This window comes from Streptomyces sp. NPDC002463 (assembly GCF_042889835.1).
Classification (GTDB): Bacteria; Actinomycetota; Actinomycetes; order Streptomycetales; family Streptomycetaceae; genus Streptomyces; species Streptomyces nymphaeiformis.
In genome coordinates, this window is record NZ_JBIARL010000002.1 from 493,519 (window position 1) to 549,569 (window position 56,051).

General features: G+C 73.5%; 51 protein-coding genes (1 of these 51 running past the window's edge). 28 read left to right on the plus strand and 23 right to left on the minus strand.

Annotation, left to right across the window (positions count from 1 at the left end; all coding sequences use genetic code 11):
- Positions 1-23: 23 nt before the first annotated feature.
- Together ACFYX3_RS07355 and ACFYX3_RS07360 are read right to left on the minus strand one after the other, a co-directional pair.
- Positions 24-788: an ABC transporter permease gene (locus ACFYX3_RS07355; RefSeq protein WP_389009156.1), complete on the minus strand. Its 765-nt coding sequence runs from the start codon at positions 786-788 to the stop codon at positions 24-26.
- A gap of 88 nt (positions 789-876) precedes the next feature.
- Positions 877-1,827: an ABC transporter ATP-binding protein gene (locus ACFYX3_RS07360; RefSeq protein ID WP_376586406.1), complete on the minus strand. Its 951-nt coding sequence runs from the start codon at positions 1,825-1,827 to the stop codon at positions 877-879.
- A gap of 104 nt (positions 1,828-1,931) precedes the next feature.
- Here ACFYX3_RS07360 and ACFYX3_RS07365 point away from each other — a divergent pair, with 104 nt between their 5' ends.
- The 9 genes from ACFYX3_RS07365 to ACFYX3_RS07405 all read left to right on the plus strand — a co-directional run bounded on the left by ACFYX3_RS07365 (position 1,932) and on the right by ACFYX3_RS07405 (position 9,481).
- Positions 1,932-2,732 (plus strand): DUF72 domain-containing protein, encoded by an 801-nt coding sequence (locus ACFYX3_RS07365; protein WP_389009160.1) that lies wholly within the window; start codon positions 1,932-1,934, stop codon positions 2,730-2,732.
- 103 nt (positions 2,733-2,835) lie between these two features.
- Complete coding sequence (locus tag ACFYX3_RS07370; protein ID WP_389009163.1) at positions 2,836-3,561, plus strand: helix-turn-helix transcriptional regulator; 726 nt, start codon at positions 2,836-2,838, stop codon at positions 3,559-3,561.
- Positions 3,558-4,973 (plus strand): Fe-S cluster assembly protein SufB, encoded by a 1,416-nt coding sequence (gene sufB, locus ACFYX3_RS07375; RefSeq protein ID WP_352025133.1) that lies wholly within the window; start codon positions 3,558-3,560, stop codon positions 4,971-4,973. Before ACFYX3_RS07370 ends, sufB begins: the two co-directional genes overlap by 4 nt.
- A gap of 165 nt (positions 4,974-5,138) precedes the next feature.
- A complete protein-coding gene (gene sufD / locus ACFYX3_RS07380; protein ID WP_389009167.1) occupies positions 5,139-6,320 on the plus strand; it encodes a Fe-S cluster assembly protein SufD in 1,182 nt (393 codons plus the stop codon).
- Complete coding sequence (locus ACFYX3_RS07385; protein WP_376441240.1) at positions 6,320-6,637, plus strand: bifunctional 3-phenylpropionate/cinnamic acid dioxygenase ferredoxin subunit; 318 nt, start codon at positions 6,320-6,322, stop codon at positions 6,635-6,637. Before sufD ends, ACFYX3_RS07385 begins: the two co-directional genes overlap by 1 nt.
- A gap of 7 nt (positions 6,638-6,644) precedes the next feature.
- Complete coding sequence (sufC, locus tag ACFYX3_RS07390) at positions 6,645-7,409, plus strand: Fe-S cluster assembly ATPase SufC (RefSeq protein WP_041128637.1); 765 nt, start codon at positions 6,645-6,647, stop codon at positions 7,407-7,409.
- Positions 7,406-8,674, plus strand: a complete 1,269-nt coding sequence (locus tag ACFYX3_RS07395; protein ID WP_116161625.1) for a cysteine desulfurase — start codon at positions 7,406-7,408, stop codon at positions 8,672-8,674. Before sufC ends, ACFYX3_RS07395 begins: the two co-directional genes overlap by 4 nt.
- A 10-nt stretch (positions 8,675-8,684) precedes the next feature.
- Positions 8,685-9,146: a Fe-S cluster assembly sulfur transfer protein SufU gene (gene sufU, locus ACFYX3_RS07400; RefSeq protein ID WP_041128635.1), complete on the plus strand. Its 462-nt coding sequence runs from the start codon at positions 8,685-8,687 to the stop codon at positions 9,144-9,146.
- Positions 9,143-9,481 carry a metal-sulfur cluster assembly factor gene (locus ACFYX3_RS07405; RefSeq protein WP_030205917.1) on the plus strand — a complete coding sequence of 113 codons (339 nt, stop codon included), beginning with the start codon at positions 9,143-9,145 and terminating at the stop codon, positions 9,479-9,481. Before sufU ends, ACFYX3_RS07405 begins: the two co-directional genes overlap by 4 nt.
- A 75-nt stretch (positions 9,482-9,556) precedes the next feature.
- On the opposite strand, the gene ACFYX3_RS07410 is transcribed toward ACFYX3_RS07405, so the two are convergent.
- Positions 9,557-10,630, minus strand: a complete 1,074-nt coding sequence (locus tag ACFYX3_RS07410; RefSeq protein WP_389009174.1) for an oxidoreductase — start codon at positions 10,628-10,630, stop codon at positions 9,557-9,559.
- Positions 10,631-10,693: 63 nt separating this feature from the next.
- Here ACFYX3_RS07410 and ACFYX3_RS07415 point away from each other — a divergent pair, with 63 nt between their 5' ends.
- The 3 genes from ACFYX3_RS07415 to dapD are packed head-to-tail and all read left to right on the plus strand — an operon-like array spanning position 10,694 to position 12,638.
- Positions 10,694-11,014: a DMT family transporter gene (locus tag ACFYX3_RS07415; protein ID WP_382651389.1), complete on the plus strand. Its 321-nt coding sequence runs from the start codon at positions 10,694-10,696 to the stop codon at positions 11,012-11,014.
- Positions 11,014-11,610 (plus strand): TetR/AcrR family transcriptional regulator, encoded by a 597-nt coding sequence (locus tag ACFYX3_RS07420; RefSeq protein WP_389009178.1) that lies wholly within the window; start codon positions 11,014-11,016, stop codon positions 11,608-11,610. Before ACFYX3_RS07415 ends, ACFYX3_RS07420 begins: the two co-directional genes overlap by 1 nt.
- Before the next feature lie 44 nt (positions 11,611-11,654).
- Positions 11,655-12,638, plus strand: coding sequence for a 2,3,4,5-tetrahydropyridine-2,6-dicarboxylate N-succinyltransferase (gene dapD, locus ACFYX3_RS07425; protein ID WP_389009181.1), 984 nt, complete (start codon positions 11,655-11,657; stop codon positions 12,636-12,638).
- Here dapD and dapA read toward each other — a convergent pair whose 3' ends face one another.
- A complete protein-coding gene (dapA, locus tag ACFYX3_RS07430) occupies positions 12,639-13,511 on the minus strand; it encodes a 4-hydroxy-tetrahydrodipicolinate synthase (RefSeq protein WP_389009184.1) in 873 nt (290 codons plus the stop codon).
- Positions 13,512-13,639: 128 nt separating this feature from the next.
- Positions 13,640-14,083 (minus strand): GNAT family N-acetyltransferase, encoded by a 444-nt coding sequence (locus ACFYX3_RS07435; RefSeq protein WP_389009187.1) that lies wholly within the window; start codon positions 14,081-14,083, stop codon positions 13,640-13,642.
- Positions 14,084-14,183: 100 nt separating this feature from the next.
- On the opposite strand from ACFYX3_RS07435, the gene ACFYX3_RS07440 reads away from it, so the two are divergent.
- Positions 14,184-14,897, plus strand: coding sequence for an antibiotic biosynthesis monooxygenase (locus tag ACFYX3_RS07440; RefSeq protein WP_389009190.1), 714 nt, complete (start codon positions 14,184-14,186; stop codon positions 14,895-14,897).
- 12 nt (positions 14,898-14,909) lie between these two features.
- Here ACFYX3_RS07440 and ACFYX3_RS07445 read toward each other — a convergent pair whose 3' ends face one another.
- Positions 14,910-16,775: an endonuclease/exonuclease/phosphatase family protein gene (locus ACFYX3_RS07445; RefSeq protein WP_389009193.1), complete on the minus strand. Its 1,866-nt coding sequence runs from the start codon at positions 16,773-16,775 to the stop codon at positions 14,910-14,912.
- 210 nt (positions 16,776-16,985) lie between these two features.
- Between ACFYX3_RS07445 and ACFYX3_RS07450 the strand changes: the two genes are divergently transcribed.
- From ACFYX3_RS07450 to ACFYX3_RS07465, 4 genes are all read left to right on the plus strand, one after another.
- The gene (locus ACFYX3_RS07450) at positions 16,986-18,440 is read left to right on the plus strand and encodes a hypothetical protein (protein WP_389009196.1); all 1,455 of its coding nucleotides are present in this window, start codon (positions 16,986-16,988) and stop codon (positions 18,438-18,440) included.
- Positions 18,441-18,639: 199 nt separating this feature from the next.
- A complete protein-coding gene (locus tag ACFYX3_RS07455) occupies positions 18,640-20,064 on the plus strand; it encodes an alkaline phosphatase PhoX (protein ID WP_389009199.1) in 1,425 nt (474 codons plus the stop codon).
- 54 nt (positions 20,065-20,118) lie between these two features.
- Positions 20,119-20,823, plus strand: a complete 705-nt coding sequence (locus ACFYX3_RS07460; protein WP_376586367.1) for a GntR family transcriptional regulator — start codon at positions 20,119-20,121, stop codon at positions 20,821-20,823.
- A 53-nt stretch (positions 20,824-20,876) separates the two neighbouring features.
- Positions 20,877-21,893: a 1-aminocyclopropane-1-carboxylate deaminase gene (locus ACFYX3_RS07465; RefSeq protein ID WP_382651375.1), complete on the plus strand. Its 1,017-nt coding sequence runs from the start codon at positions 20,877-20,879 to the stop codon at positions 21,891-21,893.
- 3 nt (positions 21,894-21,896) lie between these two features.
- Here ACFYX3_RS07465 and ACFYX3_RS07470 read toward each other — a convergent pair whose 3' ends face one another.
- A complete protein-coding gene (locus tag ACFYX3_RS07470; RefSeq protein WP_389009204.1) occupies positions 21,897-23,138 on the minus strand; it encodes a TerD family protein in 1,242 nt (413 codons plus the stop codon).
- Positions 23,139-23,253: 115 nt separating this feature from the next.
- On the opposite strand from ACFYX3_RS07470, the gene ACFYX3_RS07475 reads away from it, so the two are divergent.
- A complete protein-coding gene (locus tag ACFYX3_RS07475) occupies positions 23,254-24,258 on the plus strand; it encodes an AraC family transcriptional regulator (protein ID WP_389009207.1) in 1,005 nt (334 codons plus the stop codon).
- 279 nt (positions 24,259-24,537) lie between these two features.
- Here ACFYX3_RS07475 and ACFYX3_RS07480 read toward each other — a convergent pair whose 3' ends face one another.
- Entirely contained in the window at positions 24,538-25,347 is an 810-nt protein-coding gene (locus ACFYX3_RS07480; protein ID WP_389009210.1) for an NAD-dependent epimerase/dehydratase family protein, read from the minus strand.
- Between the two features lie 323 nt (positions 25,348-25,670).
- Complete coding sequence (locus ACFYX3_RS07485; RefSeq protein ID WP_389009213.1) at positions 25,671-26,366, minus strand: GntR family transcriptional regulator; 696 nt, start codon at positions 26,364-26,366, stop codon at positions 25,671-25,673.
- 203 nt (positions 26,367-26,569) lie between these two features.
- Between ACFYX3_RS07485 and ACFYX3_RS07490 the strand changes: the two genes are divergently transcribed.
- Positions 26,570-27,826, plus strand: a complete 1,257-nt coding sequence (locus ACFYX3_RS07490; protein WP_389009216.1) for an amidohydrolase — start codon at positions 26,570-26,572, stop codon at positions 27,824-27,826.
- Positions 27,823-29,289, plus strand: a complete 1,467-nt coding sequence (locus ACFYX3_RS07495; RefSeq protein ID WP_389009219.1) for an APC family permease — start codon at positions 27,823-27,825, stop codon at positions 29,287-29,289. The genes ACFYX3_RS07490 and ACFYX3_RS07495 overlap by 4 nt, the downstream gene beginning before the upstream one ends.
- 58 nt (positions 29,290-29,347) lie before the next feature.
- On the opposite strand, the gene ACFYX3_RS07500 is transcribed toward ACFYX3_RS07495, so the two are convergent.
- From ACFYX3_RS07500 to ACFYX3_RS07530, 7 genes are all read right to left on the minus strand, one after another.
- Positions 29,348-30,574 carry an amidohydrolase gene (locus ACFYX3_RS07500; RefSeq protein ID WP_389009222.1) on the minus strand — a complete coding sequence of 409 codons (1,227 nt, stop codon included), beginning with the start codon at positions 30,572-30,574 and terminating at the stop codon, positions 29,348-29,350.
- Positions 30,575-30,667: 93 nt separating this feature from the next.
- Positions 30,668-33,442, minus strand: coding sequence for a SpoIIE family protein phosphatase (locus ACFYX3_RS07505; protein ID WP_389009225.1), 2,775 nt, complete (start codon positions 33,440-33,442; stop codon positions 30,668-30,670).
- Positions 33,439-35,505, minus strand: coding sequence for a SpoIIE family protein phosphatase (locus tag ACFYX3_RS07510; protein ID WP_389009228.1), 2,067 nt, complete (start codon positions 35,503-35,505; stop codon positions 33,439-33,441). Before ACFYX3_RS07510 ends, ACFYX3_RS07505 begins: the two co-directional genes overlap by 4 nt.
- 345 nt (positions 35,506-35,850) lie before the next feature.
- Entirely contained in the window at positions 35,851-37,035 is a 1,185-nt protein-coding gene (locus tag ACFYX3_RS07515) for an MFS transporter (RefSeq protein WP_389009231.1), read from the minus strand.
- A 52-nt stretch (positions 37,036-37,087) separates the two neighbouring features.
- Positions 37,088-39,061 (minus strand): hypothetical protein, encoded by a 1,974-nt coding sequence (locus tag ACFYX3_RS07520; RefSeq protein WP_389009234.1) that lies wholly within the window; start codon positions 39,059-39,061, stop codon positions 37,088-37,090.
- Complete coding sequence (locus ACFYX3_RS07525) at positions 39,058-39,453, minus strand: hypothetical protein (protein WP_389009466.1); 396 nt, start codon at positions 39,451-39,453, stop codon at positions 39,058-39,060. Before ACFYX3_RS07525 ends, ACFYX3_RS07520 begins: the two co-directional genes overlap by 4 nt.
- Positions 39,454-39,601: 148 nt before the next feature.
- Entirely contained in the window at positions 39,602-41,050 is a 1,449-nt protein-coding gene (locus ACFYX3_RS07530; protein WP_389009237.1) for a peptidoglycan D,D-transpeptidase FtsI family protein, read from the minus strand.
- Between the two features lie 140 nt (positions 41,051-41,190).
- Between ACFYX3_RS07530 and ACFYX3_RS07535 the strand changes: the two genes are divergently transcribed.
- Positions 41,191-42,261 (plus strand): hypothetical protein, encoded by a 1,071-nt coding sequence (locus tag ACFYX3_RS07535; protein WP_389009240.1) that lies wholly within the window; start codon positions 41,191-41,193, stop codon positions 42,259-42,261.
- A 324-nt stretch (positions 42,262-42,585) separates the two neighbouring features.
- Here the strand turns inward: ACFYX3_RS07535 and ACFYX3_RS07540 are convergent, their stop codons facing one another.
- Genes ACFYX3_RS07540 through ACFYX3_RS07550 form a run of 3 tightly spaced genes read right to left on the minus strand, consistent with a single transcriptional unit; the run spans position 42,586 to position 45,472 of the window.
- Positions 42,586-43,203: a response regulator transcription factor gene (locus ACFYX3_RS07540; RefSeq protein ID WP_359509375.1), complete on the minus strand. Its 618-nt coding sequence runs from the start codon at positions 43,201-43,203 to the stop codon at positions 42,586-42,588.
- A 41-nt stretch (positions 43,204-43,244) separates the two neighbouring features.
- Positions 43,245-44,480 (minus strand): sensor histidine kinase, encoded by a 1,236-nt coding sequence (locus tag ACFYX3_RS07545; RefSeq protein WP_389009243.1) that lies wholly within the window; start codon positions 44,478-44,480, stop codon positions 43,245-43,247.
- Positions 44,477-45,472 (minus strand): hypothetical protein, encoded by a 996-nt coding sequence (locus ACFYX3_RS07550; protein ID WP_389009247.1) that lies wholly within the window; start codon positions 45,470-45,472, stop codon positions 44,477-44,479. The genes ACFYX3_RS07545 and ACFYX3_RS07550 overlap by 4 nt, the downstream gene beginning before the upstream one ends.
- 174 nt (positions 45,473-45,646) lie before the next feature.
- On the opposite strand from ACFYX3_RS07550, the gene ACFYX3_RS07555 reads away from it, so the two are divergent.
- Positions 45,647-46,144 (plus strand): cupin domain-containing protein, encoded by a 498-nt coding sequence (locus tag ACFYX3_RS07555; RefSeq protein WP_359509222.1) that lies wholly within the window; start codon positions 45,647-45,649, stop codon positions 46,142-46,144.
- A 24-nt stretch (positions 46,145-46,168) separates the two neighbouring features.
- Here ACFYX3_RS07555 and ACFYX3_RS07560 read toward each other — a convergent pair whose 3' ends face one another.
- On the minus strand, positions 46,169-46,939 hold the full coding sequence (locus tag ACFYX3_RS07560) for an IclR family transcriptional regulator (RefSeq protein WP_389009252.1): 771 nt from the start codon (positions 46,937-46,939) through the stop codon (positions 46,169-46,171).
- Between the two features lie 148 nt (positions 46,940-47,087).
- Between ACFYX3_RS07560 and ACFYX3_RS07565 the strand changes: the two genes are divergently transcribed.
- Positions 47,088-48,581, plus strand: coding sequence for an aldehyde dehydrogenase (NADP(+)) (locus ACFYX3_RS07565; RefSeq protein ID WP_389009255.1), 1,494 nt, complete (start codon positions 47,088-47,090; stop codon positions 48,579-48,581).
- Between the two features lie 6 nt (positions 48,582-48,587).
- Here ACFYX3_RS07565 and ACFYX3_RS07570 read toward each other — a convergent pair whose 3' ends face one another.
- Positions 48,588-49,595, minus strand: a complete 1,008-nt coding sequence (locus ACFYX3_RS07570; protein WP_389009258.1) for a zinc-dependent alcohol dehydrogenase family protein — start codon at positions 49,593-49,595, stop codon at positions 48,588-48,590.
- Between the two features lie 90 nt (positions 49,596-49,685).
- Here ACFYX3_RS07570 and ACFYX3_RS07575 point away from each other — a divergent pair, with 90 nt between their 5' ends.
- Complete coding sequence (locus tag ACFYX3_RS07575; protein WP_389009261.1) at positions 49,686-50,600, plus strand: AraC family transcriptional regulator; 915 nt, start codon at positions 49,686-49,688, stop codon at positions 50,598-50,600.
- On the opposite strand, the gene ACFYX3_RS07580 is transcribed toward ACFYX3_RS07575, so the two are convergent.
- Positions 50,597-51,964, minus strand: a complete 1,368-nt coding sequence (locus tag ACFYX3_RS07580) for an MFS transporter (protein WP_389009264.1) — start codon at positions 51,962-51,964, stop codon at positions 50,597-50,599. The genes ACFYX3_RS07575 and ACFYX3_RS07580 overlap by 4 nt on opposite strands.
- A gap of 70 nt (positions 51,965-52,034) precedes the next feature.
- Here ACFYX3_RS07580 and ACFYX3_RS07585 point away from each other — a divergent pair, with 70 nt between their 5' ends.
- The 3 genes from ACFYX3_RS07585 (at position 52,035) to ACFYX3_RS07595 (ending at position 54,967) form a co-directional block, all read left to right on the plus strand.
- On the plus strand, positions 52,035-53,036 hold the full coding sequence (locus ACFYX3_RS07585; protein ID WP_376586309.1) for a GlxA family transcriptional regulator: 1,002 nt from the start codon (positions 52,035-52,037) through the stop codon (positions 53,034-53,036).
- Between the two features lie 65 nt (positions 53,037-53,101).
- Positions 53,102-53,809 carry a DsbA family oxidoreductase gene (locus tag ACFYX3_RS07590; RefSeq protein WP_389009268.1) on the plus strand — a complete coding sequence of 236 codons (708 nt, stop codon included), beginning with the start codon at positions 53,102-53,104 and terminating at the stop codon, positions 53,807-53,809.
- 99 nt (positions 53,810-53,908) lie between these two features.
- Positions 53,909-54,967 (plus strand): aminotransferase class V-fold PLP-dependent enzyme, encoded by a 1,059-nt coding sequence (locus ACFYX3_RS07595; protein WP_389009271.1) that lies wholly within the window; start codon positions 53,909-53,911, stop codon positions 54,965-54,967.
- A 24-nt stretch (positions 54,968-54,991) separates the two neighbouring features.
- On the opposite strand, the gene ACFYX3_RS07600 is transcribed toward ACFYX3_RS07595, so the two are convergent.
- Positions 54,992-55,516: a MarR family winged helix-turn-helix transcriptional regulator gene (locus ACFYX3_RS07600; RefSeq protein ID WP_389009274.1), complete on the minus strand. Its 525-nt coding sequence runs from the start codon at positions 55,514-55,516 to the stop codon at positions 54,992-54,994.
- 113 nt (positions 55,517-55,629) lie between these two features.
- On the opposite strand from ACFYX3_RS07600, the gene ACFYX3_RS07605 reads away from it, so the two are divergent.
- Positions 55,630-56,051, plus strand: the beginning of a protein-coding gene (locus ACFYX3_RS07605) for an alkene reductase (protein ID WP_376586300.1). Its footprint extends 649 nt past the window's final position; only the first 422 of its 1,071 coding nucleotides appear in the window; the start codon lies at positions 55,630-55,632; its stop codon lies off the right edge, out of view.

Genomic DNA, 56,051 nt, shown 5'->3' on the forward strand with positions numbered 1-56,051 from the left:
TATGGCGGAACGGAACCTTACGGTTACTCCCAGCGGAAGAACCTCGCCGCCGCACCGAGGCCCAGGACCGCCCAGACGGCCAGGACGAACGCGTCGCCCCACGGCATCGACGCCCCGTTCTGGAGGACGTCGCGCAGGCCGTCGGAGAGCGCGGAGATCGGGAGCAGGGCGAGCACGTCGCCCGCGGCGCCGAACTTCTCCAGCGGGACGATGACCCCGCCGCCGACCAGGAGCAGCAGGAAGACCAGGTTCGCGGCGGCCAGGGTGGCCTCGGCCTTCAGGGTGCCGGCCATGAGCAGGCCGAGTCCGGAGAAGGCGGCCGTGCCGAGGACCAGGAGCAGCAGGACCGACAGGGGGTTGCCCTGCGGGGACCAGCCGAGCGCCAGGGCGATCGCCGTCAGGAGTGCGACCTGGAGGACCTCCGTCACCAGGACGGAGAGCGTCTTCGCGGTCATGAGCGCCCAGCGGGGGAGCGGTGAGGCGCCGAGCCGCTTGAGCACGCCGTACCGCCGCTCGAAACCGGTGGCGATGGCCTGGCCGGTGAAGGCGGTGGACATCACGGCCAGTGCGAGGACGCCGGGGGCGAGGAAGTCGACGGCCTTGCCGGCGCCCGTGTCGACGATGTCGACCTTGGAGAACAGGACCAGGAGCAGCGAGGGGATGATCACCGTCAGCAGCAGCTGCTCGCCGTTGCGCAGCAGCATCCTGGTCTCCAGGGCGGTCTGCGCGGTGATCATCCGCCCGACGGGGGCGGCCCCCGGCTTCGGGGAGTAGGTACCGGTGCTCACGACCTCAGCTCCTTGCCGGTCAGCTCCAGGCTGTGCTTGCCCGGGGGACGACCCCCGGACCTCCGGCAGGGCATGGTGGCGCCCGACTTCATGACCTCAGCTCCTTGCCGGTCAGCTCAAGAAAAACGTCTTCGAGGGTGTGGCGCTCGACGGCGATGCCGTCCGGCATGACGCCGTGCTGGGCGCACCAGGTGGTGACCGTGGCGAGCAGCTGCGGGTCGACGGTGCCGGTGATCCGGTACGTGCCGGGGAGGGGCTCCGCGGCGGCCGAGCCGTCCGGCAGCGCCTTGAGCAGGGAGCCGAGGTCGAGGCCGGGGCGGCCGGTGAAGCGCAGGGTGTTCTCGGCGCCGCCGCGGCAGAGCTCCTCGGGGCTGCCCTGGGCGGCGACCCGGCCGCCGTCGACGATGGCGACGTCGTCGGCGAGCTCCTCGGCCTCGTGCATGAAGTGGGTGGTGAGGACCACGGTCACGCCGTCGGCGCGCAGCTCGCGGACCAGGTCCCAGGTGGCGCGGCGGGCCTGCGGGTCGAGTCCGGCGGTGGGCTCGTCGAGGAAGACGAGCTCCGGGCGGCCGACGACGGCCATGGCGAGCGCGAGGCGCTGCTGCTGGCCGCCGGAGAGGCGCCGGTAGGTGGTGCGGCCGCAGGAGCCGAGGCCGAGTCGCTCGATCAGGGCGTCGACGTCCAGGGGGTGGGCGTGCAGCTTGGCCATGTGGCGGAGCATCTCGTCGGCGCGGGCGCCGGAGTAGACGCCGCCGGACTGGAGCATCACGCCGATCCTGGGGCGCAGGGCGGCGGCGTCGGCGACCGGGTCGAGGCCGAGGACGCGGACGGTGCCGGCGTCGGGCCTGCGGTAGCCCTCGCAGGTCTCGATGGTGGTGGTCTTGCCGGCCCCGTTGGGGCCGAGGACGGCGGTGACGGTGCCCGCGCGCACGTCGAGGTCGAGGCCGTCGACGGCGGTCTTTGCGCCGTACCGCTTGACCAGGCCGCGGACGCGGACGGCGGCGTCGGCGGATTCACTCGGTGAGGGCTTCCCGTGCATGCCGGGAAGTCTAAGGACCCGCCGGTACGGGACGGGCCGCGCCCCCGGCGGGGGTGCCCGGGGCGGCGCCGGATGAGCGGCCGCGGACGGGGCAGGGGATCCGTATGACGGTCTTCGTGGGCACCTCGGGGTGGCAGTACAAGGACTGGCGGGGCACGTTCTATCCCGAGGGCGTGCCGCAGCGGCTCTGGCTGGAGGAGTACGCGCGCCGGTTCGCCACCGTGGAGAACAACAGCGCCTTCTACGGGCTGCCCGAGCGCGACACCTTCGCCACCTGGCGGAAGCGGACGCCCGAGGGCTTCGTGATGGCGGTCAAGGCGAACCGCCGGCTGACGCACGTCGAGCGGCTGCGGGAGCCGGAGGGGATGGTGGCGCAGCTGATGGAGCGGGCGGAGGGGCTCGGGGACCGGCTCGGGCCGGTGCTGCTCCAGTTCCCGCCGTCGCTGCGGGCCGACCCCGGGCTGCTCGACGTGGTCCTCGGCTGTTTCCCGGCGGGGGTGCGGGTCGCCGTCGAGCCTCGGCACGCCTCGTGGTGGACGGACCGGACCGAGGCGGTGCTGGTGGAGCGGGGTGCCGCGCTCTGCTGGGCGGACCGGCGGTCGAGACCGGTGACGCCGCTGTGGCGGACGGCGGACTGGTGCTATCTGCGGCTGCACGAGGGCCGGGCCCGGCCCTGGCCCGCGTACGGCCGCCGGGCGCTGGAGGGGTGGGCCGGGCGGATCGTCGAGGGCTGGCCGGAGGGGGCCGACGCCTACGTCTATTTCAACAACGATCCGGGCGTGGAGGCGGTCCGTGACGCGGCCTCCTTCCGGCGCCTGATGAGCGAGGCGGGCCGGAGGGTGGCCGTGCCGGCCGAGGGCCGGGAAACCGCTGGTCGGGGCGGTCGTGATTCATCCCACGAATGATCGTTTCCGCAGGCCAGGTAAGCCTTACCTGAGTGACGCACGACATCGTCGCCGGTCAGGGCGCCGCTTGTCACTCCCCGATTAATTACGCAACAATGGCGTTGTGAAAAACGTTGGCGCGGCTCCGGTGGAGGAACTCGCGACCCGAGAGCGTTCGACGCGCAACCGGGTCGCGCGGTCGATCCTGGACCACGGTCCCTCGACCGTCGCCGACCTCGCCGGGCGGCTCGGCCTCACCCAGGCCGCCGTCCGCCGCCACCTCGACTCGCTGGTCGCCGAGAACGTCGTCGAAGCCCGCGAGCAGCGCGTCTACGGGACCCGGTCCCGCGGTCGCCCCGCGAAGGTCTTCGCGCTCACCGACTGCGGCCGGGACGCCTTCGACCAGTCGTACGACTCCCTCGCCGTCGAGGCGCTCCGCTGGATCGAGCGCAACGCCGGAGGGGAGGCGGCCGTCGCCGCCTTCGCCCGCGACCGGATCGAGGCCCAGGCCGGGGCGTACCGTGAGGCGGTCGAGTCGGCCGAGCCCGAGCAGCGGACCGAGGCGCTGGCCAAGGCCCTCACGGCGGACGGGTACGCTGCCACTGCGCGGAACGCGCCGGTCGGCGAGCAGCTCTGCCAGCACCACTGCCCGGTAGCCCACGTCGCCGAGCAGTACCCACAGCTGTGCGAGGCGGAGACGGAGTTCTTCTCCCGCCTCCTGGGAACGCACGTCCAGCGTCTGGCCACCATCGCGCATGGTGACGGCGTCTGCACCACGTTCATCCCGCACGGCGCCCCACAGACCACCGAATCAGCATCCGCAAGCACGGCCGGGAGGAACCCCGCATGACCACCGAGATCAGCCACCCCGAGCTCGAGGGCCTGGGTCGGTACGAGTACGGCTGGGCCGACTCCGACGCGGCCGGTGCCGCCGCCAAGCGCGGTCTCAACGAGGACGTCGTCCGCGACATCTCCTCGAAGAAGAACGAGCCCGAGTGGATGCTCAAGCTGCGTCTCAAGGGTCTGCGCCTCTTCGACAAGAAGCCCATGCCGACCTGGGGCTCCGACCTGTCGGGCATCGACTTCGACAACATCAAGTACTTCGTGCGGTCCACCGAGAAGCAGGCCGAGTCCTGGGAGGACCTGCCGGAGGACATCAAGAACACGTACGACAAGCTCGGCATCCCGGAGGCGGAGAAGCAGCGCCTCGTCGCCGGTGTCGCCGCCCAGTACGAGTCCGAGGTCGTCTACCACCAGATCCGCGAGGACCTGGAGGAGCAGGGCGTCATCTTCGTCGACACCGACACCGCGCTGAAGGAGCACGAGGAGCTCTTCAAGGAGTACTTCGGCACCGTCATCCCGGTCGGCGACAACAAGTTCGCCTCCCTGAACACGGCCGTCTGGTCCGGCGGCTCGTTCATCTACGTGCCGAAGGGCGTGCACGTCGAGATCCCGCTCCAGGCCTACTTCCGCATCAACACGGAGAACATGGGCCAGTTCGAGCGGACGCTGATCATCGTCGACGAGGACGCCTACGTCCACTACGTCGAGGGCTGCACCGCCCCGATCTACTCCTCGGACTCGCTGCACAGCGCCGTCGTCGAGATCATCGTGAAGAAGGGCGGCCGCTGCCGCTACACGACGATCCAGAACTGGTCGAACAACGTCTACAACCTGGTGACCAAGCGCGCCGTCGCCTACGAGGGCGCCACCATGGAGTGGGTCGACGGCAACATCGGCTCCAAGGTCACCATGAAGTACCCGGCCGTCTACCTCATGGGCGAGCACGCCAAGGGCGAGACCCTGTCCATCGCCTTCGCGGGCGAGGGCCAGCACCAGGACGCCGGCGCCAAGATGGTCCACATGGCCCCGAACACCTCCTCCAACATCGTCTCCAAGTCGGTGGCGCGAGGCGGCGGCCGCACCTCCTACCGCGGTCTCATCGAGATCGGCGAGGGTGCCCCGGGCGCCAAGTCCAACGTCCTCTGCGACGCGCTGCTCGTCGACACGATCTCCCGCTCCGACACGTACCCCTACGTGGACGTGCGCGAGGACGACGTCTCCATGGGCCACGAGGCCACCGTCTCCAAGGTCTCCGAGGACCAGCTCTTCTACCTGATGAGCCGCGGCCTCACCGAGTTCGAGGCCATGGCGATGATCGTCCGCGGCTTCGTCGAGCCCATCGCCAAGGAGCTCCCCATGGAGTACGCCCTGGAGCTCAACCGGCTGATCGAGCTGCAGATGGAAGGCGCGGTGGGCTAGAGCGCCCCGCAGACCAGGCAAACGACCCGGGCTCAGTCGCTGAGCCCCGCGAGTCCGCCGCACGACGGCAGGTTCCCGGCCGGCGCCGCGAGGCGCCCGGCCGGACCGGCCCACCGCACGGGGCGGGCCCGTAAGACGAGGCAGGAAGAGAGCAAGACGACAGCCATGGCTGAGGCTCAGAACATCCCGGCGGGCTCCACCACCGCCGGCTCGATCGCGGTGGCCGCCGAGTCCACCGTCGCCACGCGCATGAGCGCGCCCCCGTCCTTCGACGTCGCGGACTTCCCCGTCCCGCACGGCCGCGAGGAGGAGTGGCGGTTCACCCCGCTGGCGCGACTGCGCGGCCTCCACGACGGCACCGCCGTCGCCTCCGGCGAGGGCGTCAAGGTCGAGGTCGAGGCCCCCGAGGGCGTCACCGTGGAGACCGTCGGCCGCGACGACGAGCGCCTCGGCAAGGCCGGCACGCCCGTCGACCGCGTCGCCGCCCAGGCGTACTCCTCCTTCGAGAAGGCCGGCGTCATCACCGTCGCCAAGGAGGCGGTGCTCACCGAGCCGATCCGCATCTCCGTGCACGGCCAGGGCGGCGTCGCCTTCGGCCACCAGGTGATCGAGCTCGGCGCCTTCGCCGAGGCCGTCGTGGTCCTCGACCACACCGGTGACGCCGTGCTCGCCGCCAACGTGGACTACGTCCTCGGCGACGGCGCCAAGCTGACCGTCGTCTCCGTCCAGGACTGGGACGAGAACGCCGTCCACGTCGCCCAGCACAACGCGCTGGTCGGCCGCGACGCCTCCTTCAAGTCGGTCGTCGTCACCTTCGGCGGCGACGTCGTCCGCATCCACCCGCGCGTGCGGTACGCGGCCCCCGGCGGCGAGGCCGAGCTCTTCGGCCTCTACTTCACCGACGCCGGCCAGCACCAGGAGCACCGCCTCCTGGTCGACCACAACACCCCGCACTGCAAGTCCAACGTGGCCTACAAGGGCGCGCTGCAGGGCCAGGACGCGCACGCCGTCTGGATCGGCGACGTGCTCATCCGGGCCGCGGCCGAGGGCACCGACACGTACGAGCTCAACCGGAACCTGGTCCTCACGGACGGCGCCCGGGTCGACTCCGTGCCGAACCTGGAGATCGAGACCGGCGAGATCGCCGGCGCCGGTCACGCCTCGGCCACCGGCCGCTTCGACGACGAGCAGCTCTTCTACCTGATGGCCCGCGGCATCCCGGAGGCCGAGGCCCGCCGCCTCGTCGTCCGCGGCTTCTTCGCGGAGCTCGTCCAGCAGATCGGTCTGCCGGACGTCCAGGAGCGCCTCCTCGCCAAGATCGAGGCCGAGCTGGAGGCCTCCGTCTGATGGCCTTCGTCCGAGTCTGCGCGCTGAGCGAGCTGGAGGCCGACACCCCGAAGCGGGTCGAGGTCGACGGCACGCCGGTGTCGGTCGTCAGCACCGAGGGCGAGGTGTTCGCGATCAACGACATCTGCTCGCACGCGAACGTCTCCCTCTCCGAGGGCGAGGTCGAGGACTGCGCGATCGAGTGCTGGCTGCACGGCTCCAGCTTCGACCTGCGCACCGGCAAGCCCTCCGGCCTTCCCGCGACGCGCCCCGTCCCCGTATACCCCGTCAAGATCGAAGGGGACGATGTGCTCGTCTCCGTCACCCAGGAGTCCTGAGTCACCCATGGCTACGCTTGAAATCCACGACCTGCACGTCTCCGTCGAGGCGGAGAACGGCCCCCGCGAGATCCTCAAGGGCGTCGACCTGACCATCAAGCAGGGCGAGACGCACGCCGTCATGGGCCCCAACGGCTCCGGCAAGTCGACCCTGGCGTACTCCCTCGCCGGTCACCCGAAGTACACCGTCACCGGCGGCACCGTCACCCTCGACGGTGAGGACGTCCTGGAGATGTCGGTCGACGAGCGCGCCCGCGCCGGCGTCTTCCTCGCCATGCAGTACCCGGTCGAGGTCCCCGGCGTCTCGGTCTCCAACTTCCTGCGCACCTCCGCCACCGCCGTCCGCGGCGAGGCGCCCAAGCTGCGCACCTGGGTGAAGGAGGTCAAGTCCGCGATGGAGCAGCTCCAGATGGACCCGGCCTTCGCCGAGCGCAACGTGAACGAGGGCTTCTCCGGCGGCGAGAAGAAGCGCCACGAGATCCTCCAGCTGGAGCTTCTCAAGCCGAAGATCGCGATCCTCGACGAGACCGACTCCGGCCTCGACGTCGACGCCCTGCGCATCGTCTCCGAGGGCGTCAACCGCGTCCGCGAGACCGGTGAGGTCGGCACCCTGCTGATCACCCACTACACGCGCATCCTGCGCTACATCAAGCCCGACTTCGTGCACGTGTTCGCGAACGGCCGCATCGTCGAGTCCGGCGGCGCCGAGCTCGCCGACCAGCTGGAGAACGAGGGCTACGACAAGTACGTGAAGGGTGGCGCATCCGCGTGACTTCCGCCCATCAGGGGCTGACCGGCCTCCTCGACACCGAGGCGATCCGCAAGGACTTCCCGCTCCTGGATCGCGTGGTCCACGACGGCAAGAAGATCGTGTACCTCGACTCCGCGGCGACCTCGCAGAAGCCGCGGCAGGTCCTCGACGCGCTCAACCAGTACTACGAGCGTCACAACGCCAACGTCCACCGCGGCGTCTACACGGTCGCCGAGGAGGCGACGGCGCTGTACGAGGGCGCCCGTGACAAGATCGCGGCCTTCATCAACGCGCCGAGCCGCGACGAGGTGATCTTCACCAAGAACGCCTCCGAGTCGCTCAACCTCGTGGCCAACATGCTGGGCTGGGCCGACGAGCCCTACCGCGTGGACCACGAGACCGAGATCGCGATCACGGAGATGGAGCACCACTCCAACATCGTGCCGTGGCAGCTGCTCTCGCAGCGCACGGGCGCGAAGCTGAAGTGGTTCGGCCTCACCGACGACGGCCGTCTCGACCTCTCGAACATCGAGGAGGTCATCACCGAGAAGACCAAGATCGTCTCGTTCACGCTGGTCTCGAACCTGCTGGGCACGATCAACCCGGTGGAGACGATCATCCGTCGTGCCCAGGAGGTCGGTGCGCTCGTCTGCATCGACGCCTCCCAGGCGGCCCCGCACATGGTCCTGGACGTGCAGGCGCTCCAGGCCGACTTCGTGGCCTTCACCGGCCACAAGATGTGCGGCCCGACCGGCATCGGCGTGCTGTGGGGACGGCAGGAGCTCCTGGAGGACCTCCCGCCCTTCCTCGGCGGCGGCGAGATGATCGAGACCGTCTCGATGCACTCCTCGACGTACGCGCCGGCCCCGCACAAGTTCGAGGCGGGTACGCCCCCGATCGCCCAGGCCGTCGGCCTCGGCGCGGCCGTGGACTACCTGTCGGCGATCGGCATGGAGAACATCGCGCGCCACGAGCACGCGATCACCGAGTACGCCGTCCGGCGCCTCCAGGAGGTTCCCGACCTGCGGATCATCGGCCCCACCACGGCCGAGGACCGCGGCGCGGCGATCTCCTTCACCCTGGGCGACATCCACCCGCACGACGTGGGCCAGGTCCTCGACGAGCAGGGCATCGCGGTCCGGGTCGGCCACCACTGCGCGCGGCCGGTCTGCCTGCGGTACGGAATTCCTGCGACCACGCGGGCGTCGTTCTATCTGTACTCCACCCCGGCCGAGGTCGACGCCCTGGTCGAGGGTCTGGAGCACGTCCGGAACTTCTTCGGCTAGGGGACACCTCGTGAAGCTGGATTCGATGTACCAGGACGTCATCCTGGACCACTACAAGCACCCGCACGGGCGCGGTCTTCGGGACGGCGACGCCGAGGTGCACCACGTCAACCCGACGTGCGGCGACGAGATCACGCTCCGCGTGAAGTACGACGGCTCGCGCATCGAGGACGTGTCGTACGAGGGCCAGGGCTGCTCCATCAGCCAGGCCTCGGCGTCCGTCCTCAACGAGCTGCTCGTCGGCAAGGAGCTGGCCGAGGCGCAGAAGATCCAGGGCACCTTCCTGGAGCTGATGCAGTCCAAGGGCCAGATCGAGCCGGACGACGCGATGGAGGAGGTCCTGGAGGACGCGGTCGCGTTCGCCGGGGTCTCCAAGTACCCGGCCCGTGTGAAGTGCGCGCTGCTCAGCTGGATGGCGTGGAAGGACGCGACCGCCCAGGCGCTGGGTGACGCGGAGAGGAAGTCGGCATGACCGAGAACGCCGAGGCCACGATGAAGCCGGCCTCCGAGGAAGAAGTCCGTGAGGCGCTGTACGACGTCGTCGACCCCGAGCTGGGCATCGACGTCGTCAACCTGGGCCTGATCTACGGCATCCACATCGACGACTCGAACGTCGCGACGCTGGACATGACCCTGACGTCGGCGGCCTGTCCGCTGACCGATGTGATCGAGGACCAGGCGAAGTCCGCGACGGACGGCATCGTCAGCGAGCTGAAGATCAACTGGGTCTGGATGCCCCCGTGGGGCCCGGACAAGATCACGGACGACGGCCGCGAGCAGCTCCGCGCGCTCGGCTTCAACGTCTGATCGCAGGTGTACGTGAGAACGGCCGCGCCCTTCGGGGCGCGGCCGTTCCGCGTGTCTAGCGGCCGTTCCGCGTGTCTAGAGGAGTCCGGCCGCGCGGGCCAGCTCCGGGGCCAGGTTCTCCTTGCGGATGCGCTGGTCGACGTAGAGCAGACCGGTGACGACCGGCGGGAAGAGCGAGACGACCGCCTGGACGACCATCTGGCCGACGACCAGGAAGCCGACGAGGGTCGCGAGGGAGGCGATCAGGGCGCCCCGGTCGTCCCCGGAGTAGTCGGTGGCCGAGAGCGGGACCGAGACGAGGAGCGAGAGCGCCTGCTGGATCAGCCCGCTCACCAGGGAGGCCATCAGACCGGCCGCGAGCAGGCAGCCGAACACGCGCCACCACGAGCCGCGGACCAGGGACGAGGAGCGGCGCATCGAGGCGAAGGCGCCCTGCCCCTCCATCACGGCCGCCGCCGGGGCCAGGCTGAACTTCACCCAGATCCACAGCGCGAGCGGGGCGATGAGCAGGGCCGCGCCGATGGCGACCAGGGGGACGAGCAGCAGGCCGGTCACCGGGGTGCCCGTCGATTCGTCCGCGGCCACGAGCAGCGCCGTGACCATCCAGACGAAGGCCACGGCGAACAGCGCCAGCGGGACCACCAGGGCGAGGCCCGTCAGCACCACCGTGCCCAGGACGGCCGGCATCCGGGACCAGGAGCGGCGCCAGACCGCGCGGAAGGTCGTGGGCCGGCCGAGGACCGCCTCCTGGACCACGGCCGGGCAGGCCGCCGCCACCACGGTGTTCGCGCAGACCATCGCCACCACGGCGACGAGCCAGACGCAGACGAAGGCGATGATCACCGGCCGGATGTCGTCCCACCGCGGGTCCTGGCCGTCGGGCAGGTCGAACACCTCGGGCAGGAGGTCGCCGACGGCGGCGTACGCGATGCCGAGCGCCGCCCCGACGACCAGGAGCGCGCCGCCGTAAGCGGCCCCCGTCACCCCGAGCAACTGCTTCCAGTGGCGGCCGATGGTCGAGAAGGCGCCGGACAGGATCGTGCCGAAGCCGAGCGGCGCCAGGGGTATCACGCCGGGTTGCGGCGGCGGGGGCGGCGGCGGATAGCCGTAGCCGTACGGCGGACCCGGCGGGCCTGGGGGATACGTCATGCGGGACACCGTATCGGTGGCTGACATGTACACCCGTACGCGCTGCTGTGTACGCTCGTACACATGGGTTACGGACTGCTCGCGGGCGCCATCGCCGCGGAGATATTCGCCACCACCTCGATGAAGTACAGCGAGGGCTTCAGCAGGCTCTGGCCCTCCCTCCTCACCGGCGTCGGCTACCTCGTCTCCTTCGCGCTCCTCGCCCAGGCGCTCAAGACGCTCCAGATCGGCACCGCCTACGCCATCTGGTCCGGAGTCGGCACCGCCGTCGTCGCCCTCATCGGCTACCTCCTCCTCGGTGAGAGCCTGAGCGCCGCCAAGATCGCCGGAATCGCCCTGATCATCGCCGGCGTCGTCGTCCTCAACCTCGGCGGCGCGCACTGATGGCCCGCACCCGCAGACACGACCCCGACCGGCGCGAGCGGATCGTCGACGCCGCCCTCGCCGTCGTCGGCCGCGCCGGGATCGCCGGCCTCAGCCACCGCACGGTGGCCGCCGAGGCCGACGTGCCGCTCGGCTCCACCACGTACCACTTCGCCTCCCTCGACGAACTCCTCGTCGCCGCGCTCCACCGGGTCAACGGCACCTTCGGCACCCGCCTCCGGCAGGGACCCGAGATCACCGCGCCCGACCTGGCCGCCGGCCTGGCCGCACTCATGGGGGAGTGGCTGTCCGCCGAGCGCACCGGGGTGGAGCTGGAGTACGAGCTCTACCTCGCCGCCCTGCGCCGCCCCGCCCTGCGCCCCGTCGCCGCCGAGTGGGCCGACGAGGTCGTCTCCGCCCTCGCCCCGCGCACGGGACCCGTCACCGCCCGCGCCCTGGTCGCCCTCATGGACGGCATCAGCCTCCAGGTGCTGCTCACCGGCGTCCCGTACGACGAGGGGTACGCCCGGGAGATGCTGGCCCGGATCCTGAACGAAGACCCGAAACGGCAGGCCGGGACCTCGTCGGAACCGCCCACGCGGCCGACCGACACCTGAGACCGGTTGGCCCGCGCCGGGGCCCGCCCGTTAGGTTTTCCGTCATGACCACTGCTCCTCGCACCACCGGCGCCGTCGCCGCCGGCCTCGCCACCATCGCCGGCGACGGCACCGTCCTCGACACCTGGTTCCCCGCCCCCGAGCTGACCGACGCCCCCGGCGCCGCCGGCACCGAGCGCCTCAGCCCCGACGAGGCCGTCAACGCCCTCGGCGAAGGCGCCGCCAAGGCCCTCGGCGTCGACGCCCGCCGCGGCGTCGAGGTGGTCGCCGTCCGCACCGTCATCGCCTCGCTCGACGAGAAGCCGCTCGACGCCCACGACGCCTACCTGCGCCTCCACCTGCTGAGCCACCGGCTGGTCAAGCCGCACGGCCAGAGCCTGGACGGCGTCTTCGGCCTGCTCGCCAACGTCGCCTGGACCTCGCTCGGCCCGGTCGCCGTCGACGACATCGAGAAGGTCCGGCTCAACGCCCGCGCCGAGGGCCTGCACCTCCAGGTCACCTCGATCGACAAGTTCCCGCGCATGACCGACTACGTCGTGCCCGCCGGCGTCCGGATCGCCGACGCCGACCGCGTCCGCCTCGGCGCCCACCTCGCCGCCGGCACCACCGTCATGCACGAGGGCTTCGTCAACTTCAACGCCGGCACCCTCGGCACCTCCATGGTCGAGGGCCGCATCTCCGCCGGCGTCGTCGTCGGCAACGGCTCCGACATCGGCGGCGGCGCCTCCACCATGGGCACCCTCTCCGGCGGCGGCAACGTCGTCATCTCGATCGGTGAGCGCTGCCTCATCGGCGCCGAGGCGGGCGTCGGCATCGCGCTGGGCGACGAGGTCGTCGTCGAGGCCGGTCTGTACGTCACCGCCGGCACCCGGGTCACCATGCCCGACGGCCAGGTCGTCAAGGCCCGCGAGCTCTCCGGCGCCTCGAACATCCTCTTCCGCCGCAACTCGGTCACCGGCGCCGTCGAGGCCCGCCCGAACAACGCGGTCTGGGGCGGGCTGAACGACATCCTGCACAGCCACAACTGATCAGGCGTCCACCAGCGCCCCGTGCGCCGCGCGCAGCCCGTCGGCCGTCTCCCGGCCGGCGGGCTGCAGCGGTTCGCGCACCGGTCCGCCGAGGAGCGCCTTCGCGGTCACCGTGCCCGGCAGGCCCGAGGCCATCATCAGCTCGACCAGCGGCAGGGTCGCGGCGTTGAGGCGGGCCGCGCCCGCGGTGTCGCCCGCGTCGAAGGCGTCCAGGACCGCGCGCATCTGACGCGGCGCCACGTTCGCCACCGTACTGACGTATCCGGCGCCGCCCACCGCGTACAGCGGCAGGTTCAGCTCCTCGCTGCCCGAGTAGTACGCGAGCCCCGTCTCCGCGATCAGCCGGGCCGAGCCGAGCAGGTCGTACGAGCAGTCCTTGACCGCCACGATCCGCGGGTGCCGGGCGAGCCGCCGCATCGTCGCGGGCTCGACCCGCGTGCCGGTGCGGCCCGGGATGTCGTAGACCATCACCGGCAGCCCGGTCGCGTCCGCGACCTTCAGGAAGTGCGTCTCGACGGCCTCCTGCGGGGGACGGCTGTAGTACGGGGTGACGACGAGCAGCCCGTCCGCCCCCGCCCCCTCGGCCTGCCGCGCCAGCTCCGCGGTGTGCCGGGTGTCGGCGGTGCCCACCCCCGCCAGGACCGAGGGACCGGGGCCGACGGCCGCGCGGACGGCGCGGACCAGCGCGGACTTCTCGGCGTCGGTGGTGGTCGGGGACTCGCCCGTCGTGCCGTTGAGGACCAGGCCGTCGCAGCCCTCCGCGACGAGCCGGGCGGCGAGGTCCCCCGCCGCGTCCAGGTCCAGGGCGCCGTCGGCGGTGAACGGGGTGACCATCGCGCACAGGGCGCGCCCGAAGGGGCGTTCAGTGTTCATTCGAGAAGTCTGTGCGCCCATGACCGTGAAGGTCTACTTAGATCTTCTTGCTTCGAGAATTCAGCTTCCGTGAATGATGGCCGTCCGGCACGACCTGCTCGGCTAGGGCCTGTCTTTCGGATCAGGCCTTAGAGGGCCAGTTTGAAGCCGTCGTGGCTGCGCGCGAAGCCCAGCCGGGCGTAGAAGCGGTGGGCGTCCGTCCGCTGCTTGTTGCTGGTCAGCTGGACGAGCGCGCAGCCGCGCTCCTTCGCCCGCGCGACGGCCCGCACCATCAGCTCCCGGCCGAGCCCGCCGCCGCGCCGGTCGGCCCTGATCCGGACCGCCTCGATCAGGGCCCGCTCGGCGCCGCCCTTGCCGAGGCCGGGGATGTACGTGGCCTGCAGGCAGCCCAGGACGAGGTCGTCGTCCACCAGGACGAGCATCTCGTTGCGGGGGTCGGCCTCGATGTCCGCGAAGGCCCGCTCGTACGCCTCGGTGACGGCCATCGACGCGGGGTCCACGACCCGGTCCTCGTCGGCGAGCAGGGCGAGGACGGCGGGCAGTTCGGCGCGGGTGGCGGGGCGAAGGATCATGCCGCACAGTCTCCCACGGCGAACACCCTTGACCTCAAGCATGGTTGAGGGAGGAGGGTCGGGCCATCCGAACCGAGCAGGCAGCAGGAGGAGACCTTCCATGAACGCCGTCGCACGCCCCGATGCCCGTCCCGACCTCCACCGGCCCGGAATCGGCGCCGTCCTCATCAGCACCTGGAGGGTCGGCACCCCCGAGCGTCAGCGCGCCGCCGTCGAGGCCGTCCGGAAGGCCTGGGAGAGCCGCGCCTGGCCGGACCTCGGCCTGCTCTCGTACAGCGTCGCCGTCGGGACCGACGGGGACACGCTGCTGCACTACTCGCAGTGGACCGAGGAGCAGGCCTACGAGGACTTCGTCCGCACCCACCGCGACGACCGGAACGCCGAGATCGACGCCGCCGTGCCCGGCATCGAGCGGGTGGAGCTCCGCCGGTACGCGCCGATCCACCGGTCCGCCGTCCGCGGCGGGACGGGTACGGGGGAACTGCCCGGGGTCGTCGTGGTCGTCGAGGCCGACTTCGACGGGTCCGTCGCGGGGTGCCGGGAGGCCTGGGTGGACAGCGTGTTCGCCGCCCTGGACGAGGACGCGGCGACGGGGCGTGCGACCGGCGGGTTCGGCGCCCACTTCCATCTGTCCACCGACGGCGTCCGGGTCCTGAACTACGCCGAGTGGGAGAGCGAGCAGGCCCATGAGGAGTGGCTCGCGGACGACGCCGGGCAGAGCGAGGCCTGGAAGCGGGTGCATGACCACCCGGAGCTCGTGGGCGGCCGGGTGATGCGGTACACGCCCGCGCTCAGTCTGAGCGCGGGCGTGTGACGGGGCGGTTCGTCAGGGGCGGAAGCGCAGGACCTGCGGGTCGTGGTCGCTGTCCTGGTCGGCGAACTCGGCGTTGATGTGCACGCTGTCGTACTCGAAGTGGTGCACGCCCGGGCTGGTCAGGATCTGGTCGAGGACCTGGCTGTTGCCCTGGTAGACGTACGAGTAGCGCTCGCTCTCCGGCAGCGACAGCATCGCCGGGTGGAGCGCGCCGCCGTCCGTCATCGCCTGCGTGGTGCCGGAGAACTCGAAGTCGTTCATGTCGCCGACCACGAGAACGTCAGCCTGCTTGTCGACGGCCTCGATGTCCTTGACGAAGGCGTTGACGGCCTGCGCCTGGAGCAGTCGCTTGGCGTCGGAGGAACGGTTCGGCGGCTGGTGGTGGGAGACGATCGACTCGTCCCCGCCCTTCGAGCTGAGGTGGTTCGCGACCACGATCACCGTGCGGCCGCGGAAGCGGAACTCGCCGGCGAGCGGCTTGCGGCTGCTCTCCCAGGCGGTGTTCGCCGGGTCGATGCGGCCGGGGGAGACGGTGAGGTGGGCGTCGCCCTTCTCGCCGGTGACCGCGACCGGAGTGGTGGCGTCGCCGCCCGCACGGTCCACGAAGGAGACCCGCGCGGGGTTGAAGAGGAAGACCTGACGGATGTTGCCGCCGGGCTCGCCGCCGTCCTTGCCGTCCTGCGGGTCGATCGAGCGCCACTCGTACGCCGGGCCGCCGGCCGCCACGATCGCGTCGGTGAACTTCTTCACCGTCCGGTCGGCGGCGACGGTGCCGTCGTTCTTGGCGCCGTTGTTGTCCTGGATCTCCTCCAGGGCGACGACGTCGGGCGAGGAGAGGTTCTCGACGACCGCCTTCGCGAGCGCGTCGAACTTCTCCTGCGGGTCGGTCGGGTCGAGGTTCTCGACGTTGTACGTGGCGACCGCGAGCTCGTTCTTGTGCTGGCGGTCCGTCACCTCGCGCTCCAGGCCGCCGTCCACGCGCTCGCCCAGCGTGCGGGCCACCAGCGTGTAGCCGCCGTACTGGTTGAAGTCGAGGGGGCCCTCGGTGGTGCCGCCCAGCCAGTCGCCGACGTTCGCCTTGGGGAAGGGCTGCTGGGAGACCGGGGCGAGCTGCTGGATCTGGAGCCGGCCGGTGTTCTGGGACTCGTACGAGCCGTAGACCGTGCCGCCGCGCTCGTTGTCGTTCTCCCAGGGCTTCACCGTCACCCAGAGCTCGGAGTACGGGTCGGTGGCGCCGACCACGCGCGAGGAGCCGATCTCGACGTTCATGCCCTCCAGGGACTCGTAGTAGTCCAGGGCGTACGTCTCGGGGTCCAGGGTCAGGCCGTTGATCGAGCCGCCCGCGGCGGGGTCGCCCTCGGGGGCGTACTCCTCGGGGACCGACTCGTCCGAGATCGTCACCGGGGCCGGGACCGGGTTGCCCTTCGAGAGGACCGTGACGACCGGCTTCGAGATCTGGGTCATCGACTGGTTGCCCGAGGTCAGGCCGCCGGGGACGTACTCGGTGACCGTGCCGTTGAGGCGGACCGCGTCGCCGACGGCGACGGTCGGGGCGGAGCTCGTGAAGACGAAGACGCCCTCGCTGGTGGCCGGGTCCGCGTCGGCTTCCGGATCCTGGATCCAGAATCCACGGGAGCCGTAGGTGCGGACGCCGGTGACGACGCCCGTGACGCCGGTGACCTGCTTGCCGACGAGGGGGGAGACGCGCGTCGTGCCCTGGATGTCGTGGATACGGACGCCGGCGGAGCCGTCCGCGGCGGCGGCCTCCGCGACGGTGCTCTCCGCGGCCGCGCTCGACGGACCCGCGAGCAGGCCGGCGGCGAGGGCGGAGGCGACGACGGCGGAGACCGCGGCGAATCTCGGTATGGACGAAGACATCAAGAGGCTCCGAAGGTGCTTGGAGGATCGGCAGATGAATCTACGCGCGTCAATCTCTTGTGAGAGGGAGGCACTTGTCAAGAGTCGACGGGGTGTACGAAGGCTGACGGCTCCGTGAACCGACGGACGAGGTCCCGGATGCGTCTACCCTGAGGAGCTTGTCGAGCCCCTTTCGACTCCACCCACGCACGCGTCGAGGAGACCCCCCACATGTCAGCGGAGCACCCCACTCTTCCCCCCGTTCGGCTGCGTGCGGACGCGGAGCTGGCGCGGGACGCCCTGGCCGCCCCCCTCCTCGCCCAGGCCGTACGGCTCGCCCGCTGGGCCGGCCCCGACACCCGGGTCGACGCGGGCGGCGAGCTCGTCGACGAGCAACTCCCCGAGGCCGCCGAGGTCCTGGGCCTCGGCGACGACGAGGACGGCGAGACCTGGGCCGGCGACGCCTGGCGGCTCGCCGTCGACACCGGGCTCGTCGCCGTCGAGGACGGCGAGGAGGGCGAGGACGCCGACCTCCCCGGCAAGGCCGGGCCCGGCGAGAACCTCGCGCTGGTCACGGGCGGTTCGCCCCAGGACGTCCTCGGCCTCTGGCTGGACGGCTTCGACGCCGTCTTCGCCGACGCCGTCGCCCCCGTCCTCGACGACCTGGACGCGCTCGTCGGCGAGGACGGCGAGATCGACTTCGACGCGCTCGACTGGGACCCCGAGGCGGAGGCCGACTTCCTGGAGGGCGTCCTCGGCAACCTCTACCTGCTGACCGTCAGCGAGGGCGGCGCCGGCGAAGGCCCCGTACCGCTGCCCGCGCTCGCCGCGTCGATGGTCGTCCCCGACGACATGGGCGAGCCCACCGACGACGTCCTGGAGCAGGTCTCGGACGCGATGATGCGGCTCGACGAGCAGTTCCGGCTGCTCGAACCGATCGGGCTCGTCGAGTACCAGCCCGTCGACGAGGCCCTCATGGCCGAGGAGGGCGAGGAGCCCGCGCCGCCCGTCGACGACGAGGACGTCACCCGCTACGGCATGGTCCGGCTCACCCCGCTCGGGCTCTACGGCGTCCGCGCCCGGATGCTGGAGGCCGGTGTCGACGCGCCCGCCGTCGGCGACCTGACGGAGAAGGGCGCCGACGCGCTCCTCACCGGGATCGCCGGCTACCCGGAGTCCGCGGCCCGCGAGGAGACCGCCGCGTGGCTGGCCGGGCGCGACGCGCTCGACGCGGCCCGCGAGCTGCTGCACGCCGCCCGGGGCGCCGACGCCGGCTCCCCGCTCCGCCGCCTCCACTGCCAGCAGACGCTCTCCCTCGTGGGCGCCGAGGCCGAGCCGGCCGTCCGGGAGGTCCTGGACGACGCGGAGCTCGGCGGCCTCGCCCGGGTCTGGCTCGCGGAGCGCGGCGCGGCGGACGTGCCCGCGCCGCCGGAGTCGATGATCTTCTGGCTGGCCATCGACACGATCGCGGCCCAGCTCGACTCGGACGGGGACCTGGAGGAGCTCCAGGAGCTCATCGAGGGCCTCACCGGCCGCCACAGCGGCTTCTTCGAGGCGGCCTGGCGCGTGGAGCACCCGGCGACGGCGGAGGTCCTGGAGGCGATGGGCCGCCTCCACCGCGACAAGACGGCGGCGAAGGACGCCCGCAAGGCGGCCTTCAAGGCGAGGTCGCGCTCGGGGTCCTGAGGCCGGGGCGCTGCCACCGGGGGCCCACGGGCCCCCGGGAGGCCCGCTTCGGGAAGGGGTGTCCGTACGGGCCCGAGGCGGAGGGCGCGTTCCGCGCGGCACCGCGCCCGGTGGTGTTCCCGTGGTGTTCAGGCGGAGTTCGCGGGCGCGCGGGAGGGTGGCCCGCGAGATCAGGCCACCACAGGGAGACGCCACCACCATGCCGTTGAACCGCAGAGAGTTCGCCAAGCAGTCCGCCGCCGCCGGTGCGGGGCTCGCCCTCACCGGTGTCGTCGGGGCGCTCGCCACCGCGCCCGAGGCGCTCGCCTCCGACGAGCCGGAGGCGTACGGGGCGGGCCACCGTCACGAGCCCGCGCTCGGGTACGGCCCGCTGGTCGCCGACCCCGACGGGATGCTCGCGCTGCCCGAGGGCTTCTCGTACCGGGTCATCACCCACAGCGGTGAGACCCGCCTCGAGTCCGGCGAGTTCACCCCCTCCAACCACGACGGCACCGCCGCCTTCGACGGGCCGCGCGGCACCACGTACCTGGTCAACAACCACGAGCTCAAGGGTCCCCGCGCCTCGTGGCCCCACCCCGTCCCGCTCGCCGAGGGCCTCGTCTACGACCCGGCCGCGGCCGGCGGCTGCACCGTCGTCGAGGTGCACCGCGACGGCACCGTCGCCGAGTGGGTCGGCCTCGCCGGCACCTCCACCAACTGCGCGGGCGGCCGCACCGCCTGGGGCACCTGGCTGACCGGCGAGGAGACCGAGGACCTGGCCGGCAAGAACGGCATGACCAAGGACCACGGCTACATCTTCGAGGTCGACCCGCACGACCGCCGTGCCAACCTCGCCCCGAAGCCGGTCAAGGCCTTCGGCCGGTACGCCCACGAGGCCGTCGTCGTCGACCCCAAGCGCGGCCACGCCTACCTCACCGAGGACGCCTCCGGCCCCAACGGGCTGCTCTACCGCTGGGTGCCGCCGCAGGACTTCGAGCACGGCCGCGGCCGGCTCCGCGCCCTCGCCGACGACGCCGGTGAGCTCCAGGCCTTCAAGTGCATCGACTCCTCGGGCCGCTTCGTGGACGACCTGTCCCGCGCCACCCGGATCGGCACCGTCTACGGCGTCGACTGGATCGACGTCCCCGACCGCGACGCCCGCACCACCTCCGTCCGCAAGCAGTTCACGGACGGCCAGGTCACCCGTGCCCGCAAGCTGGAGGGCATGTGGTGGGGCGACGGCGGCACGTACATCGTCTCCTCCTACGCGCGCGAGGAGAGCCCCGGCGCCGCGCACGACGGCCAGATCTGGTTCTACGACCCGAAGCGCCGCACCCTCACCCTCAAGGTGCTCCTCGGCGTGAACGCCACCCCGGACGAGGACGGCGCCTTCGACGGCCCCGACAACATCACCGTCTCCCCGTACGGCGGTCTCGTCATCGCCGAGGACGGCGAGGGCGTCCAGCACCTCTTCGGCGCGACCGACTCCGGCCGCACCTACCCCATCGCCCGCAACGACCTCAACGACAGCGAGTTCACCGGCGTGACGTTCTCGCCCGACGGCGACACGCTGTTCGCCAACATCCAGACCCCGGGCATCATGGTCGCGATCACCGGTCCCTGGCGCCGCCAGCCCCGTCGTTGAGGCTTGAACTGATCCCTGGTCAGGTCCATGGACCGACATCTAACATGTCAGTCCATGGACGCACTGCGGCCCGTGGGCCGGACCCTGTTGCGTGACCGGGCCTACGAGGCGCTGCGCGAGGCCATCGTGCGCGGCGACCTCGCCCCCGGCGCCCCGCTGAAGGACGCCGATCTCGCCGAACGGCTCGGGCTCTCGCGCGCACCCGTGCGCGAGGCCCTGGCCCGGCTCGGCGCCGAGGGGCTCGTCGAGTCCAAGCCGCAGAGCTACACCCGGGTCACCCGGCCGGTCAGCCGGGTCGTCCGGGACGCCGCCTCGGTGGTGCGGGTGATGCACGAGCTCGCCGCCAGGACCGGGGTGCCGCTGCTCGGCCCCGAGGGCATCCGCACCATGCGCGAGGCCAACGAGCGCTTCGCGGCGGCCGTCCGGGCCTCCGACGTGGAGGCCGCGCTCGACGCCGACGACGAGCTCCACCAGGTCCTCGTCGTCGCCAGCGGCAACCACGCCGCCGCCGCGACGATCGCGCGCTACACCCCCCTGATCCGCCGCGTCGAGCGGCGGCTCTTCGGCGACGCCGGGAGCTGCGGATCGGCCGAACTGCACGCCCGGCTCATCGAGGCGTGCGCGGCGGGGGACGCGGAGGAGGCGGTGCGGGTCACCACGGAGATCTGGGCCGCGCTCGAACAGCTCGCGGACGACGCCATCGAGGTGGCCGAGGTCACGGGCATCTGCGCGACGCCGGCCCCGGGGGCCACCCCCTAGGGCCCCAGCGCGTCCAGGACAGTCGACCGCCGCCGCACCCACCGGGAGCCGCTTTGCCGATCAACGACTTCGACCGCTATCCGCTCCTCTTCGGGCCCTCCCCGGTCCATCCGCTCGAACGGCTGACCCACCACCTCGGCGGCGCCGCCCTGTGGGCCAAGCGCGAGGACTGCAACTCCGGCGTCGCCTACGGCGGGAACAAGACCCGCAAGCTGGAGTACCTGGTCGCCGACGCGCTCGCCCAGGGTTGCGACACCCTCGTCTCCATCGGCGGCGTCCAGTCCAACCACACCCGCCAGGTCGCCGCCGTCGCCGCCCGCGCCGGACTCAAGTGCGTCCTCGTCCAGGAGAGCTGGGTCGACTGGCCCGACTCCGTCTACGACAAGGTCGGCAACATCCTCGTCAGCCGCCTCGCGGGCGCCGACGTGCGCCTGGTGAAGGCCGGGTTCGGCATCGGCTTCAAGGAGAGCTGGGAGCAGGCCCTGCGCGAGGTCGAGGAGGGCGGCGGGAAGCCGTACGCGATCCCCGCGGGCGCCTCCGACCACCGGCTCGGCGGTCTCGGCTTCGCCAACTGGGCCTACGAGGTCGCCGAACAGGAGCGGGAGCTCGGCGTCTTCTTCGACACGGTCGTCGTCTGCTCGGTGACCGGCTCCACCCAGGCCGGCATGGTCGCGGGCTTCGCCGCGCTCGCCGAGGAGGGCGGCCCGGCCCGGCGGATCATCGGCATCGACGCCTCGGCGAAGCCCGTCCCGACGCACGAGCAGATCACCCGGATCGCCCGGGACACCGCCGCCCTCATCGGCGTCGAGCGCGAGGTGACGGCGGCCGACGTCGAGCTCGACGAGCGCTACCACGCCGGGGTGTACGGCATCCCGGACGAGACCACCCTCGACGCGATGCGGCTCGCCGCCCGCACCGAGGGCATGGTCACCGACCCCGTCTACGAGGGGAAGTCGATGGCGGGTCTGGTCGACCTGGTGGACCGGGGAGAGATCGGCCGGGACTCGACCGTGCTCTACGCCCACCTCGGAGGCCAGCCCGCCCTCAACGCCTACAGCGCCCTGTTCTGAGGTCTACAGCGCCTGGGCCGCCGGCTTGACCATGCCCCGGACGGTCCGCGACTTCACGAACTCGCCCATCGCCGTCATCTCCCACTCGCCGGAGAACTGCTTGATCAGCTTGGCCATCATCACGCCGGTCTGCGGCTCGGCCGTGGTCAGGTCGAAGCGGACCAGCTCCTCGCCCGTCGTCGCGTCGAGCAGCCGGCAGTAGGCCTTGGCGACCTCGGTGAACTTCTGGCCGGAGAAGGAGTTGACCGTGAAGACCAGGCCGGTGGCGTCGGCCGGGAGGCGGCCGAGGTCGACCGTGATCACCTCGTCGTCGCCCGCGCCCTCGCCGGTGAGGTTGTCGCCGGAGTGCTTGATCGAGCCGTTCAGGATGGACAGCTTGCCGAAGTAGCAGCTGTCCAGGTGGTTGCGCTGCGGGCCGTACGCGATGACGGAGGCGTCCAGGTCGATGTCCTTGCCCCGGTAGGCGGGCTCCCAGCCGAGGCCCATCTTGACCTGGGAGAGCAGCGGGCGGCCGCCCTTGACCAGGGACACCGTCTGGTTCTTCTGGAGGCTGACCCGGCCCTTGTCGAGGTTGATCTTGCCGGTGGAGACGGGGGCGGCGGCCGGGGGAGCGGCCGGGGCCGGGGGCACGGGGGCCGCGACGCGCGGGTCCGCCGGGGCGGCGGGCGGCGCGGGCGGCACCGGCGGGGCGACGGGGGCCGCGGCGACGGGCGGGGCGACGGGTGCGGGGGCGGCGGCGGGCTCGTCGTCCACCGAGACGCCGAAGTCGGTCGCGATGCCGGCGAGCCCGTTCGCGTACCCCTGGCCGACCGCACGGGCCTTCCACGCGCCGTTCCGCAGGTAGATCTCGACGACCACGAGCGCCGTCTCCGTGGCCAGCTGCGGCGGCGTGAACGTGGCGATCACGGATCCGTCGTCCGCGTTCCGGATCGTGGCCGTCGGCTCGATGCCCTGGAAGGTCTGGCCGGCGGCGTCCGGGCTCGCCGTGACGACGATCCGCTCGATGCCGGCGGGGAGGGCGCCGGTGTCCACCAGGATCGCGTCGGGCGCGGCCCCGCCGCCGGAGCGGTAGGTGACACCGGGCCCGGCGGGCTGGTTGTAGAAGATGAAGTCGTCGTCCGAGCGCACCTTGCCGTTGGCGCCGAGCAGCAGGCCCGAGACGTCGAGCCGCACGGGGGCGGCCACGTCCACCGCCACGCGCGCGGCGGTGAGAGGGATGTTCGAGCCGGGGGTCATAGCGGTCATGCCAGGGGTAACGATCCGGCCCCCTTTGCCGTTCCCTTACCGACGACCGGTTCGGCCACCCCGGTGACGGGGGCCATTCCCGGTCAGATCCGCCATAAGAATATTCTTTCGACCCATGGGAGAAGCGGGGGCCGCGGGCGGCGCGGGGACATCGGGCGGAAGCTCGTTCCGGACGGAGGACGTGGACGAGGCCCGCGAGGAGCTCGACGCGCGGTACTACGCGAACCGCATGGCCGTCGTCGACGGGGAGCGGCGCCCCTTCGCGGCCCGCTTCGACACCGTGTCGCTCGGGCCGCTGGTCATCGGCGACCTCAGCTGCGGCGCCGACGTGCGGATGAGCTTCGGCGAGCTCGGCGCGTACCACCTCAACGCGCCCATGAGCGGAACGATGGAAATGCGCCAGGGCGGCAGCTCCCGGATCGTCGCCACGCCCGCAGAGGCGCTGCTCCTCGACCCGGCCGGCGACACCTTCCTCGACCGCTGGAGCGGGGACTGCCGGACCCTGTCCGTGAAGGTCGGCGCGGCCGAACTGCGCGACCGCCTCGAACAGCTGATGGGCCGTCCCCCGCGCGGCCCGCTCGTCTTCGCGCCCCGTCTGGACATCACGCGCGGCCCCGGTCTGAGCTGGGTGCGCTTCGCCCGTCAGGTCGCCGCCGAGGCGCTCGCCGGGGAGGGGCTCGCCACGCACGAGCTGGTCGCGAGGCCCCTCCAGGAGGCCCTGCTCAACGGGCTGCTCCTGGCCGCCGAGCACCCCTGGCGCGAGGCGCTCGCCCACCCGGGGGAGCCGCGGCGCCCGGCCCCCGTGAAGCGCGCCATGGACGCGGTGCGGGAGCGCCCCGAGCACCCGTTCACGACCACCGAACTCGCGGCCCTGGCCCGGGTGAGCGTGCGCCGCCTCCAGGAGTCCTTCCGCGAGTACGTGGGGATGTCGCCGATGGCGTACGTGCGGGAGGTCCGGCTCGACCGGGTCCGCGAGGAGCTGCGGGCGGCCGCGCCGGACGAGGTGAGCGTGAGCGAGGTGGCCTGGCGCTGGGGCTTCTCCCACCAGGGCCGGTTCGCGGCCCGCTACCGGGAGCGGTTCGGCGAGCCGCCGTCCCGGACGCTGCGGGCGAGCGCGTAAGCGGGGTCGGGGGCGGGGCACCTGACCGACAACAGAAAGCGGGCGCCCGATCGGGAACGGAGCGCGAGCCCACCACCGGGAGGGGCGCAGGGTGCGCTTCCGAGCGTGCATCGACCCGTCGCGCATTCCGGACAGGTGCCGCGTTCCGCGGCTCGCGATGATCTTCGGGCGGGCCTACGGTGATCAGGTCCGGCGCGCAGCCCCGCGCCCGTGACCCGGGCCCCGGCCGGCTCCCCCGTATCAGTCCGGCCGGGTCCTGCGTACCCCCGTGCTCCGCGCTCAGTGCGGCCAGCGCGGGGCGTCCGCGCAGAACTGGCCGCCCACGTACAGGTCGTCGGGGCTGCCCTCGGCCAGGGGGCCCTGCTCGGCGACGATCTTCTCTGCGTACACCTCCGCGTCGTCCTCCGGCGCGTACCCGAGCGCCCGGGCCGCGGAGAGGTCCCACCACGCGCGCGTGTTGGCGGACGAGCCGTACACGACCGTGTGGGCCACGTCCTCCGCGGTGAGCGAGGCGTGCACGAGACGGGCGCAGTCGGCGGGGCTGAGCCACGTCGAGAGCATCCGTGCCGAGGTGGGCTCCGGGGTGCAGGAGCCGATGCGCAGGGAGACGGTCTCGATCCCGTGCCGGTCCCAGTAGAGCTGGGCGAGGTCCTCGCCGAAGCACTTGGAGAGGCCGTAGAAGGTGTCGGGCCGGTGCGGGGTGCCGACCGGGACCGGCGGCTCGCCCTCGCGCGGGCGCCGGGTGAAGCCGACCGCGTGGTTGCTGGAGGCGAAGACCACGCGCCGGACGCCCTCCTCGCGGGCGGCCTCGTAGAGGTGGTGGGTGCCGGCGATGTTGACGGCCAGGATCTGCTCGAAGTCGGCCTCCAGGGAGATGCCCGCCAGGTGCACGATCGCGTCGACGCCCCGGGCCGCCTCGCGCAGTGCCGCCCGGTCCGCGAGGTCGGCGCGGACCGCCTCGGGGGCGCCCGGCACGGGGTTGACGTCCAGGAGGCGGAGCTCGTGGCCGTACGGGGGCAGCAGCTCCCGCATCATCGTGCCGACGGCCCCGGCGGCGCCGGTGAGCAGGACGGTGCGGGGTGCGGTCATGGGGCGGGTCTCCTCTGTCGAACGGCGTGCGCGGGGGCGGTGTTCACCGCCGTGGGCACGCTAGGAAGGCGCCCGACGGAGCGTCAAGAACCTTGACGGAGGTGCGCAATCGCCTTGACCGGACCGGCCTAGGGCCTGTCTTTCGGGTCATGCCGGGCTCGCGGGGCCTGGTGCGCGCGCTCGCCGCGTCGTCGTCGGTCGGCAACTCCCCCGTAGCCCTTCGGGCACGGGAGGTGCCCCCGCCGCGTCGACTCCCTCCTCCGCCTTGCGATCGCGCGCACCAGGCCCCGCTCCTTGATCCGGCCTGATCCGAAAGCCAGGCCCTAGGGAGCGTCCGGCAGCGCCGCGAGGAGGCGCTGGGCCGAGGCGCGGGTGTCGGCGACGTGGGCGCGGGCCAGGGTCTCCGCGCCGTCCTCGTCGCGGTCGCGGACCGCCTCGTACAGCCGCTCGTGCGCCCCGCACATCGGCTCGCCGTCCGCCTGCGCCGAGGTGAGCCGGAAGAGCCGGCGCAGCCGGGAGTCGAGCGGGGCCATCAGGTCCATCAGGAGCGGGTTCCCGGAGAGCTCGACGATGTGGCGGTGGAAGTCGGCGTTGAGCGAGACGGCCTCGCGCAGCCGCCCGGACTCCGCCGCCCTCCTCGCCCGTGCCAGGAGCCGCTCCAGATCCCGCAGCTGCGCGGGGCTCGCGTGCCGGGCGGCGAGCCGCGCGGCCAGGCCCTCCAGGTTCTCCCGTACGTCGAAGAGGTACTCGGCGTCCCGCGGGCCGAACTCCGCCACCACCGAACCCCGGCGCGGCTGCACCGAGAGGAAGCCCTCCGACTCCAGGCGCTGCATCGCCTCGCGCACCGGCACCCGGGAGACCCGCAGCTCGTCGGCTATCTCCCGCTCGACCAGCCGCAGTCCCGCCGGGTAGTCGCCCTCGATGATCCGCTCGCGCAGCTCCACGTACACCCGCTCCCGCAGGGACAGGTGGGTGTCCCCGATGGCGGTGCTGCGGGCGGCGGGACGGGGGGTGGTCATCGGGAGGGCTCCAGTCGGGAGGCGCGGCGGAGACGGTGCTTCCCCGATCTTCGCAGACCGGTTCGGGAGGGGCCCGAAGTGAGGGTCCGCAAACCATTGCCTGGTATTCGGTATACCAGCTACGTTGGCGCGGCGCCGCGATCACCAGGGGGATCCCGGCGCGCCCCCTGCGACTCGTACGTACCTTCCGCTAAGGAGACACCATGAGCGAGGCCTCCGCCCCGCCCAGGCCCACCGCCCTCCTCGGGGCCACCCTCCCCGACGGCCGCACCGCCGACGTCCACCTCCAGGACGGCCGGGTGAGCGCTGTCGAGCCGCACGTCCCGGGCCGTCCCGCCCTGCCCGGCGCGCTCGACCTCGGCGGTGCGCTGCTGCTGCCCGCCCTCGTCGACGGCCACGCCCACCTCGACAAGACCCTCCTCGGCGCCCCCTGGCGCCCGCACCGCGCCACCGCCACCCTGCAGGAGCAGATCGCGTCCGAGCGCGAGTCCCGCCGCACCGAGGAGGTGCCCGTCGCCGAACGGGCCGCCGCGCTCGCCCGCCGCATGGTCTCCCTCGGCACCGGACACGTCCGCTCCCACGTCGACGTCGACCCCGACACCGGCCTCGGCCACCTGCACGCCCTCCTCGGCGTCCGCGAGGCGTTCCGCGGCCGGCTCGGCATCCAGCTCGTCGCCTTCCCGCAGTCCGGGGTCGTCGCCGCGCCCGGCGTCGCCGACCTCCTCGACGCCGCCCTCGCCGACGGCGCCGACCTCGTCGGCGGCCTCGACCCCGTCGGCTTCGACGGCGACGCCGCCGGCCAGCTCGACATCGTCTTCGGCCTCGCCGAGCGCCACGGCAAGGGCATCGACCTGCACCTCCACGACGGCGGCGAGACCGGCACCGCCCAGCTGCGCGACATCGCCGCCCGCACCGCCGCCCTCGGTCTCGGCGGCAAGGTCGCCGTCAGCCACGCCTACGCCCTCGGCGACGTCGACGACGGCGAACTCGACCGCACCGCCACCGCCCTCGCCGCCGCCGGCGTCGCGATCATGACCAACGGCCCGAGCGGCCCCGTCCCGCCCGTCCTCCGGCTGCGCGAGCACGGCGTCCGGGTCTTCGCCGGTTCCGACAACATCCGCGACACCTGGTGGCCCTACGGCACCGCCGACATGCTCGAACGCGCCACGATCATCGGCCTCAGGACCGGTCTCATGACCGACCCCGAACTGTCCGTCGCCGCCTCCCTCGTCACCGGCGAGGCCGCCGCCGCGCTCGGCCTCGGAGACTACGGCCTCGCCTCCGGCGCCCGCGCCGACCTCGTCGCGGTCGCCGCCGGCTCCGTCGCCGAGGCCGTCGCCGCCCACCCCCGCCGGCTGCTCGTCCTGCACGCCGGGAAGGTCGTCGGCCCCTTCGCCGACGACGACTACCCGGCGCTCGTCCCCTCGGCGTCCGCCGCGTCCTCCGGAGGGGCCGCGTGAGCACCGACACCGCTTCCCGTACGGTTCCGGCGGCGACCGAGGCGGGCCGTCTCGCCGCCGGCCGGATCGGCACCTTCGACCTCGTGTTCTTCGTCGTGGCCGCCGCCGCGCCGCTCACCGTCCTCGCCGGCGTCGCCCCCTTCGCCATCGGCATCGGCGGCCCCGGCGCCCCGCTCGCCTACCTCGTCTCCGGCGCCCTGCTCGCCCTCTTCGCCGCCGGGTTCACCGCGATGAGCCTGCACGTCCGCAACGCCGGCGCCTTCTACGCGTACGTCGCCCGCGGCCTCGGCCGCACCCTCGGCGTCGGCACCGCCTACGTCGCCGTCGTCTCGTACAACCTCGTCACCCCCGGAGTCGCCGCCGCCTTCGGCTACTTCGCCGCCGGATCGGTCCGCGACGCCAGCGGCGCCGACGTGCCCTGGTGGCTGCTCTCCGGAATCTGCGTCCTCGCCGTCGGCGTGCTCGGCTGGCTGAAGGTCACGCTCAGCGCCAAGGTCCTCGGCATCGCCCTGGTCCTGGAGGTCCTCTCGCTCGTCGTCATGGACGGCGGCATCCTCGGCGAGCGCGGCACAGCCGCCCTCGACACCGCCTCCTTCGCCCCCTCCACCCTCGCCGCCGGCGGCGTCGCGGGCATGTTCGTCCTGGTCATCGGTGCCTTCACCGGCTTCGAGGCCACCGCGATCTTCGCCGAGGAGGTACGCGAACCCCGCAGGACCGTGCCCCGCGCCACCTTCATCGCGATCGGCTTCCTCGCCGTCTTCTACTCCCTCGGCTGCTGGCTGATCATGGGTGCCTTCGGCACCGACCGGGCCGTCGGGCTCGCCCGCGCGGCCGACGGACCCGAACTCACCTTCAAGGCCGCCGAACTGTACGCGGGACCCTGGCTGGCGGACGCCATGCACGGCCTCATCATCGTCAGCGCCTTCGCCGCCACGCTCGCCTTCCACAACGCAGGAGCCCGCTACCTCTACGCCCTCGGCCGCGAAGGCCTGCTGCCCCGCCGCCTCGGCGCGGTCTCCGGCAAGCACGGCTCGCCCGGCGGCGCCGTCGTCGCCCAGACCGGCTTCAACCTGGCCGTCGTCGCCGCCGGGGCGCTCCTCGCCGCCGACCCGTACGGCGAGGTCTTCCTGTGGACCAACAGCGTGGGCGTCCTCGGCATCATGGGCATGCAGGCCCTCGCCGCGCTCGCCGTCTGGGCCTACTTCCGGCGCGACCGGATGGGCCTCTCGGCCGCCCGCGTCGTCTGGGCGCCGCTCGTCTCCTGCGCCGGCCTCGCCCTGCTGACCGTCCTGGCCGTGGTCCACTTCGACCTGCTCACCGGCCGCACCGGCGCCGTGAACACGTCCCTCCTGGTGCCGCTGCCGGTGGTCCTCGTGGCCGGTCTGCTCGTGGCCCGGCGCATCCGGCGCACGGACCCCGAGCGGTACGCCTCGCTCACGACGGTGGACGTGGAGCGGGACTGATCGGGTGTGCGTACGGGGCGGGGGGCCGCCCCCCGCCCCGTACGCCTTCCCGTGCTGCTCAGGCCAGGCGGCCGTCCCGGGCCACCACCCGGCCCGCGCGGACCACCAGGTCACGGCGCGGCACGTCCACCACCGCCTGCGGCAGGCATTCGCCGTCCACCAGCATGAAGTCGGCCGGCGAGCCCGGCCGGAGGTCCGCCTTCGGCAGGCCGAGCAGCTCCGCGCCCCCGTCGGCCGCGACCCGGAAGCAGGCCTCCAGCTCCTCGTCGAGCCGTGCGTCCAGGGCCCACGCGGCGAGCCAGGCGCGGTGCAGCATGTCCGCGTCGCCGAACGGGCTCCAGCTGTCCCGGACCCCGTCCGAGCCGAGACCGACCGTCACCCCGCGCTCCGCGAGCCGCGCGAACGGCAGGATCGTCGTCACGGACAGCGCGACCGTGGTGAGCGAGATCCCCGCCTCCGCGAGCAGGTCCGCCGTCTCGTCGAGCTCCCTGCCGGAGAGAGCGGCGACCGCGAAGGCGTGCCCCACGTTCACCCGGCCCTGCAGGCCGAGGGCCCGGGTGCGGGCGGCGATGTCCCGCAGCGGTGCGAGGCCCTGCTCGCCCCGGTCGTGGAGGTGGATGTCGAGCCCGAGCCCGTGCTTCTCGGCCAGCCCGAAGACCGTGCCCAGCTGGTCGCCCTCCAGGCCGCCGTCCGCGTCGAAGCCCGCCGGGTCGATGCCGCCGATGTGCGTGACGAGCCCGCTCGCGGCCGCCTCCGCCAGGAGCTCGGCCACCCCCGGCGTCCGGACCACCCCGTGCTGCGGGAACGCGACCAGCTCGACGTCCACGATCCCGGCGAGCTTCCGGGCCGCCTCGGCGACCCCCTCGATGCCGGAGAGCCCGTAGGCCGGGGCCACGTCCGCGTGGGCGCGCATCGCCCGGGTGCCCTGGGCGGCGGCGTGCGACATGAGCCGCAGCGCCCGCTCGCCCACCGGGGTCGGCAGGGCGCGGGCCAGCTCCACGTCACCGGCGACGTACTCGGCGATGCCGTGCGCGGGGCGGCGGCTGCGCCAGGGCTCGCCCCAGGAGGTCTTGTCGGGGTGGATGTGGGCGTCCACGAGGGTGGGGAGGGCCAGGCGGCCGGCGCCGTCGATCCGTTCCACCTCGGCGCCCGGGGGGATCTCCGCGACCAGTTCGCCGTCCACGGCGATCAGGTCTCGGGGCCGGTCTCCGAAGGGGCGGACGTTGTGGAAGACGGTGACGGTCACGAGGGCGCTCCTTGGGGACGGGGTCAGCTGATGCCTCATTTGGTATACCACGGGTCTTGTGTGGTGCGGTCGCGGTGCGGGAGCCTGGGCACGGCTGTGCGCGCCGTTCCGTGGCGGGCCCACAACGGGGGCTCACCACGCAAGGTCTTCCAGGGCATCCAGGTCCGGGACCACCATCGCCACCGGCTCCGAGCCGGCTGCGCCCACCCTCAGTTCCGCCCAGATCGTCTTGCCGCGTCTGGCATACCGGGTGCCCCAGCGCTCCGCGTACTGGGCGACCAGGTAGAGGCCGCGGCCGCCCTCGTCCGTCGTCGCCGCGTGGCGCAGGTGCGGGGAGGTGCTGCTGCCGTCCGAGACCTCGCAGATCAGGGTCCGGTCGTGGAGGAGCCGTACGCGTACCGGATCCGCCCCGTACCGCACCGCGTTCGTGATCAGTTCGCTGAGGATCAGCTCCGCCGTGAACGCGAGCCCGTCGAGCCCCCACTCCGACAGCTTCGCCGCCGCCGCGTTCCGTACCGGCGACACCGCCGACGGGTCCCGGGGCACCTCCCACTCGGCGATCCGGTCCCGGTCGAGCAGCCTGGTCTGTGCCACGAGCAGCGCGATGTCGTCGCGCGGCGCGGGCGAGAGGAGCGTCGCGAGCACGTCCGCGCAGGTCTGGTCCGGGCTCCGGTCCGCCTGGGAGAGCGTCGACCTCAGCAGCCCGAGGCCCGTGTCGATGTCCCGCCCGTGGTCCTCCAGGAGCCCGTCCGTGAACAGGACCAGCTTGCTGCCCTCCGGCAGCCGCAGCTCCGTCGACTCGAAGGGCACGTCGCCCAGGCCGAGCCCCAGCGGCAGGCCCGGCGACAGCTCCGGGAACTCGACCCGCCCGTCGGGACCCACGAGCGCCGGACCGGGATGCCCCGCGCTCGCCACCTGGCAGAGCCCGGACGCCGGGTCGTAGATCGCGTACAGGCAGGTCGCGCCGGTGATGCCCTCGTCCCGCCGCCGCGCCTCACCGGCCGCGCCCTCCGTGTCCCCGTTCTCGATCCGGCCCGTCAGCTCGTCGAGATGGCCGAGCAGCTCGTCCGGGGGCACGTCCAGGGTCGAGAAGTTGTGCACGGCCGTCCGCAGCCGCCCCATGGTCGCCGCCGCGTGCAGCCCGTGCCCCACCACGTCCCCGACCACGAGCGCCACCCGCGCGCCCGGCAGCGGGATCACGTCGAACCAGTCGCCGCCGACCCCGGCCTTCGCCGGGAGATAGCGGTACGCCACCTCGACCGCGCTCTGCTCCGGCAGCACCCGCGGCAGCAGGCTCCGCTGGAGCGTCACCGCCATCGCGTGCTCCCGCGTGAACCGGCGCGCGTTGTCGATCGCGACCGCCGCCCGCGCCGCCAGCTCCTCCGCGAACGACAGGTCCTCCTCCCCGAACGGCTCCGGGGTGTCCGCGCGCCAGAAGTTGGCCATCCCGAGGATCACCCCACGGGCCAGCAGCGGCACCGTGAGCAGCGAGTGCATCCCGTACGCCAGGGCCTGCGCCGCCCCCTCCGGGTCCTGCGCCCGCCAGCCCTCCGCCGCGGCCAGCACCGGCTCCACCACCGCGTGCCCCGCCTGCAGGGCCTTCGCCATCGGGGTGTTGCGGACGTCGAAGTGGACCGTGTCCCCGACCGGCTGCAGCGGCTGGTCCGGCCGCAGCCCGCTCAGCGCCGTCCGCCGCATCTCCGCGGACGCGGCCGCGCCCTCCGGCGGCTCCTCCCCGCGCAGCACCGGTTCGAGCAGCTCCACCGTCGCGAAGTCCGCGAACCGGGGCACCGCCACCTCCGCCAGCTCCTCCGCCGTCCGTACGACCTCCAGCGTCGTCCCGATCCGCACCCCCGCCTCGTACAGCAGCTGCAGCCGGCCGCGGGCCACCGCCGCCCGGCCGGTCACGGCCGCCAGCTCGGTGGTGTCCCGCATCGTCATCACGCACCCGGACTCCGAGCCGTGCGTCAGGGTGGGCCGCACGCTCACCGCGAGCAGCCGGTCGCCCGCCCGGTGCACCTCGTCCGTCGCGGACCGCCCCGACTCCAGGAGCTCGACCGTCCGCGGATCGAGGCCCAGCTCCGAGACGGGCCGCGCCTCCGCCTCCGCCGTCAGACCGAGCAGCCGGCGCGCCTCGTCGTTGGCGAGCAGCAGCCGGTGGTCGGCGTCCACGATCAGGACCCCCTCCCGCACCGCGTGAAGGACCGCCTCGTGGTGCTCCTTCATCCGGGTCATCTCCGCCGGCCCGAGCCCGTGCGTCTGCCGCCGCAGCCGCCGGCTCACCAGGGCCGCCCCGCCCACGGCCGCCGCCAGCGCGCCGCCCGCCACGCCGATGAGCAGCGGCAGCCGCCCCTGCACCGCGTGCGAGATGCTCTCCACCTCGATGCCGCTGCTCACCAGGCCGACGATCCGGCCCTTGTCGTCCACCACCGGGACGACGGCCCGCACGGCGTCGTTCGGCGCGCCCCGGAACAGCTCGGTGTACGCCTGGCCCTCCACCGTCGCCCGGGAGAGGTCCCCGGTCGCCTTCTGGCCGATCAGCTCCGGCCGCGAATCGGTGTACCGCACCCCGGAGGGGCTCAGGACCGCGATGAAGTCCACGCCCGTCGACTTCCGGGTCGCCTCCGCCCGGCTCTGCAGCGCCGCCGTCGGATCGGGCGAGGTCAGCGCCGCGTCGATGCCGGGCGCGTGGGCGAAGGCCTCCGCGACCGCGAGCGAGCGGATCCGGGCGTCCCGCTCGGTGTCGCTGCGCGCCTGGAAGAACGTCACGAGCACGGCCGCCACGATCACCAGGAGCGCGATCAGCGCCTCCAGGGCGAACACCTGCCCGGCGACGCTCCGCAACCCCGTGCGCCGGCCCTTCCCCTTCGCAGGGTCCCGGCCCTTGCCCCGGTCCTCGGCCGTCATCCCGTGCTCCTGGCGATCAGGAGCGCCACGTCGTCCGGCGCGCCCGGCCGGCGCAGCGCCCGCAGGAGCCGGTCACAGGTCTCCTCAAGCGGCCCGCGCGCCTCGTCGAGGAGGTGGACGAGCAGGTCGAGCCGTTCGTCGATCGCCTCGTGGCGGGTCTCGATCAGACCGTCCGTGTAGAGCACCAGGCGGTCCCCGGGCAGGAACGGCACCCGGGTCGTCCGGAAGACGCCGCCGCCGACGCCCAGCGGCACGCCCGTGGAGATCCGCACCAGCTCCGCGGGTCCGTCCGCCGGGACCCGGACCGGCGGCAGATGGCCCGCGTTCGCGATCCGGCACCGCTGCCGCACCGGGTCGTACACGGCGAACAGACAGGTCGCGATGTAGTGCTCGAGGCCCGCCGTGATCCTGTCCAGATGCCGCAGGACCTGCGCCGGGGACAGATCGAGGTCCGCGAACGCGCAGGTCGCGGTCCGCAGCCGGCCCATCGTCGCCGCCGCGTCGATCCCGCTGCCCATCACGTCCCCGACGACGAGCGCCGTCTTGTCGTCGGACAGCGCGATCACGTCGTACCAGTCGCCGCCGACCTCGCTCGACGCGTACGCCGGCTGGTAGCGGGCGGCGACCTCCAGGCCCGTCCGCTCCGGGGGAGTCGCCGGCAGCAGACTCCGCTGGAGCGTCACCGCAGAGTTCCGCACGCTCTGGTACCAGCGCGCGTTGTCGATGCTGACGGCCGCGCGGGCCGCCAGCTCCGACGCGAGCAGCACGTCGTCCCCGTCGAAGGGCAGCGCGTTGCGGTCCCGCTTCAGGTCGAGCGCGCCCAGCACCTCGCCGCGCGCGATCAGCGGCACCGCCAGGTACGAGTGGACGCCGGCCCGCGCCAGCAGCTCCGCGGCCTCCGGGCTCCGTGCGATCCGCGACAGGTCCCCCGGGCCCACGTGCTCCACCAGGACCGGCAGACCCGTGTGCACGCACCGGGTGACCAGCCGGTCCGCGCCGTACATCGCGACCTCACCCGGCGGGTCCGCCGCCGGCAGCGCCTCCGTACGGGCCCCCGCCTTCACCGCGAGCGCGCGGAACAGCTCGGGCCCCTCCTCCGGCGCGCCCGGCCTGCGCAGCGCCAGGACGGAGTCCAGGACGTCGACCGCCGCGATGTCCGCGAGCTCCGGCACCACCACCGAGGCCAGCTCGTCCGCCGTCCGCTCCACCTCCAGGGTGGTGCCCACCCGGGCCGAGGCGTCCGCGATCAGCGCGAGCCGCCGCCGCGACCGGTCGGCGTCAGCGTCCGCCCGGTGCCGCTCGGTCACGTCGATGACCGAGGCCGCGACGCCCTGCACACGGCCGTCGGCCCCTTCCAGGCGGTAGAACGACAGGGACCAGTTGTGCTCGTGCCCCGGATCGGCCGGGGTCCTGCCCGCCACCGTGTGATCGAGCAGGGGCGTCCCCGTCGCGAGGACCGTGCGCAGCGCCGCCTCCAGCGCCTCGGCGTCGACCTGCGGAAGCATGTCGCCGATCTGCCGGCCGAGGTGCTCCGCGGCCGGGATGCCGTTGATCCGCTCCAGGGCCGGGTTCACCAGGACGTAGCGCAGCTCCGTGTCGAGGACGGCGAGGCCGATCGGCGACTGCGACACCAGCCGGTCGGAGAGCGCCAGCTCCGTCTCGATCCGCTCCACGGCGGCGCCGTCGGCGGCGATCCCGAGCGCGTACAGGTCGCCCAGGTCGTCGGTCAGCCGCATGTTCCGGAACTCCACCCGCCGGACCGAGCCGTCCTTGTGCCGTACGGGGAAGGTGCCCGCCCAGGCCGCGCCGCCGTGCAGCACCTCGCCGAAGAGGCGCTTCGCCTCCTCGCGGTGCTCCTCGCCGACGATCAGCCGGGCGACGTAACGGCCGAGGGCCTCGTCGGCACGGAACCCGAAGAGGCTCTCCGCCTGAGGGCTCCACAGCACGATCCTGCCCTGGGCGTCCACGACGACGGCGGCGACTCCGAGCACGTCGAGGAGCCCCTTGCCGTCGAGGGGCACACCGACCCGCCCTGTCGTCCCCGGGAAGGAACCGGCCGTCACACCACCCTCCTCCCACCGCACGACGCCTGTCTCCATGCTCCCCGCGCACGGGCTGCGCCGCACCCTGCCGTCGCGGGCGGGCGCCCGGCGGGGCGGGTGGGCACACGGGACGGCGCGCTCAGCGACGCCTCCGCGTTCCGCGCCCGGACCCGCACCACGTTGTGCGCCGCCGTCAGGGGTGCGGGTCAGGGCGCGGGAGCCTCTGGCGCCGGCAGGGGCGCCGTCCGTTGCGCCCACCCTCCCCCAAGCTCTCGGCTTCGCTCAAGCAGGGGGACCCCCATCGCCCCGGCGGAACGACTGCCCACAACGGGCCGGGCGTGGGCCCACAACGGGTGGCGGGGCCGCTCAGCCGGTGGAGGAGACCGGGGCCGCTCGGCGGCGGCTCGGGGCCGCCAGGGTCAGCGCCCAGATCGTTCCCGCCACCGCCGCCACCGGCAGCAGCACCCGCACGTCCATCACCGCGACGAGACCCGCGCCCAGTGCGATCGCCAGTGCGTTCGGGGCCATGACCAGGGTGTTCGCCGTTGCCGCGACCCGGCCGACCGCCTCCGCCGGGGCCTCCTTCTGGACGGCCGTCATGACCGCGATCAGGACCCACGGCATCCCGAGGCCGATCACCGCGCTCGCGGCCAGCGCCGTCGCCTCGTACGGCAGCGCTCCCCGTACCCCCACCGCCACCGCGAACAGCGCGAGTCCGGCCGCGGAGAGCGTCCGCTCCGGGACACGGCGGAGCAGGGGGCCCGTGACCAGGCCCGCGAGGACCGAGCCCACGCCCTGGACCGCGTAGAGCACCCCCGCGTACGCGGGCGCGTGCCCGAGCCCCTCGTCCACGACGGCGTAGATCGCCGCCCCGTTCACCCCCGCGAGCAGCATCGTGAACGCGCCCGTCGCCACCAGCGGCACCAGCACCCGCGAGCCCCGGAGGAGCCGTACGCCCTCGGCCGTCTCGCGCCACCAGTTCCGGGACTCCGGCCGAGCGGGCCGCTCCTCCCGGACCGGCATCAGCGCGAACAGGCCCGCCGCGACCGCGAAGCTCACCGCGTCGAGGAGGGCGACGGGCCCGCCCCCGTACCGGGCGAAGAGGCCCGCCGCGACCAGCGGGGCGATCAGTTTCATGGACTCGTTCGCCGTCATCCGCAGTCCGTTGAACGTGCCGAGCCGCTTCTCGTCGACGGCGACCGTCATCAGCGCCTGCTCCGCCGCGTCGTGGACGGCGCCCTGCGCCCCGTACAGCACGAGGACCGCGAAGAGCAGCCACACCCGGTCCGCCGACTCCACCCACAGCAGCAGCGGCAGCAGGACCGCCATCGCCAGGTTCAGGACGACCATGAGCGGTCTGCGCCGCATCCGGTCGGCGAGCGTGCCGAGCAGCGGCCCGACGAGCACGGGCGCCCAGAGGGCGAAGGAGGCCAGGGCCGCGAGACTGTCGGAGCCCGTGAGGGACTTGACCCAGATCCCGGAGACCAGCCACATCGCCGTCGTGCCGAATCCGGACACGACGACACCTGTCAGATACAAAGACCAACGCATGGCCGAAGGCTGTCGTCTGAGGTGGGCCGCGCGGATCGGTCGGATGCCCTAATCAGCAGCCTCCCGATACGGCGTGCAGCGCGGCGCGCGCCGCCGCGCACAGCTCGTCGTCCTCCGGCACGGACCGCCAGCCGCCGTGCTCCACCGGCCGCTCGTCCGCGTCGAGGAACGCGCGGAGCACGGGTACGGCGGGCGCGGACGCCGGGCCGATCGCGCCGAGCAGCCGGACCGTCTCGGTGACAGCCCGGGTGACGCCCCCGCGCGCGTACGGCTCGATCGCCGCCACCAGCGCCGGCACCACCTCGTCGGCGCGGCCGGTGATCCGCCACAGCGCCTCGCCGACCCGCAGCGGCAGCCAGCCGACCGTCTCCGTCGGCAGCAGCTCGCGGAGCCGGTCGGCGTACGGGGCGCCCGCCGGGCCCAGCTCGCCGAGCAGGATCGCCGGGTTGTCGTTCCCGTACGGCTCGCCGAGCCGGGGCAGGTACAGGGCGAGCGCGGGCCCGCGCTCGCCGGTGAGCCGGGCGTACGCGAGGGCCAGCGCCCGCGGCGCGAACGGCTGGTCCTGCGGCGGGGCGTCGATCAGCGCCCGCAGCCGTTCCCGGTCCACGGCCGCGGCGGCCTCGGGCCCGACCGCGGCGAGCGCCTCGGCCGCCCACACGGCCGCGGGGCTCTCCAGGAGGGCGCACAGCTCGGGGACGGCGGGCGCGGCCGCCGGACCCCAGGCCGTCAGCGTCTGGCACAGCGCCCGCGCCTCGTCCACCGACCGTGCGGCCCGCAGCCGGGTCCGCAGCGGCGGCAGCAGCACCTCGGCGTGCGCGGAGAGCGGCCCGAGGGTCTCGCTCAGGCTCAACTCGTGCGTCCACCAGCCCTCGGAGTGGACCGAGAAGTACGCGAAGCCGAGCCGCTCCCCGCCGAGGCGCCGCGCGAGCGGGCCGGCGCAGCGGGGGTCCCCGCTCCGGGCGAGCGCCCACAGGGCGTGGTCCTGCGCGGGCAGGTACGGCTCGCCCTCGTCCGTGGCCATCGTGGCGAGCCGGTCCGTCCACGGCCGGGCGGCGGTTCCGCACGTGCCGAGGACCCGGGCGGCGAAGAGCCGGTTCTCCGGTTCCGGGTCGCCGAGCAGTTCCGCCACCGCCGGCAGCAGGGCCGGCACGGCCGAGCGCCGGCGGCTCAGCTCCCCGGCGGCGGCCTCCAGGGCCTCGCGCCGGGTCGGCGCGGCGGGGTGCCCGAGGAGTCGGACGAGGTGGCCGGCCCGCTCGGCCGGGGTCCCGCCGAACAGCTTCAGCGCCTCGGCGACCCGGTATCCGCCGAGGTCACCGCCCTCCAGCACGTCGCCCACCACGCGCGTGTGGTTCCTGTCCGGGACCCCGGCGGCCCGCAGGGCGGCCACGGCGCGCAGCCGCTTCCCGGGGGCCGTGTCCGGGGCCGTCAGCCCGTGGAGGCGGGCGAGCGTCGCCTCCCGCTCGCGGTCCGCGTGGCCGGCCAGCTTGCCCGCCGCGTGCACGAGCGCGTCCATGACCTCCGGCACGGTCTCCCGCTCGTGCCGGGCCCACAGGGCGGTGAGCACGGCGTCGGCCTGCCCGCGTGCCTGGCCGAGGGCTTCGGCGGTCGCCGTCCGCACCTCCGGTTCGGGATCGTGGAGCAGCGGCAGCAGGCCGGGGACCGCGCTGTCCCAGGCCTCGGCCCAGCCGGGGGCGATCCAGCGGGGCTCGACCCGGTTGCCCTCGGCCGCGACGCAGATGACGAGGTCGATCAGTTCGATCCGTACCGACGCGTCGACGGACGGATCGGCGGCGGCGCGGACGAGGAAGGGGAGCGCGGCCACGGAGGCCGACTCGACGCAGCCGCCCTGGTGGTGCACGTTCACCAGCAGCGTGTCGGCCGCGTCGGCGGCCTCGTCCGGCCGGTAGAGGGCGCGGAGCAGCCCCGGGACGTCCACCGCGGGTCCGTACGCGTGCCGGTGGGACGCCCAGTCGACGGCGTCGAGCCCGGCGAGCGGGTGGTACACGCCCGGCCGGGACCCGCTCATGCCCGTGCCTCCGCCCCCGTCGCCGCCCGCTTCTCGTACCGGAGCGCGATCCCCGTCACCACCGCGCCGAACCCCTCCCACAGGCCCACGCCGAGGAAGCCGGCCGGGGCGCGGCCGGTGACGACCGCCAGGGTGAAGACGGTGAAGGTGAGCAGCCGGAAGGGGACCGTCCAGCGGAAGAAGGCCTTCCAGTCGGCGAGGGCGGCGAGGACGTAGTAGACGCCCATGTTGAGCGCGGCCATCGAGGAGGACGTCAGGAAGACCAGGGTGTGGTCGCCGTCCGCGCGCCCGCCCTCGGGCACCGGCTCGAAGCCCATGACCGAGAGCAGTGCGTCCGGGGCGACCAGGCCCACCACCCCCAGGGCGGCGGCGAGCACGCCGAAGACCGCCATGGTCCAGCCGGACAGGGAACGGGGCAGGCGCACGGCGGTCCTCCGTGAGGTGGCAGCAGGGTCGGTGAATCGAATGTGTGCTCGGTGAGGAGCGTGACCCTGCATATCGTGCGACGGGGCCCGACGGCCAATCGGCCCCCGTCCCCCGTCACTTCAGGGCCGCCTCCATCATCTTCTGCGCCACCGGCGCCGCCAGACCGTTGCCGCTGACCTCGGAGCGGGCGGCGCCCGAGTCCTCGATCATGACCGCGACGGCGACCTGCTTCCCGGTCGAGGAGTCCTTCGCGTAGGAGGTGAACCAGGCGTACGGCGTCTTGCTGTTGTTCTCGCCGTGCTGCGCGGTGCCGGTCTTGCCGCCGACCTCGGCGCCGTCCACGGCCGCGTTGGTACCCGTGCCCTTCTCCACCACGGTCACCATCGCGCTCCGCAGCTGCTCCGCCGTCCTGGAGGACACGATCCGCTCGGTGTCCCCGTCCTCGTACGAGGTCAGCGCGTCGCCGTCGGAGTCGACGACCTCCGAGACCATGTGCGGGGCCGCGAGCAGGCCGTCGTTGGCGATCGCGGCCGACACCATCGCCATCTGGAGCGGGGTGGCCGTCACGTCGAACTGGCCGATGCCGGTGAGCGCGGTCTGCGCCTTGTCCATGCCGGAGGGGTACACGCTCGCGTAGGCGCGGACCGGGACGTCGAGCTCGGCGTCGTTGAAGCCGAACTTCTCCGCCATCGCCTTCACCTTGTCCTGCCCCAGGTCGGCGGCCATCTTGGCGAAGACGTTGTTGCAGGAGTACCGGAGCGCGGTGCGGATCGTGGCGTTCTCGCAGGGCGCGGAGGCGTTCTCGTTCCTCAGCACGGTCCGGGTGCCCGGCAGGGTGTACGGGTCGGGGCTCTGCGTCGCCGTGTCGACGGAGCCGTACAGGCCGTCCTCCAGGGCGGCGGCCGCGACGACCAGCTTGAAGGTGGAGCCGGGCGGGAGCGGCTGCCGGAGCGCGCGGTTCACCAGCGGCTTGTCCTCGTCGGCCGTCAGCCGCTTCCAGACGTCGCCGTCGTTCGTCCCGGAGATCTTCGACGGGTCGTACGACGGGGTGGAGACCATGGCGAGGATCCGGCCGGTCGCCGGGTCGACGGCGACCGCCGCGCCCTTCTTGCCGCCGAGCGCCCGGTAGGCGGCCTTCTGCACGTCCGGGTCGATCGTCGTGACGACCGTCCCCGGCTCCTGCTGTTTGCGGGTGACCGCGTCCACGGGGTTCTTCAGCCGGTCGTCGGTGCCGTCGAGGACCTTGGAGTAGATGCCCTCCAGCTGGGTGGCGCCGTACGCCTGCGAGCTGTAGCCGGTGACCGCCGCGTACAGGTCGCCGTCCGTGTACGTCCGCTTGTACGCGAGGTCCGATCCCTCCGTCCTCTTCGAGCCGGTGACCGGGGAGCCGGCCACGACGATGTTCCCGAGCGGCTGCGCGTACTGCGCGATGGTCTTCCGCCGGTTCTTCGAGTCGTCCGCGAGCGCCTTGCCTTCGTACGCCTGCACCCAGGTGGCCCGCCCGAGCAGGGCGAGCACCAGGATCAGGACGAAGACCGACGTGTGCCTGATCGTCTTGTTCATCGCACTGGTGGGGACGAACGGACCGGTGCCCGTCGTTCCGGATGTGTCCCGTTTCTCAGCGAACCTTCATGTCGGTGCCGCGTGCGATCATGCCCGGGGCCCCGGGGGAGGGGCTGAGACGTACGAGGTGGGGAGTCGGCGTGGCGGGTGTGGGCGGGGAGCGGGACGGTTCGGGTTCGTCCGTGCCGGACGAGGTGTGGCAGGAGTTCCTGCGGACCTCCGGCGAGGGCTCGGGCGCCGCGCCGAGGGAGCCGTCCGCGCGGGAACGCGCGGTCGCGGAGCCGACGCCGTGGCGCGCGCACACGCCCGGACGGCCCCGGCGGAGCTCCCGGCGGGGCTGGTACGTGGCGGGGTTCCTGGCCGCCCTCGTGCTGCTCGTCGTGGCCCTGGACCCGGGCGGCGTCGTCGGCTGGTCCGGCGACGGTGACCCTGACCCGAAGCCCCTCGCGCAGGAGTCGGCACGACCGGACCAGGCGCCTCCCGCCGAGCCCGGCGGGCGCGCCACCCTCGCCGAACCCTTCCGGGGCTCCCCGGCGGCCCGCTGGGCGAACGGCACGGCCGGCATCCACATGCCCGCCGCCAAGGCGACCGGCTGGATGACGAAGGCGGAGGTGGAGCGCGCCCTCGCGCGGACCCGCGACTTCCTCGCCGCGTCCGGCCTGGACCCGGCGGTGCTCCGCGGCGGACACCCGGACAGGGCGATCGCCCTGATGAACCCGCACCAGCAGGACGTCCGAACCTTCGTGACGACCTCGCTGCGCACCCCCGGCAAGGACAACGACCCGCTGCTCCTCTTCAGCCGCTTCGACCCGGCCCAGGCGCGGCCCGTCGGGGACGTGGTGAGGACCCGCGGCCGGATCTCCTACCGGGAGGGCCGTCGCGGGGCCCTGGAGGTGACCGCCGACGTCACGTACGTGTACCCGGTCGCACCGGCCGGCGGCGGCGACGAGGTCGTACGGGTGATCGTGCGCCGGGAGACCGTCGTGAGCTGGGACGACCCGTCGAAGGTGATCACCGAGGCGGGGACCTTCAGCCTCGTGTCCTACAAGACCGACATGACGAACGGCGGCTGTGACAACGTGACGGGCTATTTCCGGCCGGAGTTCGGCGGGGGCGGCGCCGGGGGCGACGGCGAGACGGTCGACCCGTACGACCGCACGGGGCCGGTCGGGGAGGGGCGGGGCGGCTGCGGGGTCGCTACGCGATCGTGAGGCGGGGCGAGTGCCCGCACGCCCGCGGGGCGGTGCCCCCGCTGCCGTGTGGGCACTCGCCCCGCAGGGCGATGGGGGTCCCCCCTGCTCGAGCGAAGCCGAGAGCTTGGGGGAGGGTGGGCGCACGGGACGGCGCCCTTCAGCGGCGCCTCCGCGTTCCGCGTCCTGGCCCGCACCACGTGTGCGCCGTCGCTCGCGGTGCGGGTCCAGGCGCGGGAGCCTCTGGCGTCGGCATGGGCGCCGTCCGTTGTGCCCACCCGTTCCGCCCCGGCGGAACGCATGCCCACAACGGGCGGGGCGCAGGCCCACAACGGGCGGCGGGGCTCAGTTCGACCGTACGAATCCCGACTCGTACGCCAGGATCACCGCCTGCGTCCGGTCCCGCGCGCCCAGTTTCGACAGGACCGCCGCCACGTGGGTCTTCACCGTCGCCGGGCCGACGCCGATCCGCGTGGCGATCTCCGCGTTCGTGAGGCCCGTCGCGATCAGGCGGAGCACCTCCGCCTCCCGTTCGGTGAGCCGCGAGGCCCAGGGCGGTGCGGCCGGGGGCCGGTGGCGGGCGTGCTCGGCGGCCAGGCCCCGTACCGCCGCCGGGTAGAGCAGCGAGTCGCCGCGCGCCACCAGACGGACCGCGCTCACCAGTTCCTCCGCCGCCGCCCGCTTCAGCAGGAAGCCGGCCGCGCCGACGCGTAGGGCGTCGTACACGTAGGAGTCGTTCTCGAAGGTGGTCACCACCACGATCCGCGGCGGCTCCGCCAGACCCGCCAGGATCTGCTCGGTCGCCCGGATCCCGTCGATCTCCGGCATCCGCACGTCCATGAGGACGACGTCCGGCCGCTCCGTCCGCACCACCGACACCGCCTCGGCGCCCGTGGACGCCTCGCCGACGACCTCCAGGTCGGGCTCCGCGTCCAGGATGACCCGCAGGGCCGTCCTGACCATCCGCTCGTCGTCGGCGAGGACGATCCTGATCGCCGCCGCGCTCACCGGGGGATCCTGACCGCGAGGCGCCACACCGCACCGGCCGGACCGGCGGAGGCCGTGCCGCCGAGGAGCCGGGCCCGTTCGGCGATCCCGCGCAGGCCGCGCCCGCCGTCGGGCCGGGTGACCGGGGGTCGGTCGGGCAGGGGGTTCTCCATGGTGATCTCCAACTCCTCGGTACGGGCGTCGAGCCGTACGGTGACGGGCGTGCCGCCCGCGTGCCGGGCCGCGTTCGTCAGCCCTTCCTGGACGATCCGGTACGCCTCCCGCGACAGCGTCTCCGGTACGGAACCCAGGGTGCCGTCCACCGTCAGCGCGACCCGCGGCCCCGCGCCCCGCACGAGGGCCTCCAGGGCGTCGAGCCCCGGTCCTGGACCCTGCTCGGGTGTGCCGTCGTTCCTCAACAGGCCGAGGACCCAGTCCAGTTCGCCGACCGTGCGCCGGGTGGTGTCCTCGATCGCGGTCAGCGCCTCCCGTACGAACTCCAGGTCGGCCCGGTCGCCGTCCAGGACCCGGCGGGCGGCGCCCGCCTGGAGGGTGACCGCGCTGAGGGCGTGGCCGACGGAGTCGTGCAGTTCGCGGGCGAGCCGGTTGCGGGACTCGGCCTCGGCGGCGCGCCGTTCGGCCGCCGCGAGCCGGTCCGCCGGGCTCGGGCCGAGCAGCAGGGGCGCCTGCCGGGCGAGCAGGGCCCCGGTCGCGGCGGTGACGGCGGCGAGCGCGAGCAGCATGAGCAGCCCGGCCGGGAGCCCCGCCCAGACCCACGCGGGCCGGTCGAGCCCCCAGATCCGGCCGAGTTCGGACTCCCGGAGCCCCGGCGAGAACGGCAGCGCCATCACCGACACCGCGAACGGCGGCAGCGCAAGCGTCGCCCCGCTGATCAGCGCCCCGGCGCCCAGGTGCAGGGTGAACCATCCGGCCGTCCTGGCCCTGGCCCGCGGGCCGTGCGCCGGGCCGTCCGCGAACCGGTCGGCCGGCACCCCGCACAGCGCCCGCGCCGCCGCCACCGACATCGGCCGGGCCAGCGGGAAGAGCGCGATGAGCGCGGCGAGCGGCAGCCCCGCCGCGTACGCCCCGAATTGTGCCCCGAGGCTGCCGCCGAACGGGCCGCCGCCGTCGAGGAACGGCCCCAGGACGACGGTGCCGACCAGCCAGAAGGGCATGAACAGCGCGCCGCCCAGGATCAGATGGAGCCACCGCAGCCTGGCCCGCTGCCCGAAGAGGGCGGTCGCCGGTCTCACGCCCCGGCGCTCCGGCGCCGCAGGAACAGTGCCACGCACGCGGCGAGCAGGAACCCGGTGATCATGTCGCCAGCGTAGGACAGCTGTACGAGCCCGGGGACACGCTTCGTCGGATCCGACTCCGGCAGCAGCGCGATGAGCGACATGTAGGCACCCCAGCAGCCGGCGGCCGCCGGGGCCGTCCAGGCCAGGGCGAGCGTGGTGCGGACCCGGAGACGGGCCGGCCGGCGCAGGACCAGGAGGAGGGTGACGGCGACGGCGACGAGGACGAAGCCGAACCGCTCGGCCTCCAGGACGTAGAAGTCGGCGTCGCGTTCGGCGATGCGCCGGGCGGACAGGCCCGTGGTCGAGCCGGCCGCCCACAGCAGGTGGAGCGCGGCGGGCAGGAGTGCGACGACCGAGCCGGCCACGGCGAGGGCGCGCGCCCCGGGCCCGGACGTGCCGGCGGACAGCTCGCCGAGGCGGCCCTGCCACAGGTGGCCCCAGCGGTCCCGGGCGTACAGGACGAAGAGCGAGCCGAGGGCGAGGCCCTGGAGGATGAACCCGCTGTAGACCACGCCGAACACCCAGCCGTCCAGGAAGGGTTCGCGGGGGGCCGCGGCCTTGTCGTCGCCGGTGAGGAGGGCGACCGCGAGCTGCGCCGGGTAGCCGGTCATGATCGGGGCGAGCAGCCCGGTCGCCGCCCACATGGGGAGGGCGAGGAGCCAGGCGGGGAACCGCCGGCCCCAGGGCTGGGTGAGGAGCAGGGCGAGGACGACGACGAGGACGTCGGCGAGGACGGTGGCCGAGTTGGCGATCACCATCATCCGCCGGTGCTCCAGGAGCGCGCTCCCGGCCGGGATGCCGATCTCGCTGCCCGCCACCCAGGCGACCTTGAGCGAGATGTACGGGAGGCAGGCGAGGATCGCGAGGGCGCGCAGCGCCCGGCGGGCGGCGCTCGGGCGGTGGCCGGCGGCGGGCGCCGGGGCGGGGAGGGGCGCGGTCTGTGTCATGGCTCCACGCTCCCGCGCGGCCCCGGGCGGTCACCTCCTGCCGAGCGGTGAACCGCCTCCGCCGCACGGGGGAGAGGCCCTCCTCCCCGCCGTCGTCCGAACCTGGATTGGCCCATGTTCCCGGTGATCGATTGGCCCTGTGGTGTGGGGCAATCGCTCTCTACAGTAGTGATCATGAATGAGATCGAGACCTTCGCCCCGCTCCTCACCCGCGCCGCCTCCGCCGAGACCACCGCCGACCCGAGCAGCGTGATGACCCTCCTCGCGGACTCCGACACCACCGGAGGGCAGCTCACCAGCTACCGCTCCTCGTTCGCGAAGGGCGCCGTCGGCGCCCCGGCGCACTTCCACACCAAGGCCTCGGAGATGTTCTTCGTGCTCGACGGCTCGCTCCAGGTCCTGGTCGGCGAGGAGCTGACCGTCCTGGAGAAGGGCGACTTCCTCCTCGTCCCGCCGCACACCCCGCACGCCTTCGCCGCGGCGCCCGGCGCCGAGGCCGACGTCCTCTTCGTCTTCACGCCCGGCATGGCCCGCTTCGACTACCTGCGCCTCCTCGGCCGCGTCATGCGGGGCGAGGCGAGCTTCGAGGAGATCAAGGCCTCCTCCGAGCAGTACGACAACCACTACGTCGAGAGCCCGGTCTGGCAGAAGGCCCTCGCCGACCGTGCGTGAGGCCGGCCGCGCGTGAGCGGGTGGTCAGAGGCGGCGGGTCGCCAGGGTCAGCCGGTCCCGCGCGTCGAACAGCGCGTCCTTGATCATCTGTTCGTGGGCCGGGGTGAGCCGCGCCACCGGCACCGAGCAGCTGATCGCGTCGCGCGCCGGGGTCCGGTAGGGGACCGCGACGCCGAAGCAGCGCAGCCCCAGGGTGTTCTCCTCGCGGTCCACCGCGTAGCCCTGCTCGCGGACGGCGTGCAGCTCCTCGATGAGCTTCTCGCGGTCGGTGATCGTGTGCTCGGTCAGCGCCGGGAGCACCTCCGGGAGCAGCTTGCGCACCTGCTCGTCGCTGTGGGTGGCGAGCAGCGCCTTGCCCAGTGCGGTCGAGTGCGCGGGCAGCCGTCGCCCGACCCGGGTGAACGGCCGTAGGTAGTGCTGGGACTGACGGGTCGCCAGGTAGACGACGTTGGTGCCGTCGAGCCGCGCCAGGTGGATGGTCTCGGTGGTGTCGTCGGAGAGCCGGTCGAGGGTGGGCCGGGAGGCGGCCACCACCTCGTCGCCGTCGATGTACGAGGTGCCGACGAGCAGCGCCCGCACCCCGATCCCGTACCGCGTGCCCGTCGCGTCCGTCTCCACCCAGCCGAGATCGACCAGGGTGCGCAGCAGCATGTACAGGCTGGACTTGGGGTAGCCGACGGCCTCCTGGACGGTGGCGAGCGAGTGCATTCCGGGGCGCCCCGCGAAGTACTCGAGCAGTTCCACGGTCCGCACCGCGGACTTCACCTGTGCCCCACCCGCGTCGGCAGTCGCCACGCCCCTCACCCCTTTTCCGTTGTCCGGCCGCCCACCGGCCGCCGGCCGGACGGGGCCCTTGTGGAGACGGCCGGGCCGTCAATAGAGTCCCCACCAGACGCGTTCATCTACAGGAACTGCGTTCAGAATAGCGAACAGGGGCGTGGCGGTGGCGGCAGAACCAGTGTGGAGCGTGGACCCCCGGACGGGGAAGCCGCGCGAGCAGGTTGCGGTGGAGGCCACGGCCGAGGAGGTCGACCAGGCCGTCAGGGCCGCGCAGGCCACCCGCGAGGCCCTCGCCGACCGCGTGCTGCGGGCCGCCTTCCTCCGTACCGCCGCCGACCTCCTCGACGCCTCCGGCGAGCACGTCGTCGAGGCGGCCGACGCCGAGACCGCCCTCGGGCCCGTCCGCCTCACCGGTGAACTCGCCCGCACCACAGCACAGTTGCGCGCCTTCGCGGACGTCGTCGAGGACGGCTCCTTCCTCGACGTCCGGATCGACCGGCCCGACCCCGGGGCGATCCCGCCCCGGCCCGACCTGCGCCGCTGGAAGATCCCGCTCGGCGTCGTCGCCGTCTACGCCGCGAGCAACTTCCCGCTCGCCTTCTCCGTCCCCGGCGGGGACACCGCGAGTGCCCTCGCGGCCGGCTGCCCCGTGGTCGTCAAGGCCCACCCCGACCACCCCGCCACCTCCGAGCTCTGCGCCTCCCTGCTGCGCCGGGCCGCCGCCAAGGCCGGACTCCCCGAAGACGTCGTCGTCCTCGTCCACGGCTTCGACGCGGGCCTGGAGCTCGTCCGCCACCCGCTCGTCGCCGCGGCCGGATTCACCGGCTCGATCCGCGGCGGCCGGGCCCTCTTCGACGCGGCCGTCGCCCGTCCCGTCCCGATCCCCTTCCACGGCGAACTCGGCTCCCTCAACCCGGTCGTGATCACCGAGGCCGCCGCCGCGGAGCGCGCCGAGGAGATCGGGGCCGGGCTCGCCGGCTCCATGACCCTGGGCGCCGGCCAGTTCTGCACCAAGCCCGGCCTCGTCCTCGCCCCCCGGGGAGCGGACGGCGACCGCTTCCTCGACGCCCTCACCGCCGCCGTCAGCGAGACCGAACCGGCCGTCATGCTCGACCACCGGATGCGGGACGCCTTCGTCGCCGGCGTCGCCGAGCGCGCCGCGCTCGCCGGGGTGCACACCCCGGTCACCCCCGGCGCGGGCGGCGCCCACACCGTCAGCGCCGGAGTCCTCGCCGTCGACGCCGCCGCGCTCTCCGGCGACGGCCACCGCCTCCTCCTGGAGGAGTGCTTCGGACCGGTCACCGTCGTCGCCCGCTACTCCACCCGCGAGGAGGTGACCGCCGTCCTCGGCCTGCTGCCGGGCAACCTCACGGCCGGCCTGCACATCGCCGAGGACGACGAGACGGCCGCCCCGCTGCTCGCCGAACTCACCCCGCTGGCCGGCCGCGTCCTCGTCAACGGCTGGCCCACCGGCGTCGCCGTCGCCCCCGCCCAGCACCACGGCGGCCCCTACCCGGCCACCACATCCACCTCCACCTCGGTCGGCGCGACCGCGATCGAGCGCTGGCTGCGCCCGGTCACGTACCAGTCGACGCCCGGTCATCTCCTCCCGCCGGAACTCCGCGACGGCAACCCGCTGGGAGTACCGAGGCGCTGACACCCCTCAGGAGGAGACGCGCACCACGATCTTCCCGAGGTGTGTGTTCGACTCCATCAGCCGGTGGGCGTCGGCGATCCGCTCCAGACCGTCGAAGGTCTCGGCGATCACCGGCGCCAGGGAGCCGTCCCGCAGCCCCGAGCCGATGAACCCGGCCGCGCGCCGCCGCCCCTCCTCCGTCCGGGCGAGCACCCCGTTCGCGTACGCGTGCGTGGTCAGTGGCCAGTTCCGCGACAGCTCGGTCGGACGGGGGTCGAGCCAGCCGTAGAGGACGGCGGTGCCGCCGGGCCGCAGCGCGTCGCCGAGCCGGGCGAAGCCGGGCCCGCCGATCGCGTCGAAGGCCAGGTCGGCGCCCGCGCCGCCGGTGATCCGCCGCACCTCCCCGACCAGGTCCTCGGTGTCCGTGGTGATCACATGCGCGGCCCCGAGCTCCAGGAGCCGCTTCCGCTTCCCCTCGCCGCGGGTGGTGGCGATCGGCACCGCGCCGATCCGCAGCGCCGTCTGCACTGCCGCCGTCCCCACCCCGCTCGACGCGCCCGTGATCACCACGTGGTCGCCGGGGCGCAGCCCGCCGGTCAGCACCATCCCGCCGTACGCGGTGAAGTGGCTCAGCCAGACCGCCGCCGCCGTCACCGCGTCCACCCCCTCGGGCCGGGCCACCACGTACTCCTCGGGCAGCACCACCCGCTCCGCGTACACGCCGTACGTCCCGAAGTCGAAGTTCGCCGCCGCCATCACCGGGTCGCCCGGGGCGTACGCCGTGACGCCCGCGCCGACCGCCTCGACCACGCCCGCCGCCTCGTAGCCGAGCCGCGAACCCGGCAGCGTCGCCGGGTAGTGGTACGTGCCGGAGCGGAACAGCGCCTCGGCGCGGTTCAGTCCGATCGCCTCGACCCGGACGAGGACCTCCCCGGGACCGGGGTCCGGCAGCGGCACCTCCTCCACGGTGAGCACCTCGGGACCGCCGAGCTCGTGGAAGAGAACGGCCTTCGTCGTCATGCCTGTCGTCGTCATGGCGACGACGTTAGGAAGGACGGGAAAGACGATCCATGTCCTCCGCACTTCCCGTCATGTCCGATCGTCTTGCGCGCTACCGTTCGGACCATGGACGTACTGAGCGATGCCATCGCCGCCATGCGCACCGGGCGCCCCCACTCCTCCCGCACCGTCCGCCTCGCCCCCTGGGGTTTCCGCTTCCCGCCGAGCAAGGGTGCCGGATTCCACGTCGTCCTCCAGGGCACCGCCTGGCTGCTGCCCCCGGACGACGCCGCGCCCGTCCGGCTCGGCCCCGGAGACGTCGTCCTCCTCGCCCACGGCACCGGCCACGGCCTCGCCGACCGTCCCGACACCCCGCTCGTCGACGCCCTGCCCGCCCCCGACGGCTCCTGGCCCACCCGGCCCGACCGGGGATCCGTCGGCGCCGAGGAGACCCTGCTGCTCTGCGGTGCCTACCAGCTCAGCCGGGCCCGCGCCCACCCCCTGCTCACCGAGCTGCCGCCGTACGTCCACCTCCCCGCACGCGTCGGCTCCCACCCCCGGCTGCGCGCCGCCGTCGACCTGCTCGGCGCCGAACTCGCCGAACCCCAGCCGGGATCCGACGCCATCGTCCCCGCCCTCCTCGACACCCTGCTGCTCTACCTGCTGCGCACCTGGTGGCTCACCGAACGCGCCGACCGCTCCACCGGCTGGTCGGCCGCGCTGAGCGACCCGGCGGTCGCGGGCGCCCTGCGCGCCCTCCACGACGACCCCGCCAGGGCGTGGACGGTCGAGGAGCTCGGCGCGCTCGGCGGGCTCTCCCGTGCCGCCTTCGCCCGCCGCTTCACCGCCCTCGTCGGACGCCCGCCCCTCGCCTACCTCACCTGGTGGCGCATGACCACGGCGGGCCGTCTGCTCCGCTCCGACGACCTCCCCCTCCGCGTGGTCGCCGAACGTTCCGGCTACTCCTCGGAGTTCGCCTTCGCCAAGGCCTTCAAGCGCGAGTACGGGATGGCACCGGGCCGGTACCGCAAGAGCGCCTAGCGCGTCCCGCGGCGCGGAAGTCGCAGCGAGGCCAGGGCCGTCAGGGTCAGCAGGCCCGCGCTGATCAGCAGGGTCGTCGGGAGCGCCGTGTCGAAGCCGCGGGCCGCGAGGGAGCCGAAGACCGCGATCGCGAGCGCGCCCGCCGTCTGCCGGATCGCGTTCAGGAGACCCGCCGCCGTGCCCGCCCGCTCCGCCGGGACGGCCTCCATCATCGCCGCGATCAGCGGCGGCAGGGAGAAGCCGGCCCCGAGCGCCAACGGCACGAGGAGCAGGGCCTGCGCCACCCGTGAGGAGTCCGCGTCCACGGTAAGCAGACCGAGGAGCCCGGCCACCCCGACCACCTGGCCCAGGACGATCGGCAGCCGTGCCCCGTACCGCGCCGCCACCTTCGCCGACAGGATGTTGACCCCGGCGAGCAGTCCTGTCATCGGCAGGAACATCAGCCCCGCGCCGAGCGCCGACAGCCCGAGCACCTGCTGGAAGAACAGGCTGAACACGAAGACCATGCCGTAGAAGGCCACGCTGTTCGCCGCGCCCGCCGTCACGGCCACCGCGACCGTCGTGTTCCGGAACAGCCCCAGCGGCACCATCGGATGCCGCCGCCGCGCCTCGATCAGCAGGAACGCCGCGAAGGCGGCCACCGCGACCCCCAGCGCCCACCAGGCCTCCGTGCCGCCCTCGATCGCCGCGAAGGTCAGCGCCCCGAGCGCCGTCATCGCCGTCAGCTGGCCCGGCAGGTCCAGCGGGGCCGGCCTGCGCGCCGAGCGGGCCACCCGGGCCAGCAGGACGAGCGCGAGGAGCCCGAGCGGCAGGTTGATGAAGAAGATCCCGCGCCAGCTCCAGGCCGTGGTCAGCGCCCCGCCCGCGACCGGGCCGAGCGCCACCGCGACCGTGCCGCCCGCCGCCCACAGCGACACCGCCCGGGCCCGCCGCCCGGGATCGCCGTACGCCTCCCGTACGAGTGCCAGGGAGGCCGGCAGCATCACGGCCGCCGCCGCACCCTGCAGCGCCCGCGCCGCCAGCAGACCCGGGAGGCCCGGGGCCAGACCGCAGGCCGCCGAGGCGAGCGTGAAGACGACGACCCCCGCCCCGTACGCCCGGCTCGCCCCGACCCGGTCGGCGAGCGCCCCGCTGGAGAGCAGCAGCGCGGCGAAGGCCAGCGTGTACGAGTCGACCACCCACTGCAGACCGGACATCCCGGCCCGCAGGTCGGAACCGATCGCGGGCAGGGCGACGTTGACGACGGAGGTGTCGAGGGTGATGAGGGCGAAGCCGAGCATGGCGGCCGCGAGGGCGGGACCGGGAGAGGTGGAAGGGGCGTCGCGACGGACAACGGGACCTGTGCTGAGGACTGTTGAGGACATGTGTCCAGCTTCGCGACCTGCGAGCCCGTACAGTAGTGGCGGGAATGCCATACGACCGGAGGTTCTGGCCATGACCGTAGAGTCCCGGGTCCGGGGCGTCCAGCGCGTCGCCGTGATCGCCGCCCCGCCCGTCTCGATGTTCAACCTGGCGATCCCGGAGATGCTCTTCGGGAAGGTCGAGATCGACGGCGGACCCGGGTACGAGACGGTCATCTGCGCCCCCGACCCGGGGCCCGTCACCACCACCGGCGGCCTCGACCTGGTCGTCCCGCGCGGGCTCGACGCGGTCGAGGGGGCGGACACCGTGATCCTCGCGGGCAGCGGCGCGTACACGGACCCCGACCCGCGCGTCCTCGACGTCCTGCGCGCGACCGCCGACGCCGGCAAACGGATCGCCTCCATCTGCACCGGCGCCTTCGCGCTCGCCGAGGCCGGACTGCTCGACGGACGGGCGGCGACGACGTACTGGGCCTACCGGCCGCTGCTCGCCGCCCGGCACCCTGCCGTCGACCTCCAGGACGACGTCCTCTTCGTCCAGGACGGCCCCGTGCTCACCTCCTCCGGATACGCGGCGGGCATCGACCTCTGCCTGCACGTCATCCGCACCGACCACGGCGCCGCCGTCGCCAACGCGGTCGCCCGGCTCGCCCTCGTCGCGCCCGTCCGGCCCGGCGGCCAGACCCAGTTCACCCAGACCCCGCTGCCGCCCGAGCGAGGGGTCTCCTTCGCCGACACGCGCGCGTGGGCGATGGAACACCTCGACGAACCCCTCGGCCTCAACGACCTCGCCCGGCACGCAGGGGTCTCCGTCCGCACCCTCTCGCGCCGCTTCCACGCGGAGACCGGCGTCAGCCCGCTCCAGTGGCTGCTGCACCAGCGCGTCGAGCGGGCGAAGGAGCTCCTGGAGACCACGTCCTTCCCCATGGACCAGGTGGCCCGCGCGAGCGGCCTCGGTTCCGCGGACTCGCTGCGGCAGCACGTGCTGCGCCGTACCGGGCTCACTCCGAGTGCCTACCGGGCCTCCTTCAACCGCATGGTGCCGCGCCTCACACCGGGGCCGGAACCGGAATGAACCGGACCGCCGTGCGCGTTCCCCCTGAGGCACACCCCATCGGCAACCCCTCGGAGAGAAGTCACATGCGCGTCGAGATCTGGAGCGACATCGCCTGCCCCTGGTGCTACATCGGCAAGGCCCGCTTCGAGAAGGGGCTCGCGGCCTTCGCCCACCGCGACGACGTCGAGGTCGTGCACCGCTCCTTCGAGCTCGACCCCAACCGCGCCAAGGGCGACCGGGGCCCGGTCCTGGAGATGCTGGCGAAGAAGTACGGCCGCACCCTCGCCGAGGCCCGCGCCATGGAGGCGCACGTCGCGTCGAACGCGCGCTCCGAGGGTCTCGACTACCGCATCGAGGGCCGCGACCACGGCAACACCTTCGACATCCACCGGCTGCTGCACCTCGCCAAGGAGCGCGGCCGCCAGAGCGAGCTCCTGGACCTGGCCTACCGGGCCAACTTCGCCGAGGAGCGCTCCGTCTTCGACGCCGAGACCCTGGTGACCCTGGGCGTGGAGGCAGGTCTCGACGAGACCGAGGTCCGGGCCGTCCTCGCCGACGAGACCGCCTACGCCGATGCCGTACGCGCCGACGAGCGCGAGGCCGCCGAACTCGGCGCCAACGGCGTGCCGTTCTTCGTCCTCGACCGCCGCTACGGCGTCTCCGGCGGCCAGCCCGCCGAGGTCTTCACCCAGGCCCTGGAGCAGGCCTGGCAGGGCCGCGTCCTCCAGCAGGTCGGCTCCGAAGCCGAGGTCTGCGGCCCGGACGGGGCCTGCGAGGTCCCGCAGGCCTGAACGCGCCATCTCTGACCTGCGGAGACAAGAGCGGCTTGGGGTCTCCCCGCGATCGAATCGCCATTGACGGGTGATCGTGGGGGGACCCAGGGTGGGGACATGGATTCCCTTGACCAGCCGCTCGGCGGCGCCGAGTTCGCGCCCAAGAACACCTATCTGAACACCTCCGCCTGCGGTCTGCTGCCCCGCCGGACCGTCGAGGCCGTCACCCTCCTCGCCGAGGAGACCGCCGACGGCCGCGCGGGCGGCGCAGGCAGCTTCGACATCGTGGACGAGGCCCGCGCCGCCTTCGGCCGGATCGCCGGCGTCTCCCACGAGCGCGTCGCCGTCGGCAGCTCGGTCGCGGTCCACTGCGGGATGATCGCCCAGTCGCTGCCGTCCGGGGCCGAAGTCCTCTTCCCCGAGGGCGACTTCTCCTCCGTCATCACCCCGTTCACGATCCGCGGCGACCTCAAGACCCGCTTCGTGCCCCTTGAGCGGCTCGCCGAGTCCGTCCGGCCCGGGACCGCGCTCGTCGCCTTCTCCGCCGTGCAGTCGGCGGACGGCCGCACGGCCGACTTCGCGGCGATACGGGAGGCCGCGGCCGCCCACGGCGCCCGCACCCTCCTGGACGCCACCCAGTCGGCGGGCTGGCTGCCGCTGCGCGCGGGGGACTGGGACTACACGGTCGCCGGCGGCTACAAGTACCTGCTCTGCCCGCGCGGCGCGTCCTTCCTCACCGTCACCGAGGAGGCGCAGGACTCGCTGCTCGCGATCCACGCGGGCTGGGTCGCGGGCGAGCGGCTGTGGGTCAACAGCTACGGCCCGGTCCGTGAACTGGCCCGCACCGCCCGCCGTTTCGACGAGCCGGCCGCGTTCCTCTCGTACCACGGGGCCGCCCGCTCGCTCGCGCTCCTGGAGGAGATCGGCATCGAGCGGATCGAGGCCCACGACAAGGGGCTCGCGGCCCGCTTCCGCTCCGGCCTCCTCGACCTCGGGCACGCGCCGGTCATGGACGACTCGACGGTCGTCGCCGTCCCCGGCCTCGGCGGCCGCGCGGACGCCCTGCACGAGGCGGGCGTCCTCCTCTCGGCCCGCGCGGGCAACCTGCGGGCGTCGTTCCACCTGTACAACACGTCGGCGGACGTGGACCGGGCCCTGGAGGTCCTGGCGGGCTGAGCCCTCAGGACACGACGCCCGGCGTCAGCAGACCCCGCCCGCCCCCGGGCCGCACGGGCCTTCCTCGTCCGCCTCCGCCTTCAGGTTCTCGCCCACGAGGCCGAGCAGGCGGGCGAGCTCCGTCCGGTCGGCCGGGGCGAGTCCGGCGAGGGTGCTCTCCTCCAGGTCCGCCCAGGCGCCCTCGACCCCGGCGCGAAGGGCCAGGCCCTGCTCCGTCGCCTCGACCAGGACCGCGCGCCGGTCGGCCGGGTCCGGGCTGCGCCGGACGTATCCGCACTGCTCCATGCGCTGGAGCATCTTCGTCACCGTGGACGGGTCGAGGCCCAGCGACTGGATGAGCTCCGACTGGCGGACCGCCCCGCAGTCCCACAGGCGCATCATCATCAGTTCCTGGCCCGGGTAGAGCCCGAGGTCCCGCAGGCGCCTGCCCATGCCGATCCGATGGAGCCGCGCCACCCACGCGAGGGTGTGGCTGACGGTCCCGGTGCACGCGGCGGAGAGCTGCGGCCCGGCGGACGGGGCGGTACAGACGGGGTCGTTTCCTGACATGTGGACTCCTCGGGACGGCTCTTCCCCAAGATTACCTTGGTCGGCCAATGAATGGGTTACAGTGGCAGCGGCCTGATTAGTTGGCCGACCACATATTTCTGTGAGGGACAGTCGTGACCACTGCATTCGACCCCATCGACCTCGCCGGAACGCGCCTCGCCAACCGCATCGCGATGGCCCCCATGACCCGCAGCCGCGCCAACGGCGAGGACGGCACCCCCACGGCGATCGTCGCCGAGTACTACGCCCAGCGCGCCTCCGCCGGACTGATCATCACCGAGGGCATCCAGCCGGTCGCCGAGGGCCAGGGCTACCCCAACACGCCCGGACTCCACAGCCGCGAGCAGATCGCCGCCTGGCGCGAGGTCACCACCGCCGTCCACGAGCGCGGCGGCCGGATCTTCGCCCAGCTCATGCACTCCGGCCGGATCGGCCACCCCGACCTCCTCGACGGCGACCTCCACCCCGTCGGCCCCTCGCCCGTCGCCGCCGCCGGCCAGGTCTACACCCACGAGGGCCCCAAGGACTTCGTCAC

Bases quoted from the DNA above. Each gene is read 5' to 3' on its own strand.
- ACFYX3_RS07455 (WP_389009199.1), top strand. From the start codon at position 18,640: ATGCCGTTGAACCGCAGAGAGTTCGCCAAGCAGTCCGCCGCCGCCGGT.
- ACFYX3_RS07490 (WP_389009216.1), top strand. From the start codon at position 26,570: ATGAGCGAGGCCTCCGCCCCGCCCAGGCCCACCGCCCTCCTCGGGGCC.
- ACFYX3_RS07530 (WP_389009237.1), bottom strand. From the start codon at position 41,050: ATGAACAAGACGATCAGGCACACGTCGGTCTTCGTCCTGATCCTGGTG.
- ACFYX3_RS07515 (WP_389009231.1), bottom strand. From the start codon at position 37,035: ATGCGTTGGTCTTTGTATCTGACAGGTGTCGTCGTGTCCGGATTCGGC.
- dapA (WP_389009184.1), bottom strand. From the start codon at position 13,511: ATGAACACTGAACGCCCCTTCGGGCGCGCCCTGTGCGCGATGGTCACC.
- ACFYX3_RS07445 (WP_389009193.1), bottom strand. From the start codon at position 16,775: ATGTCTTCGTCCATACCGAGATTCGCCGCGGTCTCCGCCGTCGTCGCC.
- ACFYX3_RS07365 (WP_389009160.1), top strand. From the start codon at position 1,932: ATGACGGTCTTCGTGGGCACCTCGGGGTGGCAGTACAAGGACTGGCGG.
- ACFYX3_RS07475 (WP_389009207.1), top strand. From the start codon at position 23,254: ATGGGAGAAGCGGGGGCCGCGGGCGGCGCGGGGACATCGGGCGGAAGC.
- ACFYX3_RS07435 (WP_389009187.1), bottom strand. From the start codon at position 14,083: ATGATCCTTCGCCCCGCCACCCGCGCCGAACTGCCCGCCGTCCTCGCC.
- ACFYX3_RS07480 (WP_389009210.1), bottom strand. From the start codon at position 25,347: ATGACCGCACCCCGCACCGTCCTGCTCACCGGCGCCGCCGGGGCCGTC.
- ACFYX3_RS07570 (WP_389009258.1), bottom strand. From the start codon at position 49,595: ATGACGACGACAGGCATGACGACGAAGGCCGTTCTCTTCCACGAGCTC.
- sufB (WP_352025133.1), top strand. From the start codon at position 3,558: ATGACCACCGAGATCAGCCACCCCGAGCTCGAGGGCCTGGGTCGGTAC.
- ACFYX3_RS07415 (WP_382651389.1), top strand. From the start codon at position 10,694: ATGGGTTACGGACTGCTCGCGGGCGCCATCGCCGCGGAGATATTCGCC.
- ACFYX3_RS07450 (WP_389009196.1), top strand. From the start codon at position 16,986: ATGTCAGCGGAGCACCCCACTCTTCCCCCCGTTCGGCTGCGTGCGGAC.
- ACFYX3_RS07500 (WP_389009222.1), bottom strand. From the start codon at position 30,574: ATGAGGCATCAGCTGACCCCGTCCCCAAGGAGCGCCCTCGTGACCGTC.
- sufC (WP_041128637.1), top strand. From the start codon at position 6,645: ATGGCTACGCTTGAAATCCACGACCTGCACGTCTCCGTCGAGGCGGAG.
- ACFYX3_RS07470 (WP_389009204.1), bottom strand. From the start codon at position 23,138: ATGACCGCTATGACCCCCGGCTCGAACATCCCTCTCACCGCCGCGCGC.
- ACFYX3_RS07590 (WP_389009268.1), top strand. From the start codon at position 53,102: ATGCGCGTCGAGATCTGGAGCGACATCGCCTGCCCCTGGTGCTACATC.
- ACFYX3_RS07525 (WP_389009466.1), bottom strand. From the start codon at position 39,453: ATGGCGGTCTTCGGCGTGCTCGCCGCCGCCCTGGGGGTGGTGGGCCTG.
- ACFYX3_RS07585 (WP_376586309.1), top strand. From the start codon at position 52,035: ATGACCGTAGAGTCCCGGGTCCGGGGCGTCCAGCGCGTCGCCGTGATC.
- ACFYX3_RS07460 (WP_376586367.1), top strand. From the start codon at position 20,119: ATGGACGCACTGCGGCCCGTGGGCCGGACCCTGTTGCGTGACCGGGCC.
- ACFYX3_RS07520 (WP_389009234.1), bottom strand. From the start codon at position 39,061: ATGAGCGGGTCCCGGCCGGGCGTGTACCACCCGCTCGCCGGGCTCGAC.
- ACFYX3_RS07505 (WP_389009225.1), bottom strand. From the start codon at position 33,442: ATGACGGCCGAGGACCGGGGCAAGGGCCGGGACCCTGCGAAGGGGAAG.
- ACFYX3_RS07540 (WP_359509375.1), bottom strand. From the start codon at position 43,203: ATGGTCAGGACGGCCCTGCGGGTCATCCTGGACGCGGAGCCCGACCTG.
- ACFYX3_RS07575 (WP_389009261.1), top strand. From the start codon at position 49,686: ATGGACGTACTGAGCGATGCCATCGCCGCCATGCGCACCGGGCGCCCC.
- ACFYX3_RS07420 (WP_389009178.1), top strand. From the start codon at position 11,014: ATGGCCCGCACCCGCAGACACGACCCCGACCGGCGCGAGCGGATCGTC.
- ACFYX3_RS07360 (WP_376586406.1), bottom strand. From the start codon at position 1,827: ATGCACGGGAAGCCCTCACCGAGTGAATCCGCCGACGCCGCCGTCCGC.
- ACFYX3_RS07555 (WP_359509222.1), top strand. From the start codon at position 45,647: ATGAATGAGATCGAGACCTTCGCCCCGCTCCTCACCCGCGCCGCCTCC.
- ACFYX3_RS07485 (WP_389009213.1), bottom strand. From the start codon at position 26,366: ATGACCACCCCCCGTCCCGCCGCCCGCAGCACCGCCATCGGGGACACC.
- ACFYX3_RS07550 (WP_389009247.1), bottom strand. From the start codon at position 45,472: ATGACACAGACCGCGCCCCTCCCCGCCCCGGCGCCCGCCGCCGGCCAC.
- ACFYX3_RS07410 (WP_389009174.1), bottom strand. From the start codon at position 10,630: ATGACGTATCCCCCAGGCCCGCCGGGTCCGCCGTACGGCTACGGCTAT.
- ACFYX3_RS07385 (WP_376441240.1), top strand. From the start codon at position 6,320: ATGGCCTTCGTCCGAGTCTGCGCGCTGAGCGAGCTGGAGGCCGACACC.
- sufD (WP_389009167.1), top strand. From the start codon at position 5,139: ATGGCTGAGGCTCAGAACATCCCGGCGGGCTCCACCACCGCCGGCTCG.
- ACFYX3_RS07580 (WP_389009264.1), bottom strand. From the start codon at position 51,964: ATGTCCTCAACAGTCCTCAGCACAGGTCCCGTTGTCCGTCGCGACGCC.
- ACFYX3_RS07405 (WP_030205917.1), top strand. From the start codon at position 9,143: ATGACCGAGAACGCCGAGGCCACGATGAAGCCGGCCTCCGAGGAAGAA.
- dapD (WP_389009181.1), top strand. From the start codon at position 11,655: ATGACCACTGCTCCTCGCACCACCGGCGCCGTCGCCGCCGGCCTCGCC.
- ACFYX3_RS07595 (WP_389009271.1), top strand. From the start codon at position 53,909: ATGGATTCCCTTGACCAGCCGCTCGGCGGCGCCGAGTTCGCGCCCAAG.
- ACFYX3_RS07440 (WP_389009190.1), top strand. From the start codon at position 14,184: ATGAACGCCGTCGCACGCCCCGATGCCCGTCCCGACCTCCACCGGCCC.
- ACFYX3_RS07600 (WP_389009274.1), bottom strand. From the start codon at position 55,516: ATGTCAGGAAACGACCCCGTCTGTACCGCCCCGTCCGCCGGGCCGCAG.